Below are 57,064 nucleotides of genomic sequence, written 5' to 3' on the forward strand. Positions count from 1 at the left end.
CCTGAGATTATGCAAAGAAGTATTTTTGGGGTGTTTACTGCCTTTTTGTTTGTGATTTGTATCTTATGCGCAATTCCTGCGTTTAGGAAAAATCGCTACGGTTTAGGGATATTTTTCTTACTGAATGCTTTTACAAATATTGTGAATACCATTCATGCTTTTTATGGAACCCTGTTTTAAAAAAGATTAGAAATTAGAGGAAGAAATGGCTGGAAATAGAACGAATGATGTCACAGTTCACTGTTCATTCTGTGGCAAAAATCAAGATGAAGTTAAAAAAATCATTGCAGGCAACGGTGTGTTCATCTGCAATGAATGTGTTGAATTATCTCAGGAAATCATCCGCGAAGAGTTAGCAGAAGAAGTTTTGTCTGATCTCACTGAAGTACCAAAACCTAAGGAACTCTTGGAAATTTTGGACAGCTATGTAATCGGGCAGGATCGTGCTAAACGTGCCTTGGCTGTTGCAGTTTATAACCATTATAAACGCATCAGTTTCACAGAAAGTCAGGAAGATCAGGATGTTGACTTACAAAAGTCTAACATTCTCATGATTGGCCCGACAGGTTCCGGAAAAACTTTTTTGGCTCAGACCTTGGCTAAAAGTCTCAATGTTCCCTTTGCTATTGCAGATGCCACTGCCCTAACTGAAGCTGGTTATGTGGGAGAAGATGTTGAAAATATTCTGCTGAAGCTAATTCAGGCCGCTGATTATAATGTGGAGCGCGCGGAGCGCGGCATTATCTATGTCGATGAAATTGACAAGATCGCTAAAAAAGGTGAAAATGTTTCAATTACCCGTGATGTTTCCGGTGAGGGTGTTCAGCAGGCCCTGCTTAAAATTATTGAAGGAACAGTAGCCAGTGTACCGCCGCAAGGTGGCCGCAAGCATCCGCAGCAGGAAATGATTCAGATCAATACCAAGAATATTCTTTTTATCGTTGGCGGTGCTTTTGACGGAATCGAAGATATTGTTAAGCAGCGCTTGGGAGAAAAGATTATCGGTTTCGGACAAAATAATAAAAAGGTTGATGACAAGTCATCCTACATGCAAGAGATTATTTCTGAGGATATTCAAAAATTCGGTCTGATTCCCGAGTTTATCGGTCGCCTGCCGGTCTTGGCAGCCCTTGAACAGCTGACAGTTGACGATTTGGTTAAGATTCTGACAGAGCCTAAGAATGCCTTGGTTAAGCAGTATAAGACTCTTCTGTCTTATGACGGTGTTGAGCTCGAATTTGATCAAGATGCTCTGGAAGCTATTGCTCAAAAGGCGATTGAGCGGAAAACAGGTGCACGGGGACTTCGGTCTATTATTGAAGAAACCATGCTGGACTTGATGTTTGAAATTCCAAGCCAGGAAGATGTGACCTGTGTTCGCATTACCAAAGAAGCTGTTGAAGGAACAGATAAACCGATTCTTGAAACGGCCTGAGGAGAACTGATGAGTGAAATTTTAAATACCCACAATGCCTCTCTTCTTTTAAGTGCAGCCAATAAGTCGCATTATCCACAGGATGATTTGCCGGAAGTGGCCCTGGCCGGGCGTTCAAACGTCGGCAAATCAAGTTTTATCAATACACTTTTGGGACGGAAAAATCTTGCCAGAACTTCTGGCAAGCCCGGTAAGACCCAGCTGCTGAATTTTTATAATATTGATGACAAGCTGCGTTTTGTAGATGTTCCCGGTTATGGTTATGCTAAGGTCTCCAAGGCTGATCGTGCCAAATGGGGAAAAATGATCGAAGAGTATTTGACCAGCCGTGATAATTTACGGGCGGTAGTCAGCTTGGTTGATTTTCGTCATGATCCCAGTGCGGACGATGTCCAAATGTACGATTTTCTCAAATACTATGACATTCCGGTCATTTTGGTTGCTACAAAAGCCGATAAAGTTCCCCGCGGCAAATGGAACAAGCATGAAGCGGCCGTAAAAAAGAAACTAAACTTTGATAAGCTTGATCAGTTCATTATTTTTTCATCCGTTGATCGCACCGGTTTGGATGCATCCTGGGATGCTATTTTAGAATGTTTGTAAAATGAGATATAGAAATAAGGATAGGAAAGACAGTTTTCTGCTTAGGATTCGTCTTTGGCCTGTCTTTTTTTATTGGCTGTCCGCACAATGAATCGATTTTTTAATAGGCAATTTTAGCCATTTCGTTCATTAAGTATTAAGATAATAAGAAGGTCTGTGGAAGACTGAGTATTGGTCAAACTGTTTTTTGGTTATAGTTTCTAGCTAATAGCTTGATAGAAAATAGCTATTATCTAAGATAACTTAATTGTGTTATGATAAAACTATTAAAGTTTAGGAGAAGTCATGGAAAATCATAATTTTGAAAATGAAGGCCAATTCAAGCGAAAAATGACCAGCCGTCACCTTTTTATGCTGTCTTTGGGCGGTGTTATCGGAACAGGGCTTTTTTTGAGCTCTGGCTATACGATTGCACAGGCTGGTCCTCTGGGAGCTGTCATTTCCTATTTAATCGGTGCAGTAGTCGTTTATCTGGTGATGCTGTCATTGGGAGAGCTGGCGGTTGCTATGCCGATAACCGGTTCTTTTCATAGCTATGCGACCAAGTTTATCAGTCCGGGAACTGGCTTTACCGTTGCCTGGCTGTACTGGATTTGCTGGACTGTTGCTCTTGGAACAGAATTCCTGGGAGCAGGCATGCTTATGGGACGATGGTTTCCTCAGGTTCCAACTTGGGTGTTTGCGACGCTTTTTGCTCTGATTATTTTTGGGATTAATGCTCTCAGCGTCCGCTCTTTTGCTGAGGCAGAGTCTTTCTTTTCGAGCATTAAGGTCATTGCAATTCTCGTTTTTATTGTTTTGGGAATGGGAGCCATGATTGGACTAGTTTCCTTTGATGGCAAGCATGAGCCCATCCTTTTTAGACATCTGCTGGCTCACGGGGCTATTCCGAAGGGGATTTCGGCTCTTATCTCTGTTATGCTAGCCGTTAACTATGCTTTCAGCGGAACAGAGCTGATTGGTATTGCTGCAGGTGAGACGGATAAGCCTAAAGAAGCTGTGCCTAAAGCTATTAAAACAACCATTGGACGTCTGGTCATCTTTTTTGTGTTAACCATTGTTGTTCTGGCTTCGCTTTTGCCAATGAAAGAAGCAGGTGTATCCAGTGCGCCTTTTGTTGATGTTTTTGACAAAATGGGGGTTCCTTTTGCTGCTGACATCATGAATTTTGTTATTTTAACGGCTATTTTATCAGCAGGAAATTCCGGGCTCTATGCCTCTAGCCGCATGCTTTGGTCTCTGGCCAATGAAGGTATGATTAGTCAGAAAGTTGTCAAAATCAATGAACATGGAGTTCCTATGCGTGCTTTGCTTTTATCTATGGCGGGTGCTGTTTTGGCTCTTTTTTCAAGTATTTATGCTGCAGATACTGTTTATTTGGCTTTGGTATCTGTTGCAGGTTTTGCAGTAGTGGTAGTATGGCTGTCTATTCCCATGGCGCAGATTAATTTTCGCAAAGAATGGCTGAAAAAACATACCGAAGAGGAGCTAGCTTACAAAACTCCTTTGACACCGGTTTTGCCCTATATTACGATTATGCTTTTGTTGATTTCGGTTATTGGTATTGCTTGGGATGCTTCACAAAGAGCAGGACTTTACTTCGGACTGCCGTTTATAGCCTTATGCTATCTTTATTATTACTGGCGTTATCGGAAATTTTAAGGAGGTTTTATGGGACATTTTAAAACATTGCTAGAGCAGGAAGAGTATTTAATTTTACACGGTGCCTTGGGAACAGAGCTGGAATTTTTGGGCCATGATGTTTCAGGGAAATTATGGTCAGCCAAATACCTTTTAGAGGATCCTGATTTGATTCAGTCTATTCATGAGACTTACTTGCGTTCAGGCTCTGATATCGTGACAACTTCCAGCTACCAGGCTAGTCTCCAAGGGCTGTGTGACTACGGTCTCAGTCAGGAAGAGGCTGAAAAGACCATAGCTTTGACTGTTGATTTAGCAAAAAAAGCCAGAGAAAAAGTCTGGCAGGGATTAAGCGAAAAAGAAAAACACGGACGCCCCTACCCTTTGATTAGCGGCGATGTCGGACCTTATGCTGCCTACTTGGCTGATGGCTCAGAATATACCGGCGATTACGGCTCAATAGATAAAGAAGGGCTTAAAGATTTTCACAGACCGCGTATTGCTGTTTTGTTGGAAAAGGGCAGTGATTTGCTGGCTTTGGAAACAATTCCCAGTTTTTTGGAAGCCAAAGCTCTAACAGAACTGCTGCAGGAAGAGTTCCCTGCTGCCGAAGCTTATATGAGTTTTACAGCTCAAAACAGCAGCAGTATTTCTGACGGTACAGCAATAGAAGAAGTAGCAGCTTTACTGGATGCGGCACCGCAGATTCTGGCCTTGGGTATCAATTGCAGCTCTCCTTTAGTTTATACTGATCTTTTAAAGAAAATGAGCACAGTTACTGATAAACCCTTGGTGACTTATCCCAATTCAGGTGAGGTTTATGATGGTCAGCACCAGACATGGACTCAGACAGCGGATAGGTCACATACGCTTTTAGAAAATACCGTTTCTTGGCAGAACCTAGGAGCTAAAATTGTAGGAGGCTGCTGCCGGACGAGGCCCAGTGACATTGAGAGCTTGAGCCAAGGATTAAAAAAGCGCCGTTAAACTGTCAGTTGCTGCCCACTAGTTAAAAAACAGAATGAGAATTTTATTTTTCTGAAAGATACCCTGAACAGGTGTTGAAATCAATAGCTGCTGCCCGAAACAAGGGGACTGAGCAAAAGCTTTCAGTCCCTTTATTTTTGGTTGTTTTTAGAGATTTAAAAAAGTTAGCACATCTTGCCAATTGCTGTCTTTTTTAAGCTGAATAAATTGGTAAGGGCAGTCCGTGATATAATTTTTTTCCAAGAAATCAGGTTCATTTAGCCTATGTTTTAAAAGTGATAGTTTTGTTTTAGGAGGGAGCTGAAGAATCAGGGAATCATGAAAAAGGTGATGGGGCAGCTTAAGAAACGCTGCCGGAATTTCTTGCTTTAGCTCAGCTCGCTCCTGATTGCGAATCTGTCTGAGGTGTTTTTTGTTTTTGGCAAACATGCCATTATCAATATAAAGCGACAGTGCCTTTTGCATGATAAGGTTTGTATCGTAGTCAATCAAACTTTTGTAGGCCAAAAAGCTTTTCCGCAGTTTTTTAGGCAGGATCAGGCTTCCCAAACGCAGAGCCGGAAAGAGAGTTGTTGAAAAAGATTTAAGATAAATAATCCTATCGTTTGTATCTAAGTAATGCAGGGAAAGGTTGGATGGTTTGTCAAAATCTGCCATGTAGTCGTCTTCCACAATATAGACATCATACTTTTGCGCCAGCTCTACCAAGAGCTGTTTTTCTTTGAGGCTGTATGAGAGGCCCAGGGGATTGGAGAGACGCGGAATGGTATAGAAAAATTTAATATCTTCTTGGCGGAAAAGATCTTCTAAGAGGTTGAAATCAAGTCCCTCAAAACTGCGGTTGATAGTTAAAAAGGGAAGATTTTGGGATTTGACCAAGGCATTCATCCGGTGATAGGTAGGCTGCTCCAAAAGAATGGTCTTTTTTTGATTGGGAAAGTTCATTTGGGATAAGATGTAGAGGGCTTGCTGGGTTCCGGATGTCACCGCAATATTTTCCTTTTTGCTGTAAATAGCCTGGTCTAAAAACAGGGTCTGCAAAGACTGTGTCAGCTCTTCCAGACCTTCCTGCTGGTGATAGTAATTGAAGAGGTAATTTTCCCGGCCAACTAGGGTCTCGTTCATACAGGTTCTGAAATCTTCATAAGCCATATTATTGTAATCACTGGAAGAAACCTTGGGCAGCTGCTCTTCTGCATGATTATCTTCAAAAACATAGTATCCGCTTTTAGGAACAGGATAGATATATTTTTGGTATTTTAATTCTGAAAAAGCTTTTTGAACAGTGTCCTTGCTGCAGTTAAATTCAGAACTCAGCTGGCGGATAGAAGGCAGTTTATCTCCTCGTGTCAGCCTGCCGGTTTCGATTTGCTGAACAATTGTTGCTAAAATTTCTTGATATTTACTAGCCATTTTGTCCCCATACAGTTTGATTTTATCCCTATTGTACCGCATTCTAAAATTTCTTACAATAATTTTAAGTTTTAAAAAATGGGAGGTTTTTATGATACCGCGTTTGCTGGTGGCTAATGATTTGCCTGGATTGGGCAAGGTTGCTCTGGCCGAAAGTCTGCCAATTATGGCGGCTTGTCAGATAGAAACTGTTATTTTACCGACTGTTCTGCTGTCTTCACATACAGGCGGCTTTAAAAATATTCACATAGATGACTATACAGCTGGTATGGCTGGTTTTCTGTCGCAGTGGCAGGAATTAGATCTTGTTTTTGATGGCTTGGTGACAGGGTATTTAAAAAATAAGGAGCAAATTACCTTGCTGATTGATTTTGCAGAAAAAAAGGAGCTCTCACTTTTTGTAGACCCCATTATGGGGGATTATGGGCATTTTTATCAGGGATTTGATCAAACTTATGCGCAAAATATCCTCCGCCTATGCCAAAAAGCAGATGTTATTACTCCTAATCTGACAGAGGCTGCTTTTTTGACAGACACAGCCTATATTGGGGATTGTTATGATCCTCTCCAAATCGAAAATCTTTTGCGGCGCTTAGCTGATTTAGGGCCGAAAATTGTTGTTTTAACAGGAGTCTCTTTTGAAAAAGATAAGATTGGCTTAGCCCTTTATCAAAAACAAAAGGATGAAATCATTTATGTGATGGCTAAGCGCTATCCTCAGCTGTTTTACGGAACAGGGGATATTATCACAGCTATCTTGGCCAGCAGCTATTTCCATGGAATCGCATTGGAAAAGTCGGCCCGTCTGGCTTTAAAATTTTTGGATGAGACTATTCAAACTACTTTGGCTTTAAACCGTGATTTAAAATATGGTCTCTGTTATGAGCCGCACCTGCTTGAACTCATCAAGCAGCATCAATCGTTACTGGAGGAAATAAGATGAAAAGAGAAGAACTACGCCGTTTGATAGAAGTGAGTTTATTTGCAGCCTTGATTTTAGTCAGTGTCCAATTTCTGCGTATTCAGGTGGGGCCTCAGTTTATTCATTTGGGAAATGCTCTGGTTGTGGTGGCTGTTCTTATATTTGGATCGGGCTTCGGCGCCTTGGCGGCTACACTTGGTTTGGGGCTTTTTGATATTTTCAATGGTTATGCAGCAGAAGTTTGGATTACTATTTTAGAATCTCTGATTGTTTGCTATGTTCTGCATTTGGTTTATGAAAAAGCAATGAAATCTAATGATAAGTCCAGTTATATTTTTGCTGTCGGACTGATTGCTGCGGTAACAAAGATTATTCTTAATCTTTTCAAGTATACCTTGATTAACAGTTTAGTTGGCGGGCTGACTTTATTTCCGGCAATAGCAGGGGCTTTGACCAAAATTGCAGGGACTTTTGGGACTTCAGTTGTTACAGTCATAGCTGTTCCTATACTCTATCCTATTTTCAAACGAATTGTCCAAGGCAAGCAATAGTTAAAAAAACAAAAAAGAGGTTAGAACCATAGTCTAACCTCTCAAATTTTATCCGATTAAGCTTCTTCAATGATCAATTGGCCATCCTGCATATCTGCCTTTAGATGTTTAACATCTGTATGATCAAGGTAGAAGTCAGTTACTTTGTCGCGGATTTCTTGTTCGATAACTCGACGGAGCGGACGGACACCCATCGCTTCATCGTAACCTTCTTCAATCAGATGTGCTTTAGCACTGTCACTAACGGTAAGATCAATGCCTTTTTTAGCAAGAGTGATGTTCACTTCAGAAAGCATAAGTTCAACGATTTCATCCAAATCTTCTTTAGTCAGATGAGAGAATTCAATAACGGCATTGAAACGGTTGAGGAACTCAGGGCGGAAGTAAGGTGCAATACGATCCATGATTTTCATGTCTTTATCTTCTTTACCAGTCAGAGCTTCATTGCCGAAACCAGCATTTGATGTTGCAATAATCACAGTGTTTTTAAAGTTAATCGTATTGCCTTGTCCGTCTGTCAAGCGACCGTCATCCAATACTTGAAGAAGAAGAGTAATAACTTGAGAATCTGCTTTTTCGATTTCATCAAGTAAGACGATAGAATAAGGATTGCGGCGAACACGTTCAGTCAAGGTATTGCTATTATCATCATAACCAACATAGCCAGCAGTAGTACCAATTAATTTGGAAACAGCGGTACGATCGCTGTATTCTGACATGTCAAGACGAATGATAGAATCTTTAGAACCAAACATATCCAAGGCTAATTGTTTAGCCAATTCCGTTTTACCAACACCGGTAGGTCCGACAAAAAGGAAACTGCCGATTGGACGGTTGCCCTCGTCAAAACCAGCGCGGTTACGGCGGATAGCACGTGAAACAGCTTCAACCGCTTCATCTTGACCGATAACTTTGCCTTTAAGACGAGAATTCATTTCTTTCAAGCGTTCAATATCACTAGTTCCCATTTGTGAAACAGGTATGCCTGTCAAGCGTTCAACCGCTTCAGCAACATCATTGATAGTAGCAGTAACCTTTTGCCCTTCGGTGTGGTTGTCAATTTGTGCTTGCAGCTTGTCAATCTTGGTTTTTGATTTCAAAGCTTCTTCATAATCTTCTTTTTCGGCAGCAGCCTGCTGTTTATCTTTTTCAGCTTGAATTTCTTTTTCAAGTGTTTTTACATCGGTTGCTGGATGTTGAGCAGCCAAGTGAGCAGCTGTCATATCAACAAGGTCAATGGCCTTATCAGGAAGACTGCGTTGCGGAATGTATTGTACAGATAAGTCAACGGCAGCTTTTAGAACTTCCTTAGGCAAGATAACATTGTGATGTTGTTCATAGAGAGCTGAAATACCCTGCAAAATTTCATAGGTATCTTCAGCAGAAGGAGCGTTCACTTTGACTTCGTTGAAACGGCGTGCCAGCGCAGCATTTTTCATAATGGTATTGCGGTATTCATCTTGCGTTGTAGCGCCGATAACAGTCAATTCACCGCGGGATAAGGCAGGTTTGATAATGTCTGCCAAACCTTTGGAGCCAGAGTCGCCGCCGGTTGAACCAGCTCCCAAAATTTGATGGATTTCATCAAAGAAGAGAATAATATTGCCAGCTTCCTTAACTTCTTTAACCAAGTTTTGAATATTTTCTTCGAAAGCACCGCGGTATTGCGTACCAGCTTCCAAACCTGAAATATCGATGGAAATGATTTCCTTGTTTTTGATACTTGCAGGAACATCGCCATTGACAATCGCCTGTGCTAAACCTTCAACAACTGCCGTTTTACCAACACCGGCATCACCAACTAAAACAGGATTGTTTTTGGTACGGCGGGCCAGAATTTCAGCGGTCTCTTGAATTTCCTTATTGCGTCCGATGACAGGGTCAAGATGACCTTGTCTAGCTTCTTCGGTTAAATTAGTACCAAGTTTAGCCAAAAGACCATCTTCTTTTGGAGCAAGGCCAGCAGCTTGGTTTTGCCGCACTTCTGGATTTCCAGGAAGTTTACCGGTTTGTCTGTATTGTGCAAATTCTTCTGGAGTTACCTCACGACCGTTAATCAAATAACGGCGGTTTTCAGAGTTGTAACCTCCCATATTACCCATTAATTGATTAAAAATATCGTCCATATTTCCAAAAGGATCGCGTCCGTAAAAATCATTTGCCATAATCATTACCTCTTTTTGCTTTTTATTAATCTAATAGCCGATACAATTATACTATAACAGTATTAAGGTGGTTTTTGCTAGAAAACCTTACTGTTACAGCCTTTATCAACTATTTGTATATATTATAACACCTTAATTGTTATATATCAAGAAATATGTATTATATAATAAAAAATTTTTTACTTACTTTAAAAAAGCATATACGGGTTGACTTATTTTTAGAATATGATATGATATTAAAGGTTTTGAAAAAAACTGACCTAAGACAGCAGGGGAGCCGTGCTCATAATATTCCTGCCGAGGCACAAAACGTAAATTTAAAAAAACGTATTGTACTTTCGTGTCTGGGTTTGGATGCGATTTTTTCTTGCATCCAGCCAAAAATAAAAACGGAGGTTAAACACTGATGAGTGAAGCAAGTATTGCTAAAAAAGCAGAATTGGTTGATGCTGTCGCTGAGAAAATGAAAGCAGCTGCAAGTATCGTTGTTGTTGACTCACGCGGTCTTACTGTAGAACAAGATACTGTTCTTCGCCGTTCACTTCGCGAAAGCGATATTGAATTTAAAGTGATCAAAAACTCAATCTTGCGCCGTGCAGCCGAAAAAGCTGGTCTTGAAGGACTTGACGATGTCTTTACCGGACCGTCTGCTGTAGCATTTTCAAATGAAGATGTTGTTGCGCCGGCTAAAATCATTAACGATTTTGCTAAAGATGCTGAAGCACTTGAAATCAAAGGCGGTGCAATCGAAGGCGCTGTTTCTTCTAAAGAAGAAATCGTGGCTCTCGCAACACTTCCAAACAGAGAAGGACTTCTTTCTATGCTCTTGTCTGTACTTCAAGCGCCAGTCCGCAACGTTGCATACGCTGTCAAAGCTGTTGCAGAAAGCAAAGAAGACGCTGCCTAAGTCTTCAAACAGCAGCCTGAAGCTGCAAATTATTTTATAAAAACATATTTGGAGGAAACTAACAATGGCATTAAACATTGAAAACATTATTGCTGAAATTAAAGAAGCTTCAATTCTTGAATTGAACGACCTTGTAAAAGCTATCGAAGAAGAATTTGGTGTAACTGCGGCTGCTCCTGTAGCTGCTGCTGGTGCAGCAGGCGGAGAAGAAGCTGCTGCTAAAGATTCATTCGATATCGAATTGACTGCTGGCGGCGACAAGAAAGTTGCTGTTATCAAAGTTGTTCGTGAAATCACAGGTGAAGGTCTTAAAGAAGCTAAAGGTCTTGTTGATAACGCACCATCTGTTCTTAAAGAAGGCGTTGCAGCAGCAGAAGCTGAAGAACTTAAAGCTAAGCTTGAAGAAGCTGGAGCAACTGTTACTCTTAAATAATCATTTAATGATGACAAAAGGGATGGCTTCGCTTGAAGCCCCTTGGAAACACCCCCGCAATGTTTGTGGGGGTGTTTGTCATAGAGAGACACAGTCTTATAAATTTTCTATCATAGCCTTTACTACTAGCAGAGTATTTAAATTTAAAATTCAAACAAAAAGTAACACGTTTGAACTTTACTGGTAAGTATTCTGCTTCTGCTCTACAAGTGAATATGTATAAAAAATCCCCCTATACTGGATATAAGCTGTCAGCAGTAAAAAAGTTTGAAGAAACTAGAAATTTTGAAAAGGATGCGGTATACTTAGTTAAATCGCCCTCTGCGAAGAATAGGGTATCGTCTTTAATGAGGTGGCAAGCTGGAAGGAGTGTTTAGATGACTTTGAAAATTGATGCCTTTGCCCATGTCCTTTTGCCTGAGTTTTATGAAAAAATGCTCATGCTTGATAAGGATTTAGCCAAGAAAATGCCCTTTATTCAAAATTCAGTCCTGACGGATTTGCAGCAGCGCCGAAAGACTATGCCGGCTGATACCAAGCAGATTATCAGCTATGTCAATGCCAATCCTGAAGATTATATGGCCGGTAAAATGGCTGCGCTTCTGGTGAACAAGGCCAATGAAGAGCTGCTTCATACTGTTAGAGAGAATGCGGATGTTTTCGCAGGCGGTGTGGCTATGGTAGCTATGAACAACATTCCGGAGGCTGTGCGTGTGGTGGAGAGCTTTGTCGCGGAGCACCCTGAGATTTCGGGAATCCAGCTCTTTACCCGTCACCTTGGAAAGTCAGTAGCTGATCCTGACTTCAAGCCAGTCTTTGAAGCAGCCGCAAAAGCAGATGTGCCTATCTGGCTGCACCCCGTCTTTGATACTAGAAAACCGGATAATAATATCATTTTCAGCTGGGAGTACGAGCTGACCCAGGCCATGCTGGAAATTGTGCAAGCCGGCTATTTTAAAAAGTTCCCGAATCTTAAGATTCTCGTGCATCACGGTGGTGCTATGGTTCCTTATTTTGCAGGCCGCATTCAGTACATTTTGCCCCAGGATCAGGCAGATGATTTTAAGAAATTTTATGTTGATACGGCTCTTCTGGGTAATCCTAAGGCTCTGGAGCTTTGTCTGGATTACTATGGTGTTGATCATGTGCTTTTCGGAACGGATGCTCCGCTAGGAATCCTGCCAGCCGGGGCTACAGAGGTCATTGCGCATGCTATTGAGTTTCTACCAATCACTAGCCAAGAGCGTCGGCAGATTTTTAGTCAAAATGCGCAGGAGCTGTATCAGTTAGGAGATTGAGATGACAGAAATTTTTAGACTGTTCAAATTAGGATTAGATCCCTCTTTTGAGGCGCAGTATACTCAAGTAGGAAGACAAAATTTCAAACAATCTATGGCCTTGGAAGCCGGAACGTTAGCCATGTTTGGTGCCCATGTCGAAAATAGTCCCCTGCAAAAAATCGTCGTAGAGCGCTATGCCAGTGAGGCAGCCTATCAGGCGCATGTGGCTTCCTCGCATTTTAAATCCTTTGCGGAGATGGCCAAGGCAGCCTTTATCAGTCGTCAGGTGATCAATTTGGAACCTGCCATCTTCTTACAAAAGTCAGAGCCTATGCGAAATTTTGCTGCTGCAGGCTTATCAGTCCGCTTGGCTCAAGTGGAAGTGAGCGACTCCCAGGCTTTTTCTGCTATCGTGCTCCCTGAGATGAGAGCCAGTATGGAAACAGAAGCAGGTGTCCTTGTCATGTACGCTGGTAAAGATACAGCCAATCCCAACATCTGGTATTTCTTTGAGGTCTATCAGAATGAAGCTGCTTATACCAGTCACTGCCAAACACCGCATTTTAAGGACTATATCAACAAGACTCAGGACCTCGTCCTCAATAAAGACTTGCAAGTTCTGACGGGTGAAATGCTGGTGCATCAGTGAGATTTTAAGGCGAAAATCTTGTGTTAGAGTCAAATACATCTGCGATACGGGCGCTTATATTAGTATATAAAAACGGCTAGGACAGTTGATGTTCTAGCCGTTTTTATAGATGGATGACCTTCATTTGTATGATTGCTATTAAAACCAATTTCCAGGTGTTAGTCCTGCTTTTTGGCATCCCTTTGTGTAGTAAAACAGAAAATAGGTTTCAATCAAGAAAAGGCAGGCAGTGGTAATACACAGGACAAGGGTAGAATTCGCTGCAGCTAAAATGCTTGCCATAGCTGCAACAAAGGTAGTTGCTAGTTGTAAGGCGATGTAGTTTTTACTATATATGACATGGGGCTTGTTGTAAATAGTGTTGGAGAGTACAGCGGTCTGAAAGAAAATCAATCCTGTGTAGAGAAAGAGGACGGCAAAAAGATGGTTGGCATTCTGCTCCGTTAAAAAAGTGATAGACACAGCGGTCATGAGAAGACCAATAAAGATAGGATAATGGCTATAAATCAAGAAGAGACCTTGAGTGTCCGTGCTGTCATCAATCGCATGGTCAAACTGACCAAAGTAGTAGAGAAAAAGGAGGGTAATCATAGAGAAAATAAGAACGGATCTAATACCAAAGGTTTCTGGCGTAAAGAAAGGAGCAATACCCATAATCATCTCGCCAAAGGTGATGATGACAAAGAGGGAGATGCGCTCGATTAAGTGGGGAAAATTAATGGACACCAGACTTTGACGTTTTCGATAGACGATAGGCATCAAAAAACTGACCACAATGCCTGTAATAAAAAGTGGATAGCCGACTGCTAAAGGGAAAAGGGCAGCCACAAAGGAAGCAAGCGTGCGCAATCCAGTCATAGTTAGAAAACTAAGAATTAGTGACTTATCCTTATCTGTACTTTCATGTTTAAAATATTGAATCAAATACTGGAGAAATAAGGTCAAGGTCAGGATACCTACAGTCCAGCAAAAGTAATTAAAGTAACCCTGCCAGTCATTGCTGATCATGCTGGAGATCAAAAGAAGCATAGCCATATTGATGACACTGACAATAATGTTGAAAAAGGAATTTTTCCCATAGCGGTTGGTAAAAACTGTTTGGATCATCCAAGTATTAACCAAAATAAGGATAGTAACCAAAAAGGCTGCTATGGCAGAAAAGCTCACAATTCCGTGATGGAGATGATGGATAAGAGCGGTCGTTTTTGAGATGGCGTAAACAAAAACAAGATCGTAAAAGAGTTCTGTAAACTCAACGCGTTTATGATGACTAAGTGAAGACATAAAGTTTGTTCCTTTCAATACAAAAATAGGTATAAAGCGAAAAGCCATGCTGAAGGTTATCTGTTAAAAGATGGATTCAATAGCCTTCAAAAATGCTTTGGCTGCTTGGGATTGCTGGCTGTGTTTCTTCCAAATCAGGGAGAGCTGGATAGGTGGTAAATCGCCTTCTAGCGGTATAAAGGTGAGAGGGCTCTCTTTGTTATCGGTCGCAACCAAATCTGACCAAGTGATGGCAAGACCCATGCCAGCTTCCACCATGAGACTGCCGTTAAAAATAAGATTAAAGGTGGCTGGAATTTGTATTTTATTAGGCAATTTTTGATTGAAGAAGGTCTTAGATTCTGATTGGTTGGGTAAAAGAATTGGATAGGGGGCTAAATCATCCCAGTTAAGACTGCTATGATTGGCTAACTCATGCTTTTTTGGAAGGAGAACTCCCCAGTATTCCTGAGTGGGGAGGAGCAGCTGATCATAGATATTTTTGTCAACTTCCTTTGCAACAATACCAAAATCAAGAATTCCAGCATTGAGCTTTTCCAGAATATCGTCGGCATTGGCACTATTGATATTGAACTGAACACTAGGGTAGGCTGTTTGAACGTCTTTGGCAACAGAAAAGACAGACTTGAGCGAGCGCCCCTCGGCCGCTCCAATCGTCACTGTACCAGATACAGGACCCTTTTCTATGAGGTTGCTGCTCGTCTTATCAACCAATGACAAAATTTCAAGCGCGCGGCTGTAGAGGTAGTGACCGTCCTCTGTCAAAGCAATCTCTCGGCTTCCCCGGTAAAAAAGCTGGGTGCCTAGCTCTTCCTCCAATTCCTTGATCTGCCGAGAAAGGGTTGGCTGGGTCACATGACGCTTTTGAGCTGCTTTGGAAATAGATTTTTCCTCAGCAATGGCCACGAAATACTGTAAAACACGAAGTTCCATAAGATGATTTCCTTTCCTATCTAGTATAACATGAATTTTTACATTATGCCTAGAAAGCATAATATCTATTATTTATAAGTATTTGTAATGAATTGTACAGAGGAGTATACTAGGAAGAAGAAATAAATCGAATCCGCCTGCACTCCTCTGAAAATAGAGTCCTCTTCCTAGAATCTTGCGAGTGTTTGTCAGGGGTGCTCGTTTTTTGGAATGTTTAATGGTGCGATATCTAGTAAAGGAGCTATAAGATGACTGAACAACGTTTTAATCTGACACAAGAATGGGACAAAGTTTTTCCAAAAAGTGATAAGGTTAACCATCAAAAAGCAACCTTCCCCAACCACTTTGGCATTAGCTTGGCCGCTGATTTATATAGTCCTAAGGGAGTAACTGGAAAACTTCCAGCCTTAGCAGTTGCAGGACCTTTTGGGGCTGTCAAGGAGCAGTCATCAGGTCTCTATGCTCAGGAAATGGCAGAGCGTGGTTTTGTGACTTTAGCTTTTGACCCTTCTTATACAGGGGAATCTGGCGGCTTTCCTCGCTATATGCAGTCTCCAGATATCAATACAGAGGACTTCCAAGCAGCAGTTGATTTCCTGTCTAACTTAGATACAGTCAATCCAGATAAAATTGGCATCATCGGTATCTGTGGTTGGGGCGGTATTGCTTTAAATACTGCGGCCATTGATCCACGAATTAAAGTGACCGTTGTTTCAACCATGTATGATATGTCGCGTATCGCTGGCAATGGTTATTTCGATAAAGCAGATAGTGAAGACGCACGCTATCAGCAGCGCGTGCGTCTTGCTAATCAACGAACAGCAGACTTTGCCAAAGGCAGCTATGCTTTGGCTGGCGGTGTAGTTGATCCATTACCAGATGATGCACCGCAGTTTGTTAAGGATTACTATGCTTACTACAAGCAGCCTCGCGGTTACCATGCACGCAGCCTCAACTCTAATGATGGCTGGGCGGTTCAATCCAATACTAGCTTTGCCAATGCACGTTTTCTCTACTATAGCGACGAGATTCGCAATGCTGTTCTCCTTATTCACGGTGATGCCGCCCATTCTTACTATATGGGCAAGGACGCTTTTGCTAAGCTAAAAGGTGACAATAAGAAGATGATTACGGTTAAGGGAGCTAATCACACAGATCTCTATGACCAAAAAGATAAGATTCCATTTGCGGAGATTGAGGTCTTCATCTCCGAGCAGATAGGCAAATAGAAAGAGGTGATTGCTATGGCTAAACATGAAGAAGTGAAAAATAATCCGATCTTTGATTTTGGTGTTGATAACCCTTACGGCGCTAGTTTTACAGGTCAATCTTATTTAGCTATGCTGGCGCAGGCTCCAGATGGTTCAGCGAGCGTTGGCAATGTGACCTTTGAACCAGGTTGCCGTAATAATTGGCATGTGCACTTGGATGGCTATCAAATCCTGCTGGTAACTGGAGGAGAAGGGCTTTATCAAGAAGAAGGAAAATCGGCACGTCATCTAAAGGCAGGTGATGTTGTTGTGACCGATAAAGGGGTTAAACACTGGCATGGGGCAGCCAAGGATGCTTGGTTCAGCCATGTGGCCATTACTGCTGGAGCCAGTGAGTTCTATGAGCCAGTGACAGATCAAGAGTACGAAGAAGCCAATCAATGAAAATGAATATGAAGCTATAGGAGGTTAACGGATATGGCTAAAAAACAAACAGCAGGACGGGAACGGTTAGGAGACTTTGCTCCTAAATTTGCAGAAATCAATGATGATGTCCTCTTTGGGGAGGTCTGGTCACGTGAAGCAGAATTATCACCTAAAATTCGCTCAATTGTAACCGTATCAGCGCTTATTACCGGCGGAAATTGGGAACAGCTCCAGCATCATCTCAAGGCTGCAAAAGCAAATGGTGTGAGCAAAGAAGAAATCTCAGAAATCATTACTCACATTGCCTTTTATGTCGGCTGGCCAAAAGCCTGGTCTGCTTTCGGAATTGCCAAGGAAATTTGGAAAAATCAATAAGTCATTTACTTTAGGCCTGTTTGTCCAGACAAGCCTGAAATCAAGTTCCTGTCAGTGTTTTAAGATGATGCTGAGATATTTGCTTGATTTATTGCTTTCATGTTTGAATATCGTAATATGATATGGTAAAGTATGACTAATAATGTTAAGGAGGGTCTTATGAAGACAACCGTATTTGTTAAAGCCGGTCAAGTGGCCGTTGAAACTATTGATAAACCCCAGATTATTGAGGCGGATGATGCTCTTATCCGTGTGGTGCGCTCCTGTGTGTGCGGATCTGACCTGTGGTCTTACCGCGGTGATGATCAAAAAGAAGCGGGTTCTGGAAATACCGGTCATGAAATTATTGGCATTATTGAAGAAACAGGTTCTGAAGTCAATACAGTTAAGAAGGGTGATTTTGTCATCGCACCTTTCACGCATGGCTGCGGTCATTGTGCTGCCTGCCGTGCTGGCTTTGAAGGCGGCTGCCAAGGTCATGATGCTAACACGAACTTCAGCACTGGTTACCAAGCCGAATACGTCCGCTATGCTCATGCAGATTGGTCCTTGGTGAAGGTTCCCGGACAGCCGAGCGATTACAGTGAAGGGATGATTGCTTCGCTTTTGTCTCTTGCTGATGTTATGCCAACAGGCTATCACGCCGCTCGGGTTGCCAATGTGCAAAAAGGAGACACGGTTGCAGTTGTTGGTGACGGTGCGGTCGGACTCTGTGCGGTCATTGCAGCTAAGATGCGCGGAGCTAAGCGAATTATCATCATGAGCCGCCACAAAGACCGGCAGGAACTGGCTGTAGAATTTGGCGCGACAGATATTGTTGCAGAACGCGGCGAAGAAGGGGTTGCCAAGGTTCTGGAACTGACAAACGGAGACGGTGTAGACGCTGCGCTTGAATGCGTCGGCACACAGCTCTCGACCGAAACGGCGATTAAGATTGCCCGTCCCGGTGCTGTTGTCGGCCGTGTCGGAGTTCCGCATACGGATGACATTAACCCAGGCGATTATTTCATGAGAAATACTATTTTTGCAGGTGGTCCGGCATCTGTAACAACTTATGATAAGAGTATTTTGCTAAAGGCTGTCCTTGATGGTGAAATCAATCCTGGCAAGGTTTTCACGCAAAGCTACAAGCTGGATGATATTGATCAGGCCTACAAGGATATGGAAGCAAGAAGAACAATCAAATCAATGATTGTCATAGATTGATAGTAACTACATAAGAATCAATTGAGAAAACTAACAGAGACTGAAGGCAAATGTTTGCCCAGTCTTTTTTATCTGTCTTAACCTATACCATTGAGCACAAGCTATTTAAATTTTCAAAGATTTTGCTCATTTTTTCCATAATTAATGCTTATAGCCAGCCATAAAAAAATTAGATTATACAAGATGACCGAGAGATGATACTATATCAGAAATATAAAAAGAATAGAGGTTAATTTATGTCTAAATTTACTATACATACCATCGAAACGGCACCTGAGGAAGTCAAAGAAACCCTGCGTACAGTTGAGAAGGATAACGGCGGCTATATTCCTAATCTTATCGGACTCTTGGCCAATGCACCGACAGCACTGGAAACCTATCGCACCGTTGGAGCCATTAACCGCCGTAATTCTCTGACGCCAACAGAGAGGGAGGTTGTTCAGATTACTGCAGCTGTAACTAATGGCTGTGCTTTCTGTGTAGCAGGGCATACTGCGTTTTCGATTAAGCAGATCCAAATGTCACCGGATCTTTTAGAAGCTCTGCGAAACAGTACTCCTATTGACAATGACCCTAAACTGGATACTCTAGCTAAATTCACCATTGCCGTCATTAATACTAAAGGCCGTGTCGGAGATGAAGCCTTTGCCGATTTTTTGGAGGCAGGCTATACACAGGAAAATGCTCTTGATGTTGTCCTAGGTGTCAGCTTGGCATCGCTTTGCAATTATGCCAATAATATGGCGGATACGCCGATTAATCCAGAATTACAGCAATATGCAAAATAGTTTATTATGAGAAAAGGAGGACGAAAATGACTTGTTTTTCCGAAAACTTTATAACTTGGCTGGATGCTAATGCTGATCAGCTCGACAGAGAATCCGGCGATTTGGCTGATCAGCTTCTGGAGCGAATTGCAGAAGAAGGTGTCTTTGGTCTTGCTGTACCTGAAATCTATGGTGGCCAAGGTGGCAGTAAGACAGAAGTCATTGCCTTTTTGTCGGAGCTAGCCCAGCATTCACTGACAGCAGCTTTTATATCATGGGGTCATCGAACCTTTATTGAAAATATTCTTGCTAGTAGCAACGACTCTCTGAAAAAGTCTTGGCTGCCGGATTTATTAACAGGAAAGCTAGCAGCTGGGACGGCTTTATCAAATGCCACTAAATTTTTATCTAATATTGAAGACCTAAATGTCAGCATTATTGAAAAAGAAGGGAAGCATTATCTTAAGGGGCGATTGCCTTGGATAACAAATTTACGTTCTGATAACTTTGCAGCTGTTTTTGCAGCTCAGTTTGAAGACAATAGCAAAGAGCCGATTATTCTGGTAATCCCTTCCGGAGTGTCTGGCCTGTCGCGTTCAGATGATTTGGAGTTTGTAGCCTTACAGGGGTCTAATACGGCAGCTTTAACCTTCAATAATGTTCCTTTAGACGATGCGTGGATACTGTCCGATGACGCCAAAGGTTTTTTGGCTCAGACGCGTCCGGAGTTTTTGGGGTATCAATTCGGTCTAGCTTTTGGCCTAGCAGAGCGTTCGCTGGCCGAAGTGGCACAGAGCTTAAGCAGCAACCGTTCGGTACTTAAAGAAGAGTATGGTGAAACAAGAGCTAAACTAAGTGCTGTGCAGCGTGACCTGTTTAAAGGTTTGGAATCACAAGAGTTTATTCAAACACCTCGTCAGCTTTTTCAGCTGCGCATTGATATTGTAGATATTGTGGCTAATAGTTTGCTGTTAGAGTTACAAGCAAGCGGCGGCCGCGGTTACTTCAAAGATTCGGCTTCTGGTTTTATCCGCCGCTGGAATGAGGGGGCTTTTTTACCAATTGTCTCTCCAAGTGCTGTCCAGCTTCGGCATATTTTGGCAACTGTGTAATCAGACAAAAAAGCAAGACCGAGACAAATGTGTTTCGGTCTTGCTTTTTTTGTAAAAAATTATGGTAGAGCAGGAGCAATAGTACTCATCAGAATATCAGCACTGGTGTTAGGCAGAATTCTTACACGGTTCAAGGACAAAAGCCCATTTTCAGCGCTTGCTAAACCCTCATTGGTTGTCACACCTAGCTTGTATTGATGCTTAGCCAGGCTAAGAGTAGTGTCGCTGTAGCGTCCTGCTGGGTAAGCGATGGCTACAGTGCTTTGATTGAGCTGCTCATCTAAATAAGTTTTTGATTCTGAGAGCTCCTTGGCCTGTGTTTTTTGATCCAATGTTGATAAATCCGGGTGATTAACCGTATGTGACTGAAAAGACATGCCGTTTGCTTTCATTTCCTTCATTTGTTTAACGGTCAGGTTGCCGGCTCTGCCTTCATCGGTAAATGTGGTAATCACATTGTTAGTTGCCTTAGCTTGATATTTCTTTAAAATAGGATAGGCAACAGTATAAAAATCAATCAGGCTGTCATCAAAGGTCAGCCAGATAACTTTTTTGGCGGGCAGAGTATTTTGGCTGAGAACCCGGCAAGCTTCTTCGGGACTCAAAAAATAATAGCCTTCTTCGCTCAAACGCTTGATATGGCTTTCAAAAACAGCGGGTGCAACAATGAGATTGGCATTGGCTGCTTCGTCAGGTGTCATATCATGGATGGCATGATACATCAAAATAGGCAGCTGCACAGGCTCGTTCTGTTTGATCCACTTGACTTTTTTGGCTGCTTTTTGAACTTTATCTTGACTGACAGTGGTCACGGGAATGGCTGTTTTAGTGCTCGTTTTGCTGTTTTGTCGCATGAGTGCCCTTACAAGACCTCCTAAAACTGCAAGGCAGGCAAGAACCAATATTATATTGATAATGGTCAGCTTTTTATTTTTCTTAATCATAAATTATCCTTTCAGCTAATTATAGCATAAAGGAAAGGATAATTAGCTGTAAATTCTGCTGAAAATTTGATATAATGAAAAAAATGTTTTTTGCAAGGAGAAAGAAATGTCGATAAAAATTGGTTTGCTCGGTTTCGGGACAGTAGCAAGCGGAATTCCGTTTTTGTTAAAGGAAAATCAGGAGAAGATCAGTGCTGCGTCAAGAGACCGCTTGGAAATTGCCAAAGTTCTGGTTAAGGATGATGAGGAAAAGAATCGTCTTTTGGCTGCTGGCAATAAGTTTAATTTTGTAACTAATGTTGATGACATTTTATCCGACGAGACGATTGACATTGTTGTTGAGCTGATGGGGCGTATTGAGCCTGCTAAAACCTTTATTACAAAGGCACTTGAAGCTGGTAAAAACGTTGTTTCCGCTAATAAGGATCTAATCGCCACGCACGGCAGGGAACTGATTAAACTGGCTCAAGATAAAGGAGTTGCTTTTTATTATGAAGCGGCTGTTGCCGGCGGGATTCCAATTTTGCGAACCTTAGCTAACTCATTAACTTCTGATAAAGTAACGCGTATTTTAGGTGTGCTTAATGGAACGTCTAACTTTATGATGACTAAGATGGTCGATGAGGGATGGACTTACGAAGCAGCTCTGGCAGAAGCACAGGCACTGGGTTATGCGGAAAGTGATCCGACCAATGATGTTGAAGGGATTGATGCAGCTTACAAGGCTGTCATTTTGAGCCAGTTCGGTTTTGGAATGACCATCGATTTTGACCAAGTAGCCCATCAAGGCATCTCAAACATTACACCAGATGATGTCAGTGTTGCTCAGCAGCTGGGCTATGTGATTAAATTGGTGGGTTCCGTTGAAGAGACTGAGTCAGGTATCTTTGCTGAAGTTTCACCGACTTTCCTGCCAAAATCACATCCGCTTGCCAGTGTTAATGATGTTATGAATGCTGTGTTTGTTGAATCTATCGGCATTGGAGAGTCTATGTATTACGGACCGGGTGCCGGTCAGAAACCCACAGCAACCTCTGTAGTAGCAGATATTATTCGCATTGCCCGCCGGATTAAAGATGGTAATGTCGGCAAACCTTTTAATGAATTTGTCCGCCATACTCGGATTGCCCATCCGGATGACGTTAAAAGCCACTATTATTTCGCTGTTAACACAGCAGATGAAAAAGGGAAAATGCTGCGCCTAGCTGAAATCTTTAATTCAGAAGATATTTCTTTTGAGCAGGTTCTGCAGCAAAAGGCTAATGGTGAAACTGCGCGTGTTGTGATTATCACGCACTCTCTGAGCAAAACACAGTTAGCCAATGTTACTGAAAAGCTGAAGGCTGTAGCCGACTTTGAATTAGTAAATACCTTCAAGGTGTTAGGGGAATAGGATGAGAATTACAGTACCTGCAACATCGGCCAATGTCGGACCGGGTTTTGACTCTGTTGGTGTTGCTCTTTCCAAATATCTTTCTATTGATGTCTTAGAAGCAGCTGATTCCTGGGAGATTAGTCATGATTTGGATAATATTCCAAGCGATGACAGCAATTTGCTGATTGTGACAGCCTTAAAGGTTGCTCCTCATCTTAATCCTCATCGGCTGCGGATGACCAGTAATATTCCTCTTGCAAGAGGGCTAGGCTCATCGAGCTCTGTTATTGTTGCTGGAATCGAGCTGGCCAATCAATTGGCAGACTTACAGCTGACAGCTGATGAAAAGCTCAATATTGCCACTTCCATCGAAGGCCATCCTGATAATGTGGCGCCAGCTATTTTTGGCAATCTTGTTATATCCAGCTATGTTGATGAAAAAGTTAACTATGTTGCTGGTAGCTTTCCCAAATGTTCTTTTGTGACCTTTATTCCTAATTATGAGCTAAAAACCAGCGACAGCCGCGGTGTTCTGCCTGAACAGCTGGATTATAAGGAAGCCGTTGCGGCCAGTTCCATTGCCAATGTAGCTGTTGCAGGGCTTTTGACCGGTGATTTAAAGACTGCCGGGAAAGCCATTGAAAACGATCTTTTCCATGAACGTTTTCGCCAGTCGCTTGTTAAAGAATTTTCAGCCATTAAAGCTATCGGTGAACAAAACGGAGCTTATGCGACTTATCTTTCAGGAGCCGGTCCGACTGTTATTGTTTTGGCAGATCAGGAAAACGAGGAGGCAATCAAAGCAGCTATTGACGGTCTGGCTCTGGATGGAACAAGCTGTATTTTATCTGTTGACACTAAAGGAGTAAGGATTGAAAGAAACTAGACAGGGGCTTTTGTTCGGTTTAGGAGCATATGTGTTATGGGGAGTTATCTCCCTTTTTTGGAAACAATTATCAGGAGTTAACCCCTATGCTATTTTTTCCTACCGTATCCTTTGGACTTTGATAACCATGCTGCTTTATATGTTTTTATCAAGACGTCAAACTGCTTATAAAAAACAGCTAAGTGAGCTATTGGCAGACAAAAAAGCAAGAAGGAACATAATCTTAGCCAGTTTTTTAATTGCTATCAACTGGCTTTCTTATATTTATGCGGTTACTAACCAGCAGGCTACTCAGGCAAGTCTAGGCTATTATGTTATGCCTTTAGTATCTGTGCTTTTGTCGCTGATTTTTTTGCGGGAGCGGCTGGACAGATGGACCGTATGTTCTGTACTGCTGGCTGCCTTTGGAGTTGTTATTCTTATACTTAATACAGGAAGAGCTCCTTTTATAACTTTTCTGCTGGCTTTTTCTTTTGCTTTTTACGGGCTGATTAAGAAAAACATCAAGCTTTCCAGTGATACGGCCATGCTGGTAGAAGCCGCTGTGATAGCACCTTTAGCCTTGGTTTATCTCTTCTTTTTCAGTAATGAAAACCTGTTTGACTACAGTCTTTGGGAAAATATTCTGCTTGCGGCTTCTGGATTTATAACAGCTGTTCCGCTCTTGCTGTTTGCCGAAGGAGTTAAAAGAGCCCCTCTTAATCTAATCGGTTTCATTCAGTATATTAACCCTACCATGCAGCTGTTGATTGCTGTTTTGATTTTTGGCGAAGCCATTACTCTTGGGGAACTGCGCGGCTTTATTTTCATTTGGCTGGCGGTTTTCATTTTTATTACGGGACAAATCTTGATGCTAAGAAAAAGCAGATAAAGTCTGTTAAAGATAATTTTTTATAAATTCTAAAAAGGAGGCGGCCAGCTTTTTATCTCTGGCAATAAATTGGAGAAGTAATGAATTATCAAGAAGCCTTGGCTTGGATAAATGACAATTTAAAATTCGGGATCAAACCAGGTCTGGAGCGGATGGCTTGGATGCTGGAGAAATTAGGTAATCCGCAGAAAAACATTCGCGGTATCCATGTTGTTGGAACTAACGGAAAAGGGTCAACCGTCAATTACCTGCAAAATATTTTCAGCCAAGCAGGTTATGATACCGGTACCTTTACGTCCCCGTATATTACTGATTTTAGGGAGCGCATTTCTGTCAACGGCCAAATGATCAGTAAAGAAGAACTGGTCCATCTGGTTCAGCTTATAAAGCCTGTGGTTGAGCGTTTGCCGCTTGAAACAGATCTTGAAGCAGCAACAGAATTTGAAATTATCACGCTTTTGATGTTTGTTTATTTTGGGCAGGTTCATCTGGTTGATGTGGCCATTATCGAAGCAGGAATGGGAGGTCTGACTGATTCAACCAATGTCTTTAAGGCACAGGCAGTCATCTGCACTTCTATCGGACTGGATCACCAGGCTGTTTTGGGGAATACCCATGCTGAGATTGCTGGGCAAAAGGCCGGCGTTTTAAAAGAAAAGGTACCCTTTATTTTTGCTGAAAAACGCAGTGATGTTAAGGCTGTTTTTTATCAAAAAGCTAAGGAAACTGAAAGCCCCCTTTATCAACTGGGAGAAGAGTTTAAGATTTGGGATAAGGGAGCTGTTTTTGATTTTAGTTATGGCAGCGATAATATTTCTGGTATCCGTCTTGTGATGAAGGGAAGACATCAAAGATCCAATGCCGCTTTAGCTGTTATGACTAGTCTTTTGCTGCAAAAAGAGTTCCCAAAAGTGACAAAACCTGTCATTAAGAATGCTTTGGCAGACAGTCGTTGGGCGGGCAGGACGGAGTTTATCAGAGAGAATCTCATGATTGACGGTGCCCACAACAATGAAAGTGTAGCTGTATTGACTGACCTTTTACAAGAGCAGTATGCTGACAGAAAAGTCCATGTGCTTTTTGCTGCTATTGCCGGCAAACCAGTTGAAACAATGCTTGCGCGGCTGAGTCAATTTGCAGATGTGACAGTGACAGTTTTTCCTTACCCTAAGGCGCTTGCTTTGGAAGATTATCCTTCCAAATATGAACAGGTGCCTGATTTTTCAGTCTGGCTGAAAAGACTTGAAAAAGCTGAGCAAGAGGATCTTTATGTTATCACAGGATCGCTTTATTTTATTTCACAGGTCAGAAAAGAGCTTTTGAAAAATAAAGAAATAAGCTATAATAGAATGTATTAAAAAATGAGTGAGAAGGTAAATGTCAGATCAAAAAAAGATTGAAGAGGCTGTTTATCAGCTTTTAGAAGCACTTGGCGAAAATCCTGAACGCGAAGGGCTTTTAGACACACCAAAGCGCGTTGCCAGAATGTATCAGGAAATGTTTTCCGGACTGAATGAGGACCCTAAGGATCAATTTACAGCCGTTTTTTCTGAAGAGCATGACGAAGTTGTTTTAGTTAAAGATATTCCCTTTTATTCCATGTGCGAACACCATCTGGTGCCTTTTTACGGAAGGGCTCATGTTGCCTATATGCCCAGCGGTGGCCGGGTAACAGGGCTCAGTAAACTGGCGCGTGCAGTGGAAGTAGCCAGCAGACGGCCGCAGCTGCAGGAGCGCTTGACAGCTCAGGTAGCCGATGCGCTTGAAAAAGCTTTAAATCCTAAAGGTGTCTTTGTTATGATTGAGGCAGAGCACATGTGCATGACCATGCGGGGGATTAAAAAGCCTGGCAGCAAAACTGTGACCAGTGCAGCCAGAGGCCTTTACCGCTCTGATAAAGAAGTTCGGCAGGAAATTATTTCGATGATTCACAATTAAGGAGATAATATGAAAATCGGCAAGCATGAATTAGCAGATCGAGCAGTCATTATGGGGATTCTCAATGTCACCCCAGATTCTTTTTCAGACGGGGGTCAATATGTTTCTGTCGGTCAGGCTCTAAAACAAACAGAAGAAATGCTGGCGGCAGGTGCCAAAATTATTGATGTCGGCGGTGAATCCACTCGCCCAGGAGCCGTTTTTGTTTCCGCTGAGGATGAAATAAAACGGACTGTACCGATTATAAAAGCGATCAAAGAGCGGTTTGACTGTCTCGTCAGTATTGATACTTACAAGACAGAAACAGCCCAGGCAGCGCTTGAAGCGGGTGCCGATATTCTAAACGATGTCTGGTCAGGGCTTTATGACGGCCGCATGTTTGACTTGGCAGCGCAGAAAGATGTTCCAATCATTCTTATGCACAATCAAACAGAAGAAGTCTACAGTCATGTAACACAGGATGTCAGCCGTTTTCTGCTGGAACGTGCAGCATTAGCTCAAAAAGCCGGTGTCAAAAAAGAAAATATTTGGCTGGATCCTGGTTTTGGCTTTGCTAAAAATATTGAACAAAATTTAGAATTGCTAAAAGGGCTGGATCAGATTACAAGTCTTGGTTACCCTGTTTTATTTGGTATTTCCAGAAAGCGTATTGTGGACAGTATGCTTGGCGGCAATACCAAACCGCAGGAACGCGACATGGCAACAGCCGCTCTGTCTGCCTACGCTATTGGTAAGGGCTGTCAGATTGTCAGAGTTCACAATGTACCAGCCAATAAGGATATTGTCAAGGTCACAAGCCAGTTGATGTGAGGGGTTATGGATAAGATTATTTTAAAAGGCTGCCGTTTTTACGCTTATCACGGTGCTTTTTCTGAGGAACAGACATTGGGACAGATCTTTGTCATAGATGCTGAATTAACCGCGGATTTAAAGGCTGCGTCAGAAACGGATAATCTGGAAGATACGGTTCACTACGGCAAAATTTTTGAGGTCATCAAAAATCGCGTTGAAAACAGCCGTTATGCTTTAATTGAAAAGCTGGCAGGCGCTGTCTGCCAAGATATTTTTGAGTGTTTTTCAGCTATTTTAGCTGTTACAATCCGAATCACTAAGGAAAATCCGCCTATTGCCGGCCATTATGATGCTGTCGGTGTTGAACTAAAGCGAGAACGCCCATGACAGCTGTTTATTTGGGCTTAGGCAGCAATATTGAAAATAGGGAAGCTTATTTAGAGAAAGCCTTGGCCAGTCTGGCTGAGCTTCCTCAAACACAGCTCGTTGATCAGTCAGCGGTTTATGAAACTGCGGCTTGGGGCAAAACAGATCAGGCTGATTTTTTAAATGTAGTCTGTCAGCTAGAAACTGATTTATCACCGCAGGAGCTGCTGCAAAGCTGTCAGAGCATTGAAGGGCAGCTGGGCCGCATCCGCCATGAGCACTGGGGCCCAAGAACAATTGACATCGATATTCTCTTTTATGGCTATCAGATTATTGACGAAGAAGATCTGCAAGTGCCTCATCCCTACCTTCAGGACCGCGCTTTTGTGCTGGTGCCGCTGAATGATCTTGCTAGGAGCTTTATCCACCCGCTGCTGAAGCAATCGATTGCTGACTTACTACAAAGAGTAGATAAGTCAGGGGTGAACCCCCTCAAGTACTGATTCGCTGCTATCGGATTTTTCTCTTCATATTTAGCTTTTTTAGCTTTTCTGAAGGGAGCGGAGAATGATGCCTTAAAAATCATGTCTTCTGTCGTCAAAGTAAATAAAATTTGATATAATAAAGTCGGTTTAACTACCGATTTTTTTAGTATTGAATTGAATAGTATAGAATTGAGATTATCATGTTAAAAGAAATGAAAACAAGTTTAGAAGGTATTGATATCCGCTTTAATGAACCTCTGAAAAAATATACCTATACCAAGGTTGGCGGTCCGGCTGATTTTCTTGCCTTTCCGCGCAATCGCTATGAATTGGCAAGAATCGTTAAGTTTGCCAATAAGCACGATCTGCCCTGGATGGTTTTAGGCAATGCCAGCAACTTAATCGTCCGTGACGGCGGAATCCGAGGGTTTGTTATTATGTTTGACAAGCTCAATAGTGTTACGGTTGACGGCTATGTTATTGAAGCAGAAGCAGGCTCTAATTTAATTGAAACAACCAAGGTTGCTCAATACCACAGTCTGACAGGTTTTGAGTTTGCCTGCGGTATTCCGGGCAGTATCGGAGGAGCCGTCTTTATGAATGCGGGAGCCTACGGAGGCGAGATTTCCCATATTTTAATTTCTGCACAAGTTTTGACCAGAGATGGGGAAATTAAGACAGTTGAAGCACGTGATATGCGCTTTGGCTACCGCCGCTCGGCCTTTCAGGATAATAAAGAAGTAGTGATTTCAGCCAAATTTTCTCTCAAACCCGGCGACTACACCGTTATCAGTCAGGAAATGCAGCGTCTCAATCATCTGAGAGCTTTGAAACAGCCCTTGGAACATCCATCCTGCGGCTCTGTTTTCAAGCGCCCTATGGGGCATTTTGCTGGTCAGCTCATCATGGAAGCCAATCTCATGGGACATCGGATTGGCGGTGTGGAAGTCAGCAAGAAACATGCCGGATTCATGGTTAATATTGACAATGGTTCTGCTAAAAATTATGAAGATTTAATTGCGGATGTCATCCGCAGAGTTAAAGAAAATTCTGGGGTCACTTTGGAACCGGAAGTTCGCATCATTGGTGAAAAAGAAATACAAGCGGAGGACGCATAAGCATTGACTAACCCAATCATTGCCTTTAAAAATGTTTCCAAAGTCTTTGAGGACAACGGGACAGTTGTTTTAAAGAATATTAATTTTGAACTGGAAGAAGGGAAATTTTATACTCTTCTGGGTGCCTCAGGATCTGGAAAATCAACCATTTTGAACCTTATTGCCGGTTTATTGGAAGCCAGCAGCGGTGATATTTTTCTTGACGGCAAAAGAATCAATGATCTGCCTATCAACAAACGTGATGTCCATACGGTTTTCCAGTCTTATGCTCTCTTTCCTCATATGACTGTTTTTGAAAATGTCGCTTTTCCGCTCAAACTGCAAAAAATAGCTAAAAAAGAAATCGAAAGCCGGGTAGCAGAAGTCCTGAAAATGGTCCGTTTGGCTGGTTTTGAAAAACGTTCAATTCAAAAATTATCAGGAGGCCAGAGGCAGCGCGTGGCTATTGCGCGTGCTATTATTAATCAGCCCAAGGTCGTTTTGCTGGATGAACCTCTGTCAGCTCTGGATTTAAAGCTGCGGACCGAAATGCAGTATGAACTGCGGGAATTGCAGCAAAGACTGGGAATCACCTTTGTTTTTGTTACCCATGATCAAGAAGAAGCTCTGGCTATGAGCGATTGGATCTTTGTCATGAATGACGGGGAAATTGTTCAGTCTGGCACCCCAGTTGATATTTACGATGAGCCCATCAATCATTTTGTAGCAACTTTCATTGGTGAGTCCAACATTTTGTCGGCAACGATGATTGAGGACTACTTAGTAGAATTTAATGGCAAGCGGTTTGAAGCCGTTGACGGCGGTATGCGACCCAATGAACCTGTTGAAGTTGTTATTCGTCCGGAAGATTTGCAAATCACGCTGCCTGATGAAGGCAAGCTTCAGGTTAAAGTAGAGACTCAGCTTTTTCGCGGAGTGCACTATGAGATTATTGCTTATGACGATCTGGGCAATGAGTGGATGATTCATTCGACCCGCAAGGCTATTGAAGGTGAAATTATCGGACTTGATTTTAGACCTGAAGACATTCACATTATGCGCCTTAATGAGACAGAGGAAGAATTTGATGCTCGGATCGAAGAATATGCGGAAACCGAAGAACACGAAGACGGCCTGATAAATGCTATAGAGGAGGAGCGCCATGAAGAAAAAGCTTAATGCATTTTCTCTTCCCTATCTTCTTTGGATAGGCCTTTTTGTTTTGGCACCGGTTGCCCTGATTCTTTATAAGTCTTTTTTTGATATTGAAGGGCATCTGACACTGGGTAACTATCAGACTTTTTTTGCCAGCTGGACTTATCTGAGGATGAGTTTTAATTCCATTTTGTATGCTGGCATTATCACACTGGTGACACTGCTGATTGCTTATCCGACAGCTTTGATTCTGACACGGCTCAAGCAAAAGCAGCTCTGGCTGATGCTGGTGATTTTGCCGACTTGGGTCAATCTCCTGCTTAAGGCTTATGCTTTTATGGGAATTTTTGGCCGCCAAGGCGGTGTTAACAATTTTCTGCAGTTTATGGGGCTTGCGCCCAAGCAGATTCTTTTTACGGATTTTTCTTTTATCTTTGTGGCAGCCTATATTGAAATCCCCTTTATGATTCTGCCGATTTTTAATGCTCTGACTGACATTGATCCCAATTTAATCCATGCCAGCCGTGATTTAGGAGCGACAGATTTGCAAACCTTCACCAAGGTTATTTTTCCTTTATCTTTAAACGGGGTCAGAAGCGGTGTTCAGTCTGTTTTTATTCCCAGTCTCAGCTTGTTTATGCTGACGCGTCTGATAGGCGGCAATCGCGTCATTACACTGGGGACTGCTATTGAACAGCACTTTTTGACAACGCAAAACTGGGGGATGGGATCAACTATCGGCGTCGTTTTAATTGTTACCATGCTTCTCATCATGTGGGTGACAAAGGAGAGAAATAAATGAAAAAAATAGCCAATCTTTATTTAATTCTGGTCTTTTTAATCCTGTATATCCCTATTTTTTATTTGATTTTTTATTCCTTTAATCAAGCTGGGGATATGAGTCGTTTTACTGGCTTTACTCTGGAACATTATGAGAGCATGTTTGGTGACAAACGGCTGATGCTGATTTTGGTCCAAACCTTTCTTATCGCCTTTTTAAGTTCTTTATTGGCAACCATTATTGGAACTTTTGGAGCTATTTTTATTTACCAAACCAAAAGAAAGGCTCAGAATGCTATCCTGTCAGTCAACAATGTTCTGATGGTTGCTCCTGATGTCATGATTGGAGCTTCTTTTTTAATTCTGTTTACATTTATCGGCTTTAAATTAGGAATGCTTTCTGTACTTCTCAGTCATATTGCCTTTTCTATTCCTATCGTTGTTCTGATGGTACTGCCGAGACTGAAAGAAATGAATGCTGACATGATCAATGCCGCTTATGATTTAGGTGCCAGTCATTTTCAGATGTTAAAGGAGGTCATGCTGCCTTATTTGACACCTAGTATCATTGCCGGCTATTTTATGGCCTTTACTTATTCTTTGGATGATTTCGCTGTTACGTTTTTTGTTACTGGGAATGGTTTTTCGACGCTTTCGGTAGAGATTTACTCTAGAGCCCGTCAAGGTATTTCATTGGAAATTAATGCCCTGTCTGCTGTAGTCTTTCTCTTTAGTATTTTGCTTGTGATTGGTTATTATTTTATTTCCCAGGATAAGGAGGACAGACATGCATAAACTTTACTCTTTTATAGGGGGCGTTTTAGCTATTGTTCTTATTTTGGCTGGTCTGGTTTTTTACATGGGCAGGCAGGCAAGCGGCGGGAGCAAAACTGATAAACTGGTCATCTATAATTGGGGTGACTATATCGATCCTGAGCTTTTGACCAAATTCACCAAAGAGACTGGCATTCAGGTTCAGTATGAGACTTTTGATTCGAACGAAGCCATGTACACCAAAATTAAACAAGGGGGAACAATTTACGATATCGCCGTTCCCAGCGACTATATGATTAGTAAAATGAAAGCTGAGCGGCTTTTAGTAAAACTTGATCAGTCTCAAATCAAAGGCTGGAATAATCTTGACAGACAGTTTCTAGGCAAGAGCTTTGATCCGTCAAATGCATACTCCATTCCCTATTTTTGGGGAACAGTAGGCATTGTTTATAACAGCAAAATGCTAAACAAGGTTCCTAAACACTGGAATGATCTTTGGAATAAAGATTATGTCAACAGCATTATGCTGGTTGATGGCGCCCGCGAGGTAATCGGTTTTGGACTTAATAGCCTTGGTTACAGTTTAAATACGAAAAATGCAGCAGAATTAAAAAAAGCTGAAAATAGGCTGAACCAGCTAACTCCAAACATCAAGGCTATTGTCGGTGATGAAATGAAAGGGTACCTAATCAGAGGCGATGCTGCTCTGGGTGTTACTTTTTCCGGCGAGGCCAGTGAAATGCTGGATGCTAATAAGGATTTATGTTATATCGTTCCCAGCGAAGGCTCTAATCTCTGGTTTGATAATCTAGTGATTCCTAAAACGGTAAAGCATAAAAAAGAGGCCTATGCTTTTATCAATTTTATGCTAAAACCTCAAAATGCGGCTCAAAATGCCAGCTATATCGGCTATGCGACACCAAATGCCAAGGCTAAGGAGCTGCTGCCAGCAGAGATTAAAAATAATAAAGCCTTTTACCCCGATTCTAAAACGGTCAGCCGTCTAGAAGTCTATGACAATCTTGGTAAAAAATGGCTGGGTGTTTATAATGATCTCTATATGCAGTTTAAAATGTACCGTAAATAGCGGTAGGAGTGGGAAAGGTTCCAAAATTTTAAATTTTTGGCTTCCTTCTTCTCCATTCATAGGTGGTTAGCTTTTTCGCTTTAGAAGAAGCCCTTACTTTTTATTGTTTTATTTGATATGATATAAAAAAAGTGTTCATTTATTAAAGGCTAAGGAAATACTATGAAAATTGATAAGGTATTTAATAATAATGTCGTTCAGGTTCTTGGTGAGAAGAATGAAGAGATCATTGTTATGGGAAAAGGGCTTGGCTTTCAAAAAAAGCCTGGTGATGAGGTCAATCAAGAATTAATTGAAAAACGCTTTATCTTGCAAGATACAGATATGGCAGGTGAATTATCACGTGTCTATGTCGATCTTGACAGTGATGAAATCAAGCTGGTTCTTGACATTATCCATCAAGGACAGGATGTTTTAGAGCAAACCTTTGATATTTCACTGTATATTGCTTTGGCTGATCATCTGCACTATACGATTGAACGGACAAAAGAAGGCTTAGTCCTCCAAAATCCGCTGTCTTGGGAAGTCAGAAAGTTTTATCCCCGAGAATTCCAGCTGGGCAGAGAAGCAATCAAGTATATCAAGGAAAAACTAGGTATAGAGCTGGCCGATGATGAAGCAGCTTCGATTGCTCTGCATTTTGTTAATGCGCAAAAAGACGGCGGTTTACTGGAGAAAAATCGTTTAATTTCCAAGATTGTTATTGATATTTTGGAAATTGTCCGCCTGCATTTTGGTCAAATCACAGATGAAGAATCTGTCAGTTACAATCGCTTTGTCACCCATATTCAGTATTTTGCTCAGCGTGTTGCAAATGGCCTTGTTCAGGGAAAGAATGATGCTTTCCTTTATGAACAGGTTAAGGAAAATTATCCGCAGGCTTTTGCCTGTACCGAAAAAATTAAATCCTACGTCGCGTCTAGTTATGATTTTCCCATGAGCAAGGATGAACAGGTTTATCTAACTATTCATATCCAGCGTTTAGAAGCTAGCCAGTAGGGCTAGTTTTTTTTAATATTTTTGTAAAAGCGCTTGCAAAAATAAATTAGTGTGTTATAATGATATTCATAAGGATTGTTACTGGTTAAGCAGGCAAAACCTAGATAAATACGAATTGATTGCAAAGAGTTTGACTTTGTCCAGTCATTTGGTATTTGTTTAGGTTTTTTTGCGTGTGAAATGGTGATTATTCTAAAAATAACTGCACTAGAGCCGGATTGGCTGAATTCGATTATTTAAAAGCGATAAGTCACTAACGGCTAGCATCTTATTTAATTGAGCACGCCTACGACTCTTTGGAAAAAGATAACCATTCCTAGATGCTAAGCATCTTCGTCAGGTTCCTATTTTCCTGTGAGTCGCTAACGGCTTAGCATCTTATTTAATTGAGCACGCCTACGACTCTTTGGAAAAAGATAACCATTCCTAGATGCTAAGCATCTTCGTCAGGTTCCTATTTTCCTGTGAGTCGCTTAACGGCTTAGCATCTTATTTAATTGAGCACGCCTACGACTCTTTGGAAAAAGATAACCATTCCTAGATGCTAAGCATCTTCGTCAGGTTCCTATTTTCCTGTGAGTCGCTTAACGGCTTAGCATCTTATGAAAGGAGCCTAAAATGGCTAAAGATTATACTGAATTGGCAAATGATATTGTCAAGCATGTTGGCGGCAAAGATAATATTGTCAAGCTCGTGCACTGTGTCACCCGCCTGCGTTTTACTCTCAAAGATGAAAGTAAGGCAGACGAAGAGTATCTCAAACAGCGCGAAGGCGTTGTCACTGTAGTGAAAGCAGGAGGACAGTTCCAAGTCGTAATCGGAAATCATGTTCCTGATGTTTATGATACAGTATTAAAAGTAAGCGGTATTACCGGTGAGGGCGGTATCGATGTTGATGAAGGAGATATTCCTAAAGGAAATCTTTTTGATCGCTTTATTGCTCTGGTATCCGGACTTTTCCAACCAATGCTGGGTGCTCTTTCAGCAGCAGGTATGATTAAGGGGTTAGTTGCCATTTTAGCAGCAGTAGGGGTCCCCGAAACCGATGGTGCTTATGTTGTCCTCAATGCAGCAGGTGATGGATTCTTCCAATTTTTGCCGCTCATCTTAGCATTGACTGCAGCAAAACGCTTTAAAATGGAGCAATTCACCGCCCTTGCTATCGGCTTTGCTATGGTTTATCCCAATATAGCTGCCAGCTTTACTGCTAAAGAACCGCTTTATACTTTATTCTCTGGAACATTAATTGAATCTCCGATTTATTCGACTTTCTTTGGTATTCCTATTATTTTCCCAGCTTCTAGTTATCTGCAAACGGTCTTGCCAGTTATTGTTGCTGTTTGGGCCGGTTCTAAGATTGAAGGTTTCTTTAAGAAGATAATTCCAGATGTTGTTAAGGTCTTTGTGGTTCCCTTCTTTACCATCTTAATTACTGTTCCTCTGTCTTTCCTCCTTATTGGTCCTGTGATGAGCTGGGCATCTGATCTTGTTGGTGCCACCTTTACAGGTATTTACGGCCTAAGCCCAATTATTTATGGCATTGTTCTGGGTGCTATGTGGCAGGTGCTGGTTATGTTTGGCCTTCACTGGGGACTTGTTCCGCTTGCTATTTTGGAACTGCAAAAGGGTCCCGGTGTTATCCTTGTGGCAACTATTGCTATCTGTTTTGCGCAGGCAGGTTCTCTTCTTAACATCATGATGCGTACAAAAGAAAATAAGGTTAGACAATTATCTATTCCAGCCTTTATCTCTGCACTTTTCGGTGTAACAGAACCCGCTATTTACGGTATTACGCTGCCAATGCGTACTCCATTCATTATGACCTGTATTTCAGGTGCTATTTCAGGTGCTTATCTCTCTCTTTTTAATGTTAAGATGCAGGTTATGGGCGGTATGGGACTCTTTGCTATTCCATCATTCATTGACCCTAAAAATTCAATGACACTGATTCATTTCTTGATCGCTATCGTCATGAACTTTGTTCTTGGTTTTTTCCTGACCCAGTTTGTTAAAATTCCTTATCTTTATGATCAGCCCGAATCTGAAAGTACAGGCGGCAGCTCAGAAGAAAGCGTTCAGGAATTAAAAGAAATCAAGCAAGAAATCATTGCCAGTCCCTTAATCGGTAAAGTTGTTAAACTGGAAGATGTCCCTGATGAAGTGTTTGCTTCTGGAGCTATGGGCAAGGGGATTGCTATTGATCCAGATGACGGTGCCGTTGTTGCTCCGGCCAAAGGAGAGGTAACACTGGTCTTTCCGACTAAGCATGCGATTGGCCTGAAGACTGAAAATGGAGCTGAAATTTTGATTCACATCGGCATGGATACTGTCTCACTTGCTGGCAAAGGCTTTAAAGGCTTTGTTGAAGTTGGTGATAAGGTGGAAGCTGGTCAGACTCTGCTTGAATTTGATGTTAATACAATCAAAGCAGCAGGCTTGCCGGTTATCACGCCAGTTATTGTTACAAACTCAGACCAATATGAAGACGTTTTGACTACACAGGAACGAACTGTTGAAGCAGGCGATTATCTCCTGACAGCTGTCAAATAGCACTCCATAATTAATAAGATCGGAAAAAAAGATTCCGATCTTATTTTTATTATGTGATTTTTAGTCCGTTTCGCACCAAAGGATGCGAGACAAAATAACACCCGCATAGCGGGTGCGCAATCTACGGTTATACCAAAAAACGTGCTACAATCGCTTTTATCTGTTGGAAAGTTCTCGCTTGGAGTTTGTTTTGCTTGCAAATCAAGGAAATAGCCTTGAACGTTATAGAGCTTAAGAAATTTTTGTGCTAAACACAGATTTTCTACTTAAGAGAGTGGGACAAACCGTATTTTTATTCCCACTCAACTGTTGCCGGCGGTTTGCTGGTAATATCGTAGACGATACGGTTGACGTGATCGACTTCATTGACAATACGAACTGAAATTTTCTGAAGAACATCCCATGGAAGTTTCGCAAAATCAGCTGTCATACCGTCGATAGAAGTGATAGCGCGAATAGCGATGGTGTAGTCGTAGGTACGGCCATCCCCCATAACACCAACTGAGCGCACACCAGTATTGACGGTGAAGTATTGCCAAACATCGCGTTCTAAGCCAGCTTTAGCGATTTCTTCACGTAAAATAGCATCAGACTCACGAACAGTCTCTAACTTTTCAGCAGTAATTTCACCCATGATGCGAATAGCAAGACCTGGTCCCGGGAAAGGCTGACGCCAAACAATTTCATCAGGCATACCAAGGGCAGTTCCTAAAGCACGAACTTCATCCTTGAAGAGTGTGTTCAAGGGTTCAATCAATTCAAACTGCATATCTTCGGGCAGACCGCCGACATTGTGGTGAGATTTAATGGTTTGAGCTGTTTCAGTACCCGATTCGATAACATCTGTATAGAGTGTTCCCTGAGCAAGGAAATCAACATCTTTGAGCTTGCTAGCTTCGTCATCAAAGACATAGACAAATTCATTGCCGATGATTTTTCGTTTCTTTTCGGGGTCCTCAATACCGGCTAAAAGTTCCAAAAAGCGTTTTGAAGCGTCAACACGGATGATATTGAGACCGAATTTGCCGCCAAGCATTTCCATAACTTGGTCGCCCTCGCCTTTACGAAGCAAACCGTGATCAACAAAAATACAAGTCAGCTGATCACCAATAGCACGTTGCAAAAGAACGCCGACAACAGATGAATCAACTCCGCCTGAGAGTCCCAAAAGAACCTTGCGGCTGCCTACTTGCTCACGGATTTTTTGGATTTCCATATCGATGAAATTATCCATGGACCAATCTCCCTTGCCGCCGCAGATATCAAGAGCAAAATTGCGCAGGATATCATTGCCGTAAACAGAATGGCGGACTTCAGGATGAAATTGAATACCAAAAATTTTCTTGTCGGTATTTTCAATGGCAGCATAAGGGCAGTCCGTAGAGTCACCAATCAGCTGGAATCCCTGAGGTATCTTGGTAACAGCATCGCCGTGGCTCATTAAAACAGTCTGCTCTGCAGGAGTTCCTTTAAAAAGCTCTGAATCAGCTGCTAAGCGCAGGGTTGACTGACCGTACTCGCTGTTGCCAGTCTGGCCGGCAGGAACTACCTTGCCGCCAAGTTTATCTGTCAGCAGCTGCATCCCATAGCAAATTCCAAGAATAGGAATGCCGAGTTCAAAAATACCCTCATCAATTCCAAAAGCATTATCAGCATAAACAGAATTTGGCCCCCCAGATAGAATAATACCGATGGGATTGATGGCCCGAACTTCATCAGCTGTGATTCTGTGACTTCTCAATTCTGAGAAGACACCAAACTCACGAATGCGCCGGGCAATAAGTTGATTGTACTGACTGCCGTAGTCAAGCACAATGATTTTTTGAATATCTTTAATGTCAGTCATTGTTTTCCTTTCCTTTTACTGTTTTGCTAGTTGGGCTAGCAAAGACATAATCACTTTATTTTAGCATAATTTGCAGGATTTGACAGCTGATTTTCAGAAAAACCTTGCCAGATCAGCTCACTCAGCATTTGAGAGCTTTTGCAAAAGGTCTGTAAATTTGGTACCATTAGTACAAAACTGTTTTATAGACAAGGAGAGAGGATGTTACCAGCTTATATTCGGATTCATGATCAAATCAAAAAAGAAATTGACGAGGGACTGTGGAAAATTGGTACCCGTCTTCCCAGTGAACGCGATCTAGCAGAGCGTTTTGAGGTCAGCCGAATGACACTCAGGCAGGCTGTAACACTGCTCGTTGAGGAAGGGATTCTAGAGCGCCGTGTGGGAAGCGGCACTTATGTCGCCAGCAGCCGCGTTCAGGAAAAGATGCGGGGAACGACCAGCTTTACTGAGATTGTCAAGTCGCAAGGAAAAACACCCTCGACTAAAGTCGTTTCATATAAGCGAGTACACCCGAGCGAGCAGGAAATCAAATTTTTGGATGTTAAGCCAAATACCTATGTGATTCGAATGGAGCGTGTCCGCTATGCCGATGACATCCCTGTCGTATTTGAAGTAGCGGCCATCCCTGAAAAAATTATAAAGAATTTCAAAAAAGAAGAAATTAGCAAACATTTCTTTCAGACCTTGACAGACAATGGCTTTGTCATCGGTAAGAGTCAGCAGACTATTTCAGCCAGCAATGCCAGTGAAATGACTGCTGATTATCTGGCGATTCCGCGCGGTCATGCTGTTTTAAGCCTGACACAGATTTCTTTTTTTGAGGATGGTACTCCGTTTGAATATGTCCGCAGCCAATATGTTGGCGATCGTTTTGAATTTTATTTAGAAAATAAGTAGAGTATGTACAATGGCAGCAAAAGAAAAAATGGTCAGCAATCCCCGCTATCAAAAAGTAGCTCTAGGGATTGCTCAACGAATTGTTGATGGTAAATTTCCTCTGGGTCAAAAATTAAAATCCCGTTCGACCCTTTCCAGTTATTTTAATGTTTCCCCAGAAACTGCCCGAAAGGCGATTAATGTGCTGGCTGATTTAGATATCGTTTCAGTCAGGCAGGGAAGCGGGGTCATTGTTGTTTCAAGAGACAAAGCCATCGAATTTTTGGAGCAGTTTGAGGCTACTTCAGGTTTACGAGAGATTAAGCAGAATATTCAAGTTAGTTTAAGAAAACAAAAAGAAGAACTAGAAGCCATGGATAAGATGGTTGAGGTCTTTTTATCACAGGCCAGTCTGATTCGCAAAAAGTTTCCCTTCGAACCTTTTGAATTAATTCTTAACAGTGAGAGCCCTAATCTGGGTAAAAGTTTGGCAGATTTAAATTTATGGCATCAAACAGGAGCAACAGTTGTAGCCCTGAAAAGCCAAGGAGAGCTGCTTTTGTCGCCTGGCCCCTATGCCACTGTCAGAAAAGACGATACTCTCTATTTTGTCGGTGATGACCGATCTTTTTCCCGCATGAAAAATCTTTTTGACATCTTATGACACAATAATTTAATAAATATTGCAGGCTTCTGCCTGCCTTTATCTTTGACATACTGACCATATAACTATATAATAGTGTGGTCAGTTGATTTTTGGAAATAGATTAGAAATGAGGGATATACTTGAACAAACTTGAAGTCAAGCATCTCACCAAAATTTTTGGTAAAAAGCAAAAAGCGGCGCTTGAGATGATTAAACAACAAAAAAGCAAGACAGAAATTTTAGAACAAACAGGTGCTACAGTTGGGGTCTATGATGTCAGCTTTGAAGTCAAAGAAGGTGAAGTTTTTGTCATCATGGGACTTTCCGGATCAGGTAAGTCAACCTTAATCCGACTGTTAAATCGCCTGATTGAACCCTCCTCAGGAGATATCTACATCAACGGCAGTGATATTTCCAAGATGAATACCGAGGAGCTCCGTGAGGTTAGACGACATACACTGAATATGGTTTTCCAAAACTTTGGTCTCTTTCCTCACAAAACGATTTTAGAAAATACAGAGTTTGGTTTGGAGCTGAGAGGTGTTCCTAAAGAAGAGCGGGTTAAATTAGCTGAACGTGCTCTTGATAATTCGAACCTGCTGGCCTTTAAAGACCAATATCCTAACCAGCTTTCCGGTGGTATGCAGCAGCGGGTTGGATTAGCGCGTGCTCTGGCCAATGATCCGGAAATCCTTTTGATGGACGAAGCTTTCTCGGCTTTGGATCCGTTGATTCGTAAGGAAATGCAGGATGAACTTTTAGATTTACAAGAAAAGGTTCAAAAGACGATCATCTTCATTACTCACGATTTGAATGAGGCACTGAGAATCGGGGATCGTATTGCCCTGATGAAGGATGGTCAAATCATGCAGATTGGTACCGGGGAAGAAATTTTAACTAAGCCGGCTAATGATTTTGTTCGTGAATTCGTTGAAGATGTTGACCGTTCTAAAGTTTTAACGGCTCAGAATATTATGATTAAGCCGCTGACAACCCTTATTGGAGTTGACGGTCCTCAGGTGGCTCTGACTAGAATGCACAATGAAGAAGTCAGCATGCTGATGGCTACGGATCGACGCCGTCAATTGGTAGGGTCAGTTACCGCAGAAGCTGCCATTGAAGCAAGACGCAAGGGAGTTCCTTTGGCGGATGTTGTTGACCGCGATGTGCGGACGGTTTCTAAAGATACTGTTATTACAGATATTATGCCTCTGATTTATGATTCAGCTGCACCAATCGCAGTTACGGATGATGATAACCGGCTTTTAGGTGTCATTATCAAGGGCCGTGTTATTGAAGCTCTGGCTAATACAAAAGATGATGCAGATGCAGAAGGAGGGGAAGAATAGTTTTGAATGTACTTTTGATAGGAAAATTACCTGTTGCCCAATGGATAGAAGGGCTCACCAACTGGCTGACGCATACTTTTTCTGGTTTATTTAACTTTATACAGTCCGTCGGCAACTTTATCATGGACGGGATTACAAATACTCTGTCATTTATTAATCCTTTGCTCTTAATCGCTTTAGTGACTGTTGCCGCCTTTTTCTTGGTTGGCAAAAAATGGACACTGCCGTCCTTTACCCTGATCGGCCTGCTCTTTATCTATAATCAAGGCCTATGGGGAGATTTGATTAATACTTTCACTTTAGTTCTGGTATCTAGTTTTGTTTCCATTGTTATTGGGATTCCTTTAGGGATTTGGATGGCAAAGAATAATACTGTTAAACAAGTGATTAATCCTATTTTGGACTTCATGCAGACCATGCCTGCCTTTGTTTACCTGATACCAGCTGTTGCTTTCTTCGGTATTGGTATTGTTCCGGGGGTATTTGCTTCTGTTATTTTCGCTTTGCCTCCAACTGTTCGCTTTACCAATCTTGCTATTCGTGAAATTCCGACAGAGCTGGTTGAAGCAGCAGACGCTTTCGGCAGCACACCTAGACAAAAATTATTCAAAGTTGAGCTGCCTTTAGCTAAAAATACAATTATGGCTGGTGTTAACCAGACTATCATGTTGGCACTTTCTATGGTTGTCACGGGTTCTATGATTGGAGCTCCCGGTCTTGGCCGCGGTGTTTTATCTGCCCTGCAGCATGCTGATATCGGTTCAGGCTTTGTCAATGGTCTTGCCCTAGTTATCTTAGCCATTATTATTGACCGTTTCAGTCAAACGGCTAATCGACAAACCAAGGATGCTAGCCAAAAATCATCTAAAACCAATACGATTATCGCTTTAACAGCGCTTGTTTTATTTGTCTTTGCAGGAATTACCCGCTTCTTTTTCCAAGGTCGCTCTAATAGCGGTCAAACAGTTAAACTTTCTTATGTCGAGTGGGATTCTGAAGTAGCATCTACTAACGTTTTAGCCCAAGTTCTTAAAGAAGAGGGGTATAAAGTTGAGATAATTCCGCTTGATAATGCTGTTATGTGGCAGTCAGTAGCTAAAGGTGAAACAGATGCAATGGTTAGTGCTTGGCTGCCAAACACTCATGGAGATCAATATAAGAAATATAAATCAAATATTGTTGATTTGGGACCAAATCTTAAAGGAGTGAAATTGGGACTTGCTGTGCCAACTTACATGACAGATGTCAACAGCATCGAAGATTTGAGCAATCAGGCTGATAAAAAAATTACGGGTATTGAGCCAGGTGCCGGTATCATGAAAGCCGCCCAAAAAGCTCAAAAATCCTATAGCAATCTATCTGGATGGGAGTTAGTTTCTTCTTCGACAGGAGCTATGACAACTGCTTTGGATCAAGCTTATAAAAACAAAAAAGAAATCGTTGTAACTGCCTGGTCTCCACACTGGATGTTTGCCAAGTATAAGCTGAAATACTTAAAAGATCCTAAAAAAGATTTTGGCAGTTCTGAAAGTATTCATTCCATTACACGTAAAGGGCTGAAAAAAGATATGCCTAAGGTTAATAAAATTATTGATAAGTTTAATTGGACACAAAAAGACATGGAGTCTGTTATGCTTGATATCAATAATGGAACTTCTCCTGAGAAGGCTGCTAAAAAGTGGATTAAAGAAAATCCTAAAAAAGTTGCTTCTTGGACAAACAGTAAATAAGTTCAGCTCTTATGAATGATCCCAATAAAATGAGGTTAGGAAATGTTCTAATCTCATTTTATTTTCCTCGCCAGATGATTTTAGGGCTCAAATATGATAAAATAAAGCTTATGGAAATTGAAAAAACCAATCGTATGAATGCCCTTTTTGAGTTTTATGCAGCGCTGCTGACAGATAAGCAGATGAACTACATTGAGCTCTATTACGCTGACGATTACAGCTTAGCTGAAATCGCTGAAGAATTTAAGGTCAGCCGTCAGGCAGTCTACGATAACATCAAGCGAACAGAAAAAATCTTAGAAGATTATGAAATGAAACTGCACATGTATTCTGATTATATTGTTCGCAGTGAAATTTTTGACGATCTGCTGGATAAGTATCCCGAAGATGCTTATCTGCAGGACAAGATTTCTGTTCTCATCAGTATTGACAATCGAGATTAATATTTCTAGTATTTTCAACAATAAGGAGAAAATTAAATGGCTTTTGAAAGTTTAACAGAACGCCTGCAGGGTGTTTTTAAAAATTTGCGCGGAAAGAGAAAACTCTCAGAAAAAGATGTTCAGGAAGTGACCAAGGAAATCCGTCTGGCTCTTCTTGAAGCAGACGTTGCTCTTCCAGTTGTAAAAGACTTTATCAAGCGTGTGCGTGAACGTGCTATCGGACATGAGGTTATTGATACTCTTGATCCATCACAGCAAATCATTAAAATCGTTGATGAAGAGCTGACAGCGATTCTGGGATCTGAAACATCCGAACTTGAAAAGTCCCCCAAGATTCCAACAGTCATTATGATGGCTGGACTCCAAGGGGCTGGTAAGACAACTTTTGCCGGAAAGCTGGCTAATAAACTGGTCAAGGAAGAAAATGCGCGTCCTTTGATGATTGCCGCAGATATCTATCGTCCGGCTGCTATTGACCAATTGAAAACTCTCGGTCAGCAAATCAACGTCCCTGTTTTTGAAATGGGAACAGAACATACAGCCGTTGAGATTGTAAGAGCAGGTCTGGCCCAGGCCAAAGAAAATCGAAATGACTATGTCTTAATTGATACAGCAGGGCGCCTGCAAATTGATGAAAAGCTCATGGCTGAGCTGAGAGATGTCAAGGCGCTGGCTCAGCCTGATGAAATTCTCTTAGTCGTTGATAGTATGATTGGTCAGGAAGCTGCCAATGTTGCTCGGGAATTCAACAATCAGCTGGAAATAACCGGTCTTGTTCTGACGAAGATTGACGGCGATACACGCGGCGGCGCGGCTCTTTCCATCCGCCAAATTACTGGCAAGCCTATCAAATTTACGGGTACCGGTGAAAAGATTTCCGATATTGAGACCTTCCATCCCGATCGGATGTCTTCACGTATCTTGGGCATGGGCGACCTTTTGACCTTGATTGAAAAAGCCAGTCAGGACTATGATGAGCAAAAATCGGCAGAGCTTGCCGAAAAAATGCGTGAAAATACCTTTGACTTTAATGATTTCATCGATCAGTTAGATCAGGTGCAAAATATGGGGCCTATGGAAGATATTCTCAAAATGATTCCAGGAATGGCCAATAATCCGGCGCTTGCTAATGTTAAGGTTGATGAGCGCGATATCGCCAGAAAACGGGCCATAGTATCGTCAATGACACCTGCTGAACGTGAAAACCCAGAACTTTTAACACCGAGCCGCCGCCGCCGGATTGCTGCAGGTTCTGGCAATACTTTTGTTAATGTCAATAAATTCATCAAAGACTTCAATCAGGCTAAAAAAATGATGCAGGGTGTTCTGTCTGGCGATATGAACAAAATGATGAAACAAATGGGACTTAATCCTAATAATATGCCTAAAAATATGGATACATCAGCTCTAGAAGGAATGATGGGGCAAGGCGGAATGCCCGATATGTCCGCTCTTGGCGGCAATATGGATATGGGTCAGATGTTTGGCGGCGGCTTCAAAGGCAAAGTCGGAGAATTTGCCATGAAACAATCCATGAAAAAAATGGCTAAGAAAATGAAGAAAGCCAAAAAAAGAAGAAAATAAGAGATTGAATAATTCTTATAGTTGGTGCTATCTCTAGCAGAATTTTCGCTATAATGGATATTTCTAAAAGTTTCCGTTATAATAGACATTTTATATAATTTCCGTTATAATAGACATTATAAGGAGGGACTATGATTCATATAGCGATTATTGGAGATATTATTGCTTCACGAGAAATAAAAGATCGGCTCGAAAGTCAAGAGAAGCTTCAAAGTATTTTAGATCGGGTTAATTCTCGTTATAAAGCTGTACTGGAATCTCCATTCACCATAACAACAGGGGATGAATTTCAGGCCTTGCTGCGTCCCAATAGACATATTTTTCAAATTATTGATGATATTGCCATAGGATTTCAGCCTTACCAAATTAGATTTGGCATTGGAGTAGGCGGCATGCTGACAGCAGTAAATCCCAAACAAAGCATCGGCTCAGATGGACCGGCTTATTGGCATGCCAGAGCTGCCATTGATTATATTCATGACAATAATGATTACGGCAGCAACCATTTGTCAGTAGCTTTAGATGATAAAGAAGCAGCTCGAAAAATCAATGCTGTCTTAGCTGCCTGTGAATTTATTAAATCAAAATGGACAGCTACTCAGGCAGAACTGCTGATGGCGCTGCTAAACGAAGGAATTTATGAAGAAAAATTTTCTCATAAGGAGATGGCCAAGGTGCTCCATTTAAGTCCCAGCAGCTTTAATAAGCGCCTCAAATCCAGTGGTTTAAAAATTTACCTGAGAAATAAAAAGGCAGCTGCTGATTTATTGCTGGATGCTATTGAAAGTGAAGGAGAGGCAGCAAATGATTAATTTAAATCTTGTATCACATTTTCTGTCGCATAATCCTATGCTGACATTGCTTTTCATTGCACATTTTTTAGCTGATTTTCAATGGCAGAGTCAAAAAATGGCAGATTTAAAATCTCGGGATTGGCGGTATTTGTTTAAACATCTTTGTATTGTTGCCCTGCCTTTGATTTTGATCAGTCTGTGTATTCCTCAGGCCTTTGGTCTGGCTCTGCTGGTCTTTGCCAGCCATGTCGTGATTGACAGTGCTAAGTTCTCGCTCTACCCTTTTTACCATAAGCGGCAATTAGATAAATCCATTTTTCTTCTTGATCAAACTCTGCACCTTTTGATGATAACCACGCTCTATCTTTTTAGTGAACAAATCACAGTAGGATGGATAAGCGATATTCAGTATATCCTTAAGTTAATTTTGTTTATGGTTCTTATTACCAAACCAGTTAATATCATCTTTAAGCTGTTTTTCAGCAAATATCAAGTTAAAAATATTAATGATGATGAAACCGTTACAGGCGCAGGAGCAACTATCGGTTTGCTGGAACGCTTGATCATGGGAATATTTCTCCTATTTGGCCAGTTTGCTTCTATCGGTTTGGTTTTTACAGCCAAGTCGATTGCACGTTATGATAAAATTTCTAAAAACCAGGCTTTTGCAGAATATTACCTCATAGGTTCCTTGTTTAGCATTATTAGCGTTTTGGCAGTATATGCCCTTTGCTTAATATAATCAAAAAGATTTCTATTCCGTACAGTAGAAATCTTTTTGATTATTTGAAAAACACATGGATATAAATACGAATAATGGTAGTGGAGGTAACTACATGTATAGTATTGAATTCACAAAAGAAGCTCTGTTGCCGCGAGAACGTCTGCTAACCTATGGTCCTGAAAGTCTCAGCAATCAGGAGCTGTTGGCTATTATCCTAAGGACTGGCACTAGGAAGGAGCATGTTTTAAATTTATCCAATAATATTTTAGGGCGTTTAGACAGCATAGCTGACTTTCGCACTCTATCAATAGAAGAACTGCAGACAATCGCTGGAATCAGCCAGTTAAAATCGATAGAAATCAAGGCTATTCTGGAATTTTCCAAAAGAATCAATCAGTCAGAATATAGTTTTAAAGAACGCATTTTAAGCAGCGAACGCTTGGCCAAAGTAATGATGGCTGAACTGGGGGACAAGAGACAAGAGCATCTGGTGGCCATTTATCTTGATACGCAAAACCGTATTATCAAAAAGAAAATTATCTTTATCGGCAGTGTCAGGCGCTCCGTTGCCGAACCCAGAGAAATCCTGCACTATGCCTGCAAAAGTATGGCAACCTCGCTGATTGTTGTGCATAACCATCCCTCAGGTTCAACCTATCCCAGTGAAAATGATCTGGTATTTACAGAAAAAATAAAACGATCCTGTGATGATCTAGGAATCGTTTTTTTGGATCATATTATCGTCGGTAAAAAGGAGTATTACAGTTTTCGTGAAGAAACAGATCTTATCTAAAGCTCTTTAACAACATATTTAAAAAGCTTTCGATCTTCTTCTCGCGATTCAAGCAAGAATTCGGGGTGCCACTGAACTCCCAAAAACGTAATAGCGGGATTGGTGGACATCACCGCTTCAATGGTATCATCAGCAGGATCATAGGCAATAACTTCTAGGTCATCAGCCAGCCGCTTGATACTCTGGTGATGAAAAGAGTTGATAGAAGTAGAAGTACCGTAAATTTTTTCCAAAGCAGTATCAGCTTTTATCAGCATGTTTTGGCTAAGATAGTCACTGGGCTTATCTTGCCAGTGGTGCTCAATGTCTTGATTAAGGGTTCCACCCAAAGCGATATTCATCAGCTGTGTTCCCCTGCAAACAGAAAAAATTGGCTTTTCCTGTTTAATGGCTTCTTCAACAAGAGCAAATTCAAACAAATCACGCGCCAAATAAAAATCATCGTCACTAGTATCTTTTTCTTCTCCGTAAAAAACAGGGTCAACATTTTGGCCACCTGTTAAAATAAGCTTGTCAACCATGGAAACATAGGAGGCAGCAAAATCCGGCTCACTGACAGGAATAACAAGCGGAAGACCACCAGCTTCCTGTACTCCCTTGACGTAGCCAGATGGTGTATAGGACCACAGTATGTCAGGAAATTTTGCATGCGGTCTTTCATTGCCTGAAATACCGATAATTGGCTTGGGGTTGGTCATAGACCCTCCTTACTTATATTACTTATTAGAATTTTTTTCTTGATTCATAAAATATAATAGTGTCTGTAATTCGCTGGTTAAATCAACATACTGAGCGACGACTCCTTTTGGGAGCGAGAGATGAACGGGCGAAAAACATAGAATACCTTTGATACCGGCTTCAACCAAAGTGTCAGCAACTTTCTGGGCCTTGCTGCTGGGGACAGTTAAAATAGCCGTCTTGACATCTGTTCCGACCAGTTTATCTTTGATACTGGAAATTCCATAAATAGGGACACCATCAGCTGTTCGCTTGCCGACCTGCTCATTATCATCAGTATCAAAAGCCATGGTAATTTTCATCTTATTGCGCTCGTGAAAACGATAGTGGAGAAGAGCGCGGCCGATATTGCCGACTCCGACAAGCAGTACATTAGTCGTAGAGGTGTCATTGAGAATATCTGCAAAAAAATTCATTAATTTTTTGACATCATAGCCAAAACCACGGCGGCCCAACTCACCAAAATAAGAAAAGTCACGGCGAACTGTCGCTGAATCAATACCGATTGCTGAAGCAATTTGCTTAGAGCTTGCCTTTTCAATATTTTCTGAATGGAATCGTTTAAAAATGCGATAATAAAGCGATAGACGCTTAGCAGTCGCTTTAGGAATAGATTTGTCAAAAGTAACCATACTTATCTCCTTTGCTATGTAATATTATTTTAAAAAAAGATTGTGAAAATTGCAACATCTTTTCTTTAAAGTTAGCATAAGTTTTTCTTATAAAAGGATTTCACTTTGATTTATAGACGCAAAAAGGGAGCTGAAACTTTGTAAAACTGCTCAAGTATCAGCCTACCCTATTTTTGTTTATTAAAAACTGTTTTTCCAGCAGACAGCGGAAGTGCTGTACTGAAAAATCAACTTAAATTTCTTTTTTCTCAAAGATATCGCGCTCAGCTAAACTGTCCATTAAAAAATAAAACTTATCCTGAATCGTTTGATTTTCCGCTGATTTAAAGATATTAACTGTGCGCAGTCCGGATTTGTCTGTAATGGTCAGTTTAAAACCTGTCAAATCTTTATTGATTGTAATTTTCAGAGAGCAACCATCTCCGCTGTTAGGGACTTTTTCTAAAAGACGGCTGAGCTCGTAATTTCCCAGCTTGTTTTGAACAAAAGCTGTATCCCGCAAGGTAAATTTTTTAACTTTAGGGCTGATGGTATAGCTGTATTTGCAATCAGGTAAATTTACTGTTTTTTCAAAAGCCATTTTATTTTCCTACAATCTCCTTTATTTTTGCGGCTAGAGCCTTAGTTTCATCTGGTTTGTTCAAATCTGAAAAACTGATACGAACAGATTCCTGTAGACGATGAGAACCAGCGCCGTATTTTGCTGCTAAAACATGGCTGGGATCAACTGTACCGGCCGTGCAGGCAGAACCTGTTGAAATCGCAAAGCCAGCCAAATCCAGCTGAGTGAGCAAAATGCCATTATTGTAAGCGGGAAATCCAATATTAATAACATAGGGAAGAGCATCTTCGTTAGAATTAAGATAGTAATCAAGACCTTCTAAGCCCTCTAAGAATAGCCTTTTGAGCTTAGCAACATATTCTAGATGATCTTTTAGATGAGCCTGAGCATCAATCAGAGCCTGTGTCAGGCCCGCAATACCAATTAGATTTTCTGTACTGGCACGGCGTTTTTCTTCCTGTTCACCGCCGTGCAGGAGACTGTCAAAATGAACATTGTCAGCATAGAGAAGACCGACTCCTTTAGGACCGTGAAATTTATGAGCGGAAGCTGACAGAAAATCAATGTTTAGATCCTTAGGGTGGATAGGAATCTTACCTGCAGCCTGAACGGCATCAACATGAAAAGCTGCTTGATGCTCCTTAAGAAGATTGCCGATTTCTTCAATTGGCAGTAGGTCCCCTGTTTCATTATTAGCAAACATGACAGATACTAAAATCGTGTCTTCACGCAGAGCATCTTTCACCTGCTGAACAGAAATGCGGCCATCAATAGGATTCAAGTAGGTCACTTGAAAACCAAAACGTTTTTCTAAATAATGCAGACTGTTTAAAACAGAATGATGTTCAATAGCTGTTGAAATAATGTGTTTCCCTTGAGCCTGATGAGCAAGCGCATAACCTTTAAGAGCAGTGTTGTTGCTTTCTGTTCCGCCGGAAGTAAAAATAATATTTCTTGCTGGAACTTCAAACACCTGAGCAACACTTTGCCGACACTCTCTTAACAGTTTGTTGGCAGCTCTGCCGTAGGAATGGATGCTGGACGGATTGCCAAAAATATCAGTCATAACCCCAGTCATGGCCTGAGCAGCAGAAGGTGTTAGGGGAGTTGTTGCAGCATTATCAAAATAAATCACGTTTAGGATTCATCTCCTTTACGGTCGTAAGCGAACAGTGGACTGACCGGCCGTCTTTCGTGAATACGAATGATAGCATCTGCAATCAGTTCACTGGCAGAAAGATAATGTAAATTATCAGGTAACTTTTGTTGCGTACAGACAGAATCTGTAATCAAAATATCTTTAATTGGAGCAGCCTGCAGAATTTCTGTTGCCCCACTGGCGAATAGTCCATGACTGGCAACAGCATAGATTTCAGTAGCGCCTCCGCGCTCAACAATTTTAGCGGACTCTGCGAATGTTTTTCCCGTATTAAGAATATCATCAATGAGAATAGCTTTCTTACCAGCAACATCACCGATAATATAACCTTCCTCACGCGAGGAATCATCATCCTGAGCATAATCAATGATAGCAATCGGAGCATCTAGATACTGAGCTAAACCGCGGGCGCGTTTTATACCTGAATTTTTCGGACTGACGACAACGACATCTTCCCCGTACAAACCAAGTTTTGTATAATGCTCAGCAAATAAAGGAATAGTAAATAAATTATCTACAGGAATATCAAAGAATCCTTGCACCTGAACAGCGTGCAGATCTAAGGTTAAAACACGGTCAACCCCAGCCTTAACCAGCATATTAGCTACTAATTTAGCTGTGATTGGTTCGCGGGCAGCAGCAATACGATCCTGGCGTGAGTAGCCAAAATAAGGAATAACAACATTAACACTGTTAGCACTGGCACGTTTGCAGGCGTCTACCATAATCAAAAGTTCCCACAGGTGATCATTTACGGGATAGCTGGTAGACTGAATGACATAAATATCATCTCCCCGAACGCTTTCTTCAATGTTGATCATAATCTCACCGTCAGAAAACTTACGAGAAGATACTTTCCCTAACGGCAGTCCGGCAGCCTTAGAAATCTTTTCGGCAATGTCGGTGTTTGAAGTTAAAGAAAAAAGTTTAATTTGTTTGTCGGCGTAACGTTCTGCCATGGTATTTAGTGCTCCTTTACATTAGTATCTTTATTTTACCAAATATTATGAAAAATTTCAGTTGATTTTAATATTTTCTGCTTTTGGTCTTTATTTTTTGCGCAGCGTTTGGCTGAAGCGGGCCACTTTGCTTTTGGCATATTTAAACTGAATGCGGTTAGCTTGAAGAAAAGCTTCAAAATCTGTCTTACCCTTTTGAGCATCAGAGACTTCCAATTCTAATTCGTAATCCTCAATCCCTGCATAACGGTTGTAATCCAAAGCCATGAGGCCAATTTTAGTGGTGATTTCACGCCTTACTGTAGTCAGATTTCCAAGAACTTTCAAATCATTTAACTTAATGCCAGTCCGAGAAATCAGCTCTTTAATTTCAATATCTGGGAACTGCAGCGTACGGATTATTGTTTCAGCTTCACTCAGTAACAGATCATGATTATACTCCAAATTACCGACTTTTTGGGGCACTTTGAGTGTTAGCTCAGCCTTATCAGTAAAAGTTCTGATACGCAGAGACATTTTATTGGCTTTCAAATCAAAACTGTCAGTATCAAAATAATAGTTCGTCTGTGTGACTGGCTCAATATGAGGCATTTGTTCTTTGATACGATTAAATTCTTCTTTGGTCAGCAGCGTTTTATATTCGATTTCGAGATGATTCATTCTTTTTTCCTTTGTTTGGCTTATTATGGTATAATAAGATATTGATTTAATTTTATAAAAAAGTCTTATTTTTGACAAGGAAGGGGCAAGGTTTATGGACTGGGAAGAATTTCTGGACCCTTATATCCAGGCAGTCGGGGAATTAAAGATAAAATTCAGAGGAATTCGCAAACAGTTTCGTAAGCAAAACCGCCATTCGCCAATCGAATTTGTGACCGGCCGTGTCAAACCGATTGAGAGCATCAAGGAAAAAATGACTTTGCGAGGAATAAAGCGCGAAAATCTTGCTCAAGATATGCAGGACATTGCAGGTTTGCGGATTATGGTTCAGTTCGTTGACGACGTTGATGATGTATTGGATCTCCTGCGGCAGCGCAAGGACATGAAAATTGTGCAGGAGAGAGATTACATTAATAATTTAAAGCCCAGCGGCTACCGGTCATACCATGTTGTTATTGAGTATCCTGTTGATACCATTAGCGGTCAAAAAATTATTCTTGCTGAAGTTCAAATTCGAACACTGGCTATGAATTTTTGGGCGACCATTGAACATTCTCTTAACTATAAATACCGCGGTGAATTTCCGGATGAGATAAAAAAGCGTTTAGAGCTGACTGCCCGAATCGCTTTTCAGCTGGATGAAGAAATGCGGCAGATTCGCGATGATATCAAAGAAGCTCAGTTATTATTTGATGCCGAAAAAAGAAAGCTAAATGATGGTGTAGGAAATAGTGATGACACAGATGAACTTTACCGATAAGACAACGAAGGTTGCCATAATTGCAAACGGAAAATATCAAAGCAAGCGAGTTGCCAGTAAACTTTTCTCTGCTTTGAGAGATGATGATAGTTTTTATCTGACCAAGAAAAACCCCGATATTGTCATTACTATTGGTGGAGATGGTATGCTTTTGTCAGCTTTTCACATGTACGAAAAGCATCTGGACAGCGTTCGCTTTGTCGGTATCCATACAGGACATTTAGGTTTTTATACGGATTATCGTGATTTTGAAGTTGATAAATTACTGGATAATTTGCATTCAGATAAGGGCGAAAAAGTTTCTTACCCGATTTTAAAAGTTACCCTTACTTTAAGCGACGGACGGCAGCTGACTTCCAGAGCTCTCAATGAAGCAACTGTCAAAAGATTTGAAAAAACAATGGTCGCAGATGTTATCATTAATCATGTTCAGTTTGAACGTTTTCGCGGAGATGGTATCTCAGTTTCTACACCAACCGGTAGCACTGCCTACAATAAATCTTTGGGCGGAGCCGTTTTGCATCCGACTATTGAAGCATTACAGCTGACAGAGATTTCAAGCCTCAACAATCGTGTTTTCAGAACCTTGGGAAGTTCAATTATTGTTCCTAAAAAGGATAAGATCGAGATCATTCCCAAACGCTTAGGGTCCTATATTTTGTCCATTGATAATAAAACATATACGCATCGAAATATCGCTAAGATTGAATACGAGATCGATCACAGGAAAATCAGTTTTGTGGCAACACCAAGCCATACTAGCTTTTGGGAACGGGTTAAAGACTCTTTTATTGGGGACTGCGATTCATGAGGTTTGAATTTGTTGCAGACCGACAGACAAAGATTAAGACATTCTTAAAGGGTTATGATATCTCTAAAGCCCTGCTGGCTAAGATTAAATTCAAGGGCGGCTCTATACTGGTCAACGGTAAAGCAGAAAATGCCATTTATTTGCTCAGCGAGGGCGATCAGGTAGTTATTGATATCCCTGACGAAGAATCTCACGAAAGTTTAAAACCGATCAAACATGAACTCAATATTGTCCATGAAGATGAACATTTTCTAGTCTTGGATAAACCGGCAGGCTATGCCAGCATTCCCAGCATGCTGCATTCAAATACCATGGCTAACTTTGTCAAGGGCTATTATTTAGAACAAGACTACCCAAATAAACAGATTCATATTGTAACTAGACTTGACAAGGATACCAGCGGTCTTATGCTGTTTGCCAAACATGGTTACGCTCACGCGCGAATGGACCGGCAGCTCCAGAAAAAAAGTATTGAAAAACGTTACTATGCTTTGGTATCTGGCAGCGGAAAACTGGCTGAGAAGGGTGAGATTATTGCGCCTATCGCTAGAAATGATGAAAGCATTATTACACGCTGTGTTCATCCTTCCGGCAAATATGCCCATACTAGTTATGAAATTGTGGCCAGTTACGGAGATGTGCACTTAGTTGATATTCACCTGCATACTGGCCGTACCCATCAGATACGTGTGCATTTTGCACATATCGGCTTTCCGCTTTTAGGTGATGATCTTTACGGTGGCGATATGAGTTATGGCCTCAAGAGACAGGCTCTTCACTGTCACTGTTTAGCTTTTACAGATCCTTTTTCAAAAGAACACAAGGAGTACAATAGTTTCTTGACAGATGACTTTGATAGCGTTATCATGGATTTAAAAAATAGATAGAGGGTTTATATAATGAGTATTCGTTCTTTGTTTGGCAGTCTTCGGGAAAAAGTTGTTGGTAAAAATATCAAAATTGTGTTCCCAGAAGGAAATGATGAGCGCGTTGTGCGTGCAGCTGCCCGTCTTAAATTTGAAGGTTTGGTTGAGCCCATTATTTTGGGAAATGAAACTGATGTCCGCAGTTTGCTGACCAAACTAGGCTTTGCTGATCAGAATTATAAGGTTATCAATCCTGAAGATTATCCTGATTTCGAAAAAATGAAACAAGAATTTGTAGAAATTCGCAAGGGTAAAGCCACTCTTGAAGACGCTGACAAACTTCTTAAAGACGTCAATTATTTTGGCGTTATGCTGGTAAAATTGGGACTGGCTGATGGTATGGTTTCCGGGGCTATTCATTCGACGGCTGATACCGTTCGCCCAGCTCTGCAAATTGTAAAAACCAAACCAGGAATTTCGCGGACATCGGGTGTTTTCCTTATGAATCGCGAAAATACCAGTCAGCGCTTAATCTTTGCCGACTGTGCTATCAATATTGATCCTAATGAACAGGAACTAGCTGAAATTGCTGTCAATACAGCAGATACAGCAAGGATTTTTGATATTGATCCTAAAATTGCTATGCTCAGTTTTTCAACCAAGGGAAGCGCTAAGGCTCCTCAAGTTGAAAAGGTTCAAGAAGCAACCCGTATTGCCAAGGAGCTTCGGCCGAAAATTGCACTTGACGGTGAGCTTCAGTTTGATGCAGCATTTGTGCCTGAAACAGCAGCCATCAAAGCACCGGGCAGTGATGTTGCAGGACAGGCCAATGTTTTTATCTTCCCAGATTTGCAGTCAGGCAATATTGGCTATAAGATTGCTCAGCGTCTGGGAATGTTTGAGGCGATTGGGCCAATTTTACAGGGGCTGAACAGTCCGGTAAACGATCTGTCGCGTGGCTCTAGTGCTGAAGACATTTATAAGCTTGCTATCATTACCGCTGCACAAACTATTGAAAACGACTAATACAAAAAAGAGAAGTGGGACAAACCGCGATGATTATTGCACAATCACCCACAGAAACATGAAAACAAAACTAAAAGCCCTTGCTAGGAGTATTATCTTAGCAAGGGCTTTGTGCCTGAACATTTTGGCTGATTATTAAGAAACAAGCATCTACTCCACTGATATTGTTTGATGTATTAGTGTAAATAGTGTCCCGCTCTCTTTATTTAGTCAATTTTTTTCCAAAAGCGCTGTTGGATATAATAATGAAGTGCTCCTAATGCTGCTAAGGCAAGCAAGGTCAGTCCGACTCCCACACCCAAAATAGATGTTTTTAAGGAAATTATAATAGCCAAAATAACTAAGGCGGTTCCCAAAATCAAACTGCCAAAAACAATTCCCATATAGAGCCACTGTCCGGAGCCTCTTGAAAAGAGCTGTGCTACATTTTGCCAATTAAGTGTTAAAAGCCGATAATCGCGCCAATACATTAACTCACCAATAACAAAGCTCGACAGTACCATTCCTAGAAGAAAGCTAAGCAGCAAAGCAATAGGGATTTTCAGTACGGCGACCCCTAAAATAAAATAAATAAGGATCGGCAGGCTGATTTGCAGCAAGATAAGGCAGTAGAATTTTTGCCGCAAAAAATGTTTAAAGGAAATCGGCAAGGTTTTTATAAAGCTATAGTTATTTTTTTCTAAGGAGATGGCAACCCCCAAGAAACTGCTGGGACTGGAGATGAAATTTCCCATGATGATACCTATGAGCAATGCGACACCAAAGAAACGCGAATCAAGATTTGCCAAAAAAGAATTCTCTGAAGAAAAGGAAGGGCCGATAAAAGCCATCACAAAGATTAAGGGCATTAAATAGCTCTGGACAAGCAGGGTTGCATCTTTAAGGGTATTTAAATGGTGTTTAATCAGGGTTTGCCTGAGATTGTCATTTGATGTCTTTTTGGTAATTTTTCTTGTTACCGGCTGATTTGTCTGAATAGACAAAAATTGTTTAAAATAATTGGATATAATAGTGCGCCAAATAAAAACTATCAGGATAGCCATTAACCCAATTCCCAGCCAGAAATTCAAGAGGCTGGCTGTTGAAAAAGGATTCTTAACGACGTCATAGAAACCTCTAAAATAAGGCAGATTGGCCATCTTGGCAGTGCCGCCGTTTTCGTTTATTGAATTGCCCGTGAACTGCAAGTAAACTATGGTACCTACAGCAGCTACCGTTGAAATGACCATTAGGACTGTCGAAATCGTTTTTTTATGTGAACTTTTGACTAAGACCTGTCCTATAAAATAAATCAGAATAACGCTAATGCAGTTAGTTGCAAGCAGTAGAAGCAAAAAATTAATGACAGTTGCAGCAACAGTGACAGCAATAGAGTGAGTCATCTGCCAATAGGCAATTATAAAAAGAGAAAGCAGTGGCATTAAAAAGGGTAAACTGCCGCCTTGAGAGGAAATGAGTTTAGCAAAATAGACCTCTTTTTCCTTGACCGGCAGCGGCAGGTACAATTTTGTATCATCACTCTCATAAAAAACTGCAAAAAGTGTCGTAAATCCCGAAATAATAGTAATAATGCTGAAAAGAGCTACTTGGAAGGAGAAATACCCACTTGACTGAGAGTAGTCAACTGCTAAAAAAAGACTGAAGTAGATGACTAAAAAGAACAAGACTAAGAAAAGCTGCTGCCCTAATACTGTTTTATAGGCT

At 41.4% G+C, this 57,064-nt stretch carries 57 protein-coding genes and 1 other annotated feature (1 of these 58 cut by a window edge); of the genes, 44 read left to right on the forward strand and 13 right to left on the reverse strand.

All coding sequences use genetic code 11. The annotated features are described in order from the left end of the window. Nucleotides 1–205: 205 nt before the first annotated feature. The 4 genes from clpX (at nt 206) to mmuM (ending at nt 4,666) form a co-directional block, all read left to right on the forward strand. Entirely contained in the window at nt 206–1,435 is a 1,230-nt protein-coding gene (gene clpX / locus SRA_RS04515; RefSeq protein WP_003088137.1) for an ATP-dependent Clp protease ATP-binding subunit ClpX, read from the forward strand. Nucleotides 1,436–1,441: 6 nt separating this feature from the next. Continuing rightward, nucleotides 1,442–2,038: a ribosome biogenesis GTP-binding protein YihA/YsxC gene (gene yihA, locus SRA_RS04520; RefSeq protein WP_281347398.1), complete on the forward strand. Its 597-nt coding sequence runs from the start codon at nt 1,442–1,444 to the stop codon at nt 2,036–2,038. A gap of 285 nt (nt 2,039–2,323) precedes the next feature. Then, nucleotides 2,324–3,700, forward strand: a complete 1,377-nt coding sequence (locus SRA_RS04525) for an amino acid permease (protein WP_003088141.1) — start codon at nt 2,324–2,326, stop codon at nt 3,698–3,700. A 9-nt stretch (nt 3,701–3,709) separates the two neighbouring features. Then, the gene (gene mmuM, locus SRA_RS04530) at nt 3,710–4,666 is read left to right on the forward strand and encodes a homocysteine S-methyltransferase (protein ID WP_003088142.1); all 957 of its coding nucleotides are present in this window, start codon (nt 3,710–3,712) and stop codon (nt 4,664–4,666) included. Nucleotides 4,667–4,813: 147 nt separating this feature from the next. On the opposite strand, the gene SRA_RS04535 is transcribed toward mmuM, so the two are convergent. After that, on the reverse strand, nt 4,814–6,079 hold the full coding sequence (locus SRA_RS04535) for an aminotransferase-like domain-containing protein (RefSeq protein WP_003088143.1): 1,266 nt from the start codon (nt 6,077–6,079) through the stop codon (nt 4,814–4,816). 91 nt (nt 6,080–6,170) lie between these two features. Between SRA_RS04535 and SRA_RS04540 the strand changes: the two genes are divergently transcribed. Both SRA_RS04540 and SRA_RS04545 read left to right on the forward strand, forming a co-directional pair. Beyond that, nucleotides 6,171–7,022, forward strand: a complete 852-nt coding sequence (locus SRA_RS04540) for a pyridoxamine kinase (RefSeq protein ID WP_003088149.1) — start codon at nt 6,171–6,173, stop codon at nt 7,020–7,022. Continuing rightward, on the forward strand, nt 7,019–7,552 hold the full coding sequence (locus tag SRA_RS04545) for an ECF transporter S component (RefSeq protein WP_003088151.1): 534 nt from the start codon (nt 7,019–7,021) through the stop codon (nt 7,550–7,552). Before SRA_RS04540 ends, SRA_RS04545 begins: the two co-directional genes overlap by 4 nt. A 56-nt stretch (nt 7,553–7,608) precedes the next feature. Here SRA_RS04545 and SRA_RS04550 read toward each other — a convergent pair whose 3' ends face one another. After that, entirely contained in the window at nt 7,609–9,717 is a 2,109-nt protein-coding gene (locus SRA_RS04550; RefSeq protein WP_003088154.1) for an AAA family ATPase, read from the reverse strand. A gap of 241 nt (nt 9,718–9,958) precedes the next feature. After that, nucleotides 9,959–10,092: a sequence feature (ribosomal protein L10 leader region), on the forward strand. Nucleotides 10,093–10,123: 31 nt separating this feature from the next. On the opposite strand from SRA_RS04550, the gene rplJ reads away from it, so the two are divergent. The 4 genes from rplJ to SRA_RS04575 all read left to right on the forward strand — a co-directional run bounded on the left by rplJ (nt 10,124) and on the right by SRA_RS04575 (nt 12,986). Then, complete coding sequence (rplJ, locus tag SRA_RS04560; RefSeq protein WP_003088157.1) at nt 10,124–10,624, forward strand: 50S ribosomal protein L10; 501 nt, start codon at nt 10,124–10,126, stop codon at nt 10,622–10,624. A gap of 64 nt (nt 10,625–10,688) precedes the next feature. Then, nucleotides 10,689–11,057 (forward strand): 50S ribosomal protein L7/L12, encoded by a 369-nt coding sequence (gene rplL / locus SRA_RS04565; protein ID WP_002262825.1) that lies wholly within the window; start codon nt 10,689–10,691, stop codon nt 11,055–11,057. 377 nt (nt 11,058–11,434) lie between these two features. After that, nucleotides 11,435–12,355, forward strand: a complete 921-nt coding sequence (locus tag SRA_RS04570; protein WP_003088159.1) for an amidohydrolase family protein — start codon at nt 11,435–11,437, stop codon at nt 12,353–12,355. A gap of 1 nt (nt 12,356) precedes the next feature. Continuing rightward, nucleotides 12,357–12,986: a putative quinol monooxygenase gene (locus SRA_RS04575; protein ID WP_003088162.1), complete on the forward strand. Its 630-nt coding sequence runs from the start codon at nt 12,357–12,359 to the stop codon at nt 12,984–12,986. A 138-nt stretch (nt 12,987–13,124) separates the two neighbouring features. Here SRA_RS04575 and SRA_RS04580 read toward each other — a convergent pair whose 3' ends face one another. After that, nucleotides 13,125–14,270, reverse strand: coding sequence for a low temperature requirement protein A (locus SRA_RS04580; RefSeq protein ID WP_003088163.1), 1,146 nt, complete (start codon nt 14,268–14,270; stop codon nt 13,125–13,127). 63 nt (nt 14,271–14,333) lie between these two features. Further along, entirely contained in the window at nt 14,334–15,203 is an 870-nt protein-coding gene (locus SRA_RS04585; RefSeq protein ID WP_003088164.1) for a LysR family transcriptional regulator, read from the reverse strand. Nucleotides 15,204–15,451: 248 nt separating this feature from the next. Here SRA_RS04585 and SRA_RS04590 point away from each other — a divergent pair, with 248 nt between their 5' ends. The 6 genes from SRA_RS04590 (at nt 15,452) to SRA_RS04615 (ending at nt 20,300) form a co-directional block, all read left to right on the forward strand. Then, complete coding sequence (locus tag SRA_RS04590; protein ID WP_003088165.1) at nt 15,452–16,432, forward strand: alpha/beta hydrolase; 981 nt, start codon at nt 15,452–15,454, stop codon at nt 16,430–16,432. 15 nt (nt 16,433–16,447) lie between these two features. Then, nucleotides 16,448–16,858 (forward strand): cupin domain-containing protein, encoded by a 411-nt coding sequence (locus tag SRA_RS04595; RefSeq protein WP_003088167.1) that lies wholly within the window; start codon nt 16,448–16,450, stop codon nt 16,856–16,858. Between the two features lie 33 nt (nt 16,859–16,891). Then, entirely contained in the window at nt 16,892–17,215 is a 324-nt protein-coding gene (locus SRA_RS04600) for a carboxymuconolactone decarboxylase family protein (protein WP_003088168.1), read from the forward strand. 159 nt (nt 17,216–17,374) lie between these two features. After that, nucleotides 17,375–18,421: a zinc-dependent alcohol dehydrogenase family protein gene (locus tag SRA_RS04605; RefSeq protein WP_003088169.1), complete on the forward strand. Its 1,047-nt coding sequence runs from the start codon at nt 17,375–17,377 to the stop codon at nt 18,419–18,421. Nucleotides 18,422–18,657: 236 nt separating this feature from the next. Then, entirely contained in the window at nt 18,658–19,209 is a 552-nt protein-coding gene (locus SRA_RS04610) for a carboxymuconolactone decarboxylase family protein (protein ID WP_003088173.1), read from the forward strand. A gap of 26 nt (nt 19,210–19,235) precedes the next feature. Then, nucleotides 19,236–20,300, forward strand: coding sequence for an acyl-CoA dehydrogenase family protein (locus SRA_RS04615; protein WP_003088174.1), 1,065 nt, complete (start codon nt 19,236–19,238; stop codon nt 20,298–20,300). A gap of 59 nt (nt 20,301–20,359) precedes the next feature. Here SRA_RS04615 and SRA_RS04620 read toward each other — a convergent pair whose 3' ends face one another. Next, a complete protein-coding gene (locus tag SRA_RS04620) occupies nt 20,360–21,244 on the reverse strand; it encodes a polysaccharide deacetylase family protein (RefSeq protein WP_003088175.1) in 885 nt (294 codons plus the stop codon). 106 nt (nt 21,245–21,350) lie between these two features. Between SRA_RS04620 and SRA_RS04625 the strand changes: the two genes are divergently transcribed. The 15 genes from SRA_RS04625 (at nt 21,351) to SRA_RS04695 (ending at nt 36,399) form a co-directional block, all read left to right on the forward strand. Beyond that, the gene (locus SRA_RS04625; protein WP_003088176.1) at nt 21,351–22,637 is read left to right on the forward strand and encodes a homoserine dehydrogenase; all 1,287 of its coding nucleotides are present in this window, start codon (nt 21,351–21,353) and stop codon (nt 22,635–22,637) included. A gap of 1 nt (nt 22,638) precedes the next feature. Continuing rightward, a complete protein-coding gene (gene thrB / locus SRA_RS04630; protein WP_003088177.1) occupies nt 22,639–23,505 on the forward strand; it encodes a homoserine kinase in 867 nt (288 codons plus the stop codon). Then, nucleotides 23,492–24,376, forward strand: a complete 885-nt coding sequence (gene rarD, locus SRA_RS04635) for an EamA family transporter RarD (RefSeq protein WP_003088178.1) — start codon at nt 23,492–23,494, stop codon at nt 24,374–24,376. The genes thrB and rarD overlap by 14 nt, the downstream gene beginning before the upstream one ends. 80 nt (nt 24,377–24,456) lie before the next feature. Next, entirely contained in the window at nt 24,457–25,734 is a 1,278-nt protein-coding gene (locus tag SRA_RS04640) for a bifunctional folylpolyglutamate synthase/dihydrofolate synthase (protein ID WP_003088179.1), read from the forward strand. A gap of 19 nt (nt 25,735–25,753) precedes the next feature. Beyond that, nucleotides 25,754–26,314, forward strand: a complete 561-nt coding sequence (folE, locus tag SRA_RS04645) for a GTP cyclohydrolase I FolE (RefSeq protein ID WP_003088180.1) — start codon at nt 25,754–25,756, stop codon at nt 26,312–26,314. 9 nt (nt 26,315–26,323) lie between these two features. Further along, on the forward strand, nt 26,324–27,124 hold the full coding sequence (folP, locus tag SRA_RS04650) for a dihydropteroate synthase (protein WP_003088182.1): 801 nt from the start codon (nt 26,324–26,326) through the stop codon (nt 27,122–27,124). Between the two features lie 6 nt (nt 27,125–27,130). Continuing rightward, nucleotides 27,131–27,493, forward strand: coding sequence for a dihydroneopterin aldolase (gene folB / locus SRA_RS04655; RefSeq protein WP_003088184.1), 363 nt, complete (start codon nt 27,131–27,133; stop codon nt 27,491–27,493). After that, a complete protein-coding gene (gene folK, locus SRA_RS04660) occupies nt 27,490–27,975 on the forward strand; it encodes a 2-amino-4-hydroxy-6-hydroxymethyldihydropteridine diphosphokinase (protein WP_003088186.1) in 486 nt (161 codons plus the stop codon). The genes folB and folK overlap by 4 nt, the downstream gene beginning before the upstream one ends. A gap of 179 nt (nt 27,976–28,154) precedes the next feature. Then, nucleotides 28,155–29,075 carry a UDP-N-acetylmuramate dehydrogenase gene (murB, locus tag SRA_RS04665; protein WP_126417931.1) on the forward strand — a complete coding sequence of 307 codons (921 nt, stop codon included), beginning with the start codon at nt 28,155–28,157 and terminating at the stop codon, nt 29,073–29,075. Between the two features lie 3 nt (nt 29,076–29,078). Next, nucleotides 29,079–30,233, forward strand: coding sequence for an ABC transporter ATP-binding protein (locus tag SRA_RS04670; RefSeq protein ID WP_003088190.1), 1,155 nt, complete (start codon nt 29,079–29,081; stop codon nt 30,231–30,233). Beyond that, nucleotides 30,217–31,011 (forward strand): ABC transporter permease, encoded by a 795-nt coding sequence (locus SRA_RS04675; protein WP_003088193.1) that lies wholly within the window; start codon nt 30,217–30,219, stop codon nt 31,009–31,011. Before SRA_RS04670 ends, SRA_RS04675 begins: the two co-directional genes overlap by 17 nt. Continuing rightward, on the forward strand, nt 31,008–31,784 hold the full coding sequence (locus SRA_RS04680) for an ABC transporter permease (protein ID WP_003088196.1): 777 nt from the start codon (nt 31,008–31,010) through the stop codon (nt 31,782–31,784). The genes SRA_RS04675 and SRA_RS04680 overlap by 4 nt, the downstream gene beginning before the upstream one ends. Continuing rightward, on the forward strand, nt 31,777–32,850 hold the full coding sequence (locus SRA_RS04685) for an ABC transporter substrate-binding protein (RefSeq protein WP_003088199.1): 1,074 nt from the start codon (nt 31,777–31,779) through the stop codon (nt 32,848–32,850). Before SRA_RS04680 ends, SRA_RS04685 begins: the two co-directional genes overlap by 8 nt. Before the next feature lie 162 nt (nt 32,851–33,012). After that, entirely contained in the window at nt 33,013–33,849 is an 837-nt protein-coding gene (licT, locus tag SRA_RS04690; protein WP_003088202.1) for a BglG family transcription antiterminator LicT, read from the forward strand. A gap of 618 nt (nt 33,850–34,467) precedes the next feature. Next, nucleotides 34,468–36,399, forward strand: a complete 1,932-nt coding sequence (locus SRA_RS04695; RefSeq protein ID WP_003088205.1) for a beta-glucoside-specific PTS transporter subunit IIABC — start codon at nt 34,468–34,470, stop codon at nt 36,397–36,399. Nucleotides 36,400–36,691: 292 nt separating this feature from the next. On the opposite strand, the gene guaA is transcribed toward SRA_RS04695, so the two are convergent. Then, the gene (gene guaA / locus SRA_RS04700) at nt 36,692–38,245 is read right to left on the reverse strand and encodes a glutamine-hydrolyzing GMP synthase (RefSeq protein ID WP_003088208.1); all 1,554 of its coding nucleotides are present in this window, start codon (nt 38,243–38,245) and stop codon (nt 36,692–36,694) included. Nucleotides 38,246–38,446: 201 nt separating this feature from the next. On the opposite strand from guaA, the gene SRA_RS04705 reads away from it, so the two are divergent. The 9 genes from SRA_RS04705 (at nt 38,447) to radC (ending at nt 47,187) form a co-directional block, all read left to right on the forward strand. Beyond that, on the forward strand, nt 38,447–39,145 hold the full coding sequence (locus tag SRA_RS04705; RefSeq protein ID WP_003088210.1) for a GntR family transcriptional regulator: 699 nt from the start codon (nt 38,447–38,449) through the stop codon (nt 39,143–39,145). 10 nt (nt 39,146–39,155) lie between these two features. After that, on the forward strand, nt 39,156–39,788 hold the full coding sequence (locus tag SRA_RS04710) for a GntR family transcriptional regulator (protein ID WP_003088213.1): 633 nt from the start codon (nt 39,156–39,158) through the stop codon (nt 39,786–39,788). A 122-nt stretch (nt 39,789–39,910) separates the two neighbouring features. Beyond that, nucleotides 39,911–41,119 (forward strand): quaternary amine ABC transporter ATP-binding protein, encoded by a 1,209-nt coding sequence (locus SRA_RS04715; protein WP_003088216.1) that lies wholly within the window; start codon nt 39,911–39,913, stop codon nt 41,117–41,119. A 2-nt stretch (nt 41,120–41,121) separates the two neighbouring features. Next, complete coding sequence (locus tag SRA_RS04720; protein ID WP_003088218.1) at nt 41,122–42,849, forward strand: ABC transporter permease/substrate binding protein; 1,728 nt, start codon at nt 41,122–41,124, stop codon at nt 42,847–42,849. 110 nt (nt 42,850–42,959) lie between these two features. After that, nucleotides 42,960–43,292, forward strand: a complete 333-nt coding sequence (locus SRA_RS04725) for a putative DNA-binding protein (protein WP_003088220.1) — start codon at nt 42,960–42,962, stop codon at nt 43,290–43,292. A gap of 36 nt (nt 43,293–43,328) precedes the next feature. Further along, entirely contained in the window at nt 43,329–44,876 is a 1,548-nt protein-coding gene (gene ffh, locus SRA_RS04730) for a signal recognition particle protein (RefSeq protein ID WP_003088222.1), read from the forward strand. 131 nt (nt 44,877–45,007) lie between these two features. Continuing rightward, the gene (locus tag SRA_RS04735; RefSeq protein ID WP_003088224.1) at nt 45,008–45,688 is read left to right on the forward strand and encodes a SatD family protein; all 681 of its coding nucleotides are present in this window, start codon (nt 45,008–45,010) and stop codon (nt 45,686–45,688) included. Beyond that, nucleotides 45,681–46,412 (forward strand): DUF3307 domain-containing protein, encoded by a 732-nt coding sequence (locus tag SRA_RS04740; RefSeq protein WP_003088227.1) that lies wholly within the window; start codon nt 45,681–45,683, stop codon nt 46,410–46,412. Before SRA_RS04735 ends, SRA_RS04740 begins: the two co-directional genes overlap by 8 nt. A 94-nt stretch (nt 46,413–46,506) precedes the next feature. Further along, entirely contained in the window at nt 46,507–47,187 is a 681-nt protein-coding gene (radC, locus tag SRA_RS04745) for a RadC family protein (RefSeq protein WP_003088230.1), read from the forward strand. Here the strand turns inward: radC and SRA_RS04750 are convergent. The 6 genes from SRA_RS04750 to SRA_RS04775 form a co-directional block, all read right to left on the reverse strand. After that, on the reverse strand, nt 47,184–47,885 hold the full coding sequence (locus SRA_RS04750) for a gamma-glutamyl-gamma-aminobutyrate hydrolase family protein (protein ID WP_003088233.1): 702 nt from the start codon (nt 47,883–47,885) through the stop codon (nt 47,184–47,186). The genes radC and SRA_RS04750 overlap by 4 nt on opposite strands. Before the next feature lie 18 nt (nt 47,886–47,903). Then, a complete protein-coding gene (locus SRA_RS04755) occupies nt 47,904–48,557 on the reverse strand; it encodes a redox-sensing transcriptional repressor Rex (protein ID WP_003088235.1) in 654 nt (217 codons plus the stop codon). Nucleotides 48,558–48,789: 232 nt separating this feature from the next. Next, the gene (locus SRA_RS04760) at nt 48,790–49,137 is read right to left on the reverse strand and encodes a DUF1831 domain-containing protein (RefSeq protein ID WP_003088237.1); all 348 of its coding nucleotides are present in this window, start codon (nt 49,135–49,137) and stop codon (nt 48,790–48,792) included. Between the two features lies 1 nt (nt 49,138). Continuing rightward, nucleotides 49,139–50,254 (reverse strand): cysteine desulfurase family protein, encoded by a 1,116-nt coding sequence (locus SRA_RS04765; RefSeq protein WP_003088240.1) that lies wholly within the window; start codon nt 50,252–50,254, stop codon nt 49,139–49,141. A gap of 2 nt (nt 50,255–50,256) precedes the next feature. After that, nucleotides 50,257–51,237 (reverse strand): ribose-phosphate diphosphokinase, encoded by a 981-nt coding sequence (locus tag SRA_RS04770; protein ID WP_003088244.1) that lies wholly within the window; start codon nt 51,235–51,237, stop codon nt 50,257–50,259. Nucleotides 51,238–51,327: 90 nt separating this feature from the next. Continuing rightward, nucleotides 51,328–51,897, reverse strand: a complete 570-nt coding sequence (locus SRA_RS04775) for a CYTH domain-containing protein (RefSeq protein WP_003088247.1) — start codon at nt 51,895–51,897, stop codon at nt 51,328–51,330. 94 nt (nt 51,898–51,991) lie between these two features. Between SRA_RS04775 and yjbM the strand changes: the two genes are divergently transcribed. Genes yjbM through pta form a run of 4 tightly spaced genes read left to right on the forward strand, consistent with a single transcriptional unit; the run spans nt 51,992 to nt 55,360 of the window. Further along, nucleotides 51,992–52,657, forward strand: a complete 666-nt coding sequence (yjbM, locus tag SRA_RS04780; RefSeq protein WP_003088249.1) for a GTP diphosphokinase — start codon at nt 51,992–51,994, stop codon at nt 52,655–52,657. Then, entirely contained in the window at nt 52,632–53,468 is an 837-nt protein-coding gene (locus tag SRA_RS04785; protein ID WP_003088252.1) for an NAD kinase, read from the forward strand. Before yjbM ends, SRA_RS04785 begins: the two co-directional genes overlap by 26 nt. Next, nucleotides 53,465–54,355, forward strand: a complete 891-nt coding sequence (locus SRA_RS04790) for an RluA family pseudouridine synthase (protein WP_003088254.1) — start codon at nt 53,465–53,467, stop codon at nt 54,353–54,355. Before SRA_RS04785 ends, SRA_RS04790 begins: the two co-directional genes overlap by 4 nt. Before the next feature lie 12 nt (nt 54,356–54,367). Then, on the forward strand, nt 54,368–55,360 hold the full coding sequence (pta, locus tag SRA_RS04795; RefSeq protein WP_003088255.1) for a phosphate acetyltransferase: 993 nt from the start codon (nt 54,368–54,370) through the stop codon (nt 55,358–55,360). Nucleotides 55,361–55,566: 206 nt separating this feature from the next. Here the strand turns inward: pta and SRA_RS04800 are convergent, their stop codons facing one another. Further along, nucleotides 55,567–57,064: the 3' portion of a hypothetical protein gene (locus SRA_RS04800; protein WP_003088256.1), read on the reverse strand. Its footprint extends 113 nt past the window's final position; 1,498 of the gene's 1,611 nt are visible here — the last part of the coding sequence; the start codon falls outside the window, past its right edge — the gene reads right to left on this strand; it ends in the stop codon at nt 55,567–55,569.

This window comes from Streptococcus ratti FA-1 = DSM 20564, assembly GCF_000286075.1.
Lineage (GTDB): Bacteria > Bacillota > Bacilli > Lactobacillales > Streptococcaceae > Streptococcus > Streptococcus ratti.

What these genes read in the sequence shown, in the direction of transcription:
- SRA_RS04725 (WP_003088220.1), top strand. Translation starts at nt 42,960, where the DNA reads ATGGAAATTGAAAAAACCAATCGTATGAATGCCCTTTTTGAGTTTTAT.
- SRA_RS04550 (WP_003088154.1), bottom strand. Translation starts at nt 9,717, where the DNA reads ATGGCAAATGATTTTTACGGACGCGATCCTTTTGGAAATATGGACGAT.
- ffh (WP_003088222.1), top strand. Translation starts at nt 43,329, where the DNA reads ATGGCTTTTGAAAGTTTAACAGAACGCCTGCAGGGTGTTTTTAAAAAT.
- folP (WP_003088182.1), top strand. Translation starts at nt 26,324, where the DNA reads ATGAAAATCGGCAAGCATGAATTAGCAGATCGAGCAGTCATTATGGGG.
- SRA_RS04775 (WP_003088247.1), bottom strand. Translation starts at nt 51,897, where the DNA reads ATGAATCATCTCGAAATCGAATATAAAACGCTGCTGACCAAAGAAGAA.
- SRA_RS04760 (WP_003088237.1), bottom strand. Translation starts at nt 49,137, where the DNA reads ATGGCTTTTGAAAAAACAGTAAATTTACCTGATTGCAAATACAGCTAT.
- SRA_RS04755 (WP_003088235.1), bottom strand. Translation starts at nt 48,557, where the DNA reads ATGGTTACTTTTGACAAATCTATTCCTAAAGCGACTGCTAAGCGTCTA.
- yjbM (WP_003088249.1), top strand. Translation starts at nt 51,992, where the DNA reads ATGGACTGGGAAGAATTTCTGGACCCTTATATCCAGGCAGTCGGGGAA.
- SRA_RS04770 (WP_003088244.1), bottom strand. Translation starts at nt 51,237, where the DNA reads ATGGCAGAACGTTACGCCGACAAACAAATTAAACTTTTTTCTTTAACT.
- SRA_RS04615 (WP_003088174.1), top strand. Translation starts at nt 19,236, where the DNA reads ATGACTTGTTTTTCCGAAAACTTTATAACTTGGCTGGATGCTAATGCT.
- guaA (WP_003088208.1), bottom strand. Translation starts at nt 38,245, where the DNA reads ATGACTGACATTAAAGATATTCAAAAAATCATTGTGCTTGACTACGGC.
- rplL (WP_002262825.1), top strand. Translation starts at nt 10,689, where the DNA reads ATGGCATTAAACATTGAAAACATTATTGCTGAAATTAAAGAAGCTTCA.
- SRA_RS04590 (WP_003088165.1), top strand. Translation starts at nt 15,452, where the DNA reads ATGACTGAACAACGTTTTAATCTGACACAAGAATGGGACAAAGTTTTT.
- folK (WP_003088186.1), top strand. Translation starts at nt 27,490, where the DNA reads ATGACAGCTGTTTATTTGGGCTTAGGCAGCAATATTGAAAATAGGGAA.
- SRA_RS04790 (WP_003088254.1), top strand. Translation starts at nt 53,465, where the DNA reads ATGAGGTTTGAATTTGTTGCAGACCGACAGACAAAGATTAAGACATTC.
- SRA_RS04535 (WP_003088143.1), bottom strand. Translation starts at nt 6,079, where the DNA reads ATGGCTAGTAAATATCAAGAAATTTTAGCAACAATTGTTCAGCAAATC.
- SRA_RS04675 (WP_003088193.1), top strand. Translation starts at nt 30,217, where the DNA reads ATGAAGAAAAAGCTTAATGCATTTTCTCTTCCCTATCTTCTTTGGATA.
- SRA_RS04625 (WP_003088176.1), top strand. Translation starts at nt 21,351, where the DNA reads ATGTCGATAAAAATTGGTTTGCTCGGTTTCGGGACAGTAGCAAGCGGA.
- SRA_RS04585 (WP_003088164.1), bottom strand. Translation starts at nt 15,203, where the DNA reads ATGGAACTTCGTGTTTTACAGTATTTCGTGGCCATTGCTGAGGAAAAA.
- SRA_RS04740 (WP_003088227.1), top strand. Translation starts at nt 45,681, where the DNA reads ATGATTAATTTAAATCTTGTATCACATTTTCTGTCGCATAATCCTATG.
- licT (WP_003088202.1), top strand. Translation starts at nt 33,013, where the DNA reads ATGAAAATTGATAAGGTATTTAATAATAATGTCGTTCAGGTTCTTGGT.
- SRA_RS04685 (WP_003088199.1), top strand. Translation starts at nt 31,777, where the DNA reads ATGCATAAACTTTACTCTTTTATAGGGGGCGTTTTAGCTATTGTTCTT.
- SRA_RS04545 (WP_003088151.1), top strand. Translation starts at nt 7,019, where the DNA reads ATGAAAAGAGAAGAACTACGCCGTTTGATAGAAGTGAGTTTATTTGCA.
- SRA_RS04595 (WP_003088167.1), top strand. Translation starts at nt 16,448, where the DNA reads ATGGCTAAACATGAAGAAGTGAAAAATAATCCGATCTTTGATTTTGGT.
- SRA_RS04600 (WP_003088168.1), top strand. Translation starts at nt 16,892, where the DNA reads ATGGCTAAAAAACAAACAGCAGGACGGGAACGGTTAGGAGACTTTGCT.
- folE (WP_003088180.1), top strand. Translation starts at nt 25,754, where the DNA reads ATGTCAGATCAAAAAAAGATTGAAGAGGCTGTTTATCAGCTTTTAGAA.
- SRA_RS04735 (WP_003088224.1), top strand. Translation starts at nt 45,008, where the DNA reads ATGATTCATATAGCGATTATTGGAGATATTATTGCTTCACGAGAAATA.
- clpX (WP_003088137.1), top strand. Translation starts at nt 206, where the DNA reads ATGGCTGGAAATAGAACGAATGATGTCACAGTTCACTGTTCATTCTGT.
- SRA_RS04705 (WP_003088210.1), top strand. Translation starts at nt 38,447, where the DNA reads ATGTTACCAGCTTATATTCGGATTCATGATCAAATCAAAAAAGAAATT.
- SRA_RS04695 (WP_003088205.1), top strand. Translation starts at nt 34,468, where the DNA reads ATGGCTAAAGATTATACTGAATTGGCAAATGATATTGTCAAGCATGTT.
- SRA_RS04570 (WP_003088159.1), top strand. Translation starts at nt 11,435, where the DNA reads ATGACTTTGAAAATTGATGCCTTTGCCCATGTCCTTTTGCCTGAGTTT.
- SRA_RS04640 (WP_003088179.1), top strand. Translation starts at nt 24,457, where the DNA reads ATGAATTATCAAGAAGCCTTGGCTTGGATAAATGACAATTTAAAATTC.
- folB (WP_003088184.1), top strand. Translation starts at nt 27,131, where the DNA reads ATGGATAAGATTATTTTAAAAGGCTGCCGTTTTTACGCTTATCACGGT.
- SRA_RS04785 (WP_003088252.1), top strand. Translation starts at nt 52,632, where the DNA reads ATGACACAGATGAACTTTACCGATAAGACAACGAAGGTTGCCATAATT.
- SRA_RS04580 (WP_003088163.1), bottom strand. Translation starts at nt 14,270, where the DNA reads ATGTCTTCACTTAGTCATCATAAACGCGTTGAGTTTACAGAACTCTTT.
- SRA_RS04680 (WP_003088196.1), top strand. Translation starts at nt 31,008, where the DNA reads ATGAAAAAAATAGCCAATCTTTATTTAATTCTGGTCTTTTTAATCCTG.
- thrB (WP_003088177.1), top strand. Translation starts at nt 22,639, where the DNA reads ATGAGAATTACAGTACCTGCAACATCGGCCAATGTCGGACCGGGTTTT.
- SRA_RS04605 (WP_003088169.1), top strand. Translation starts at nt 17,375, where the DNA reads ATGAAGACAACCGTATTTGTTAAAGCCGGTCAAGTGGCCGTTGAAACT.
- SRA_RS04620 (WP_003088175.1), bottom strand. Translation starts at nt 21,244, where the DNA reads ATGATTAAGAAAAATAAAAAGCTGACCATTATCAATATAATATTGGTT.
- SRA_RS04710 (WP_003088213.1), top strand. Translation starts at nt 39,156, where the DNA reads ATGGCAGCAAAAGAAAAAATGGTCAGCAATCCCCGCTATCAAAAAGTA.
- SRA_RS04525 (WP_003088141.1), top strand. Translation starts at nt 2,324, where the DNA reads ATGGAAAATCATAATTTTGAAAATGAAGGCCAATTCAAGCGAAAAATG.
- SRA_RS04750 (WP_003088233.1), bottom strand. Translation starts at nt 47,885, where the DNA reads ATGACCAACCCCAAGCCAATTATCGGTATTTCAGGCAATGAAAGACCG.
- SRA_RS04540 (WP_003088149.1), top strand. Translation starts at nt 6,171, where the DNA reads ATGATACCGCGTTTGCTGGTGGCTAATGATTTGCCTGGATTGGGCAAG.
- pta (WP_003088255.1), top strand. Translation starts at nt 54,368, where the DNA reads ATGAGTATTCGTTCTTTGTTTGGCAGTCTTCGGGAAAAAGTTGTTGGT.
- rplJ (WP_003088157.1), top strand. Translation starts at nt 10,124, where the DNA reads ATGAGTGAAGCAAGTATTGCTAAAAAAGCAGAATTGGTTGATGCTGTC.
- SRA_RS04575 (WP_003088162.1), top strand. Translation starts at nt 12,357, where the DNA reads ATGACAGAAATTTTTAGACTGTTCAAATTAGGATTAGATCCCTCTTTT.
- radC (WP_003088230.1), top strand. Translation starts at nt 46,507, where the DNA reads ATGTATAGTATTGAATTCACAAAAGAAGCTCTGTTGCCGCGAGAACGT.
- SRA_RS04610 (WP_003088173.1), top strand. Translation starts at nt 18,658, where the DNA reads ATGTCTAAATTTACTATACATACCATCGAAACGGCACCTGAGGAAGTC.
- mmuM (WP_003088142.1), top strand. Translation starts at nt 3,710, where the DNA reads ATGGGACATTTTAAAACATTGCTAGAGCAGGAAGAGTATTTAATTTTA.